General features: G+C 60.4%; 56 protein-coding genes and 1 pseudogene (2 of these 57 running past the window's edge). 25 read left to right on the forward strand and 32 right to left on the reverse strand.

The features are described 5' to 3' along the window. From mce to dnaE, 6 genes are all read left to right on the forward strand, one after another. Positions 1 to 334, forward strand: the 3' portion of a protein-coding gene (mce, locus tag J5J09_RS08750) for a methylmalonyl-CoA epimerase (RefSeq protein ID WP_208549263.1). The gene continues 71 nt to the left of window position 1, outside the view; the window shows 334 of its 405 coding nt (coding positions 72-405); its start codon lies off the left edge, out of view; it ends in the stop codon at positions 332 to 334. Between the two features lie 80 nt (positions 335 to 414). Next, positions 415 to 684: a DUF1467 family protein gene (locus tag J5J09_RS08755; protein ID WP_208549264.1), complete on the forward strand. Its 270-nt coding sequence runs from the start codon at positions 415 to 417 to the stop codon at positions 682 to 684. Positions 685 to 1,163: 479 nt separating this feature from the next. After that, a complete protein-coding gene (proS, locus tag J5J09_RS08760; protein WP_208549265.1) occupies positions 1,164 to 2,486 on the forward strand; it encodes a proline--tRNA ligase in 1,323 nt (440 codons plus the stop codon). Positions 2,487 to 2,522: 36 nt separating this feature from the next. Then, on the forward strand, positions 2,523 to 3,830 hold the full coding sequence (locus J5J09_RS08765) for a lipoprotein-releasing ABC transporter permease subunit (protein WP_208549266.1): 1,308 nt from the start codon (positions 2,523 to 2,525) through the stop codon (positions 3,828 to 3,830). Between the two features lie 12 nt (positions 3,831 to 3,842). Then, positions 3,843 to 4,553, forward strand: a complete 711-nt coding sequence (locus J5J09_RS08770; RefSeq protein WP_208549267.1) for an ABC transporter ATP-binding protein — start codon at positions 3,843 to 3,845, stop codon at positions 4,551 to 4,553. Between the two features lie 414 nt (positions 4,554 to 4,967). Continuing rightward, positions 4,968 to 8,459, forward strand: a complete 3,492-nt coding sequence (dnaE, locus tag J5J09_RS08775) for a DNA polymerase III subunit alpha (protein ID WP_208549268.1) — start codon at positions 4,968 to 4,970, stop codon at positions 8,457 to 8,459. A gap of 15 nt (positions 8,460 to 8,474) precedes the next feature. Here the strand turns inward: dnaE and J5J09_RS08780 are convergent, their stop codons facing one another. The 4 genes from J5J09_RS08780 to J5J09_RS08795 all read right to left on the reverse strand — a co-directional run bounded on the left by J5J09_RS08780 (position 8,475) and on the right by J5J09_RS08795 (position 12,134). Further along, on the reverse strand, positions 8,475 to 9,713 hold the full coding sequence (locus J5J09_RS08780; protein WP_208549269.1) for a L,D-transpeptidase family protein: 1,239 nt from the start codon (positions 9,711 to 9,713) through the stop codon (positions 8,475 to 8,477). A 94-nt stretch (positions 9,714 to 9,807) separates the two neighbouring features. Next, the gene (locus J5J09_RS08785) at positions 9,808 to 11,106 is read right to left on the reverse strand and encodes a DNA polymerase IV (protein WP_208553396.1); all 1,299 of its coding nucleotides are present in this window, start codon (positions 11,104 to 11,106) and stop codon (positions 9,808 to 9,810) included. Between the two features lie 84 nt (positions 11,107 to 11,190). After that, the gene (locus J5J09_RS08790) at positions 11,191 to 11,841 is read right to left on the reverse strand and encodes a hypothetical protein (RefSeq protein ID WP_208549270.1); all 651 of its coding nucleotides are present in this window, start codon (positions 11,839 to 11,841) and stop codon (positions 11,191 to 11,193) included. Continuing rightward, entirely contained in the window at positions 11,841 to 12,134 is a 294-nt protein-coding gene (locus tag J5J09_RS08795; RefSeq protein WP_208549271.1) for a DUF3572 domain-containing protein, read from the reverse strand. Before J5J09_RS08795 ends, J5J09_RS08790 begins: the two co-directional genes overlap by 1 nt. Positions 12,135 to 12,272: 138 nt before the next feature. On the opposite strand from J5J09_RS08795, the gene J5J09_RS08800 reads away from it, so the two are divergent. After that, positions 12,273 to 12,644, forward strand: coding sequence for a response regulator (locus tag J5J09_RS08800; RefSeq protein ID WP_208549272.1), 372 nt, complete (start codon positions 12,273 to 12,275; stop codon positions 12,642 to 12,644). 18 nt (positions 12,645 to 12,662) lie between these two features. Continuing rightward, positions 12,663 to 14,039 carry a PleD family two-component system response regulator gene (locus tag J5J09_RS08805; protein WP_208549273.1) on the forward strand — a complete coding sequence of 459 codons (1,377 nt, stop codon included), beginning with the start codon at positions 12,663 to 12,665 and terminating at the stop codon, positions 14,037 to 14,039. 766 nt (positions 14,040 to 14,805) lie between these two features. Here J5J09_RS08805 and rpmG read toward each other — a convergent pair. From rpmG to topA, 6 genes are all read right to left on the reverse strand, one after another. Then, positions 14,806 to 14,973 (reverse strand): 50S ribosomal protein L33, encoded by a 168-nt coding sequence (gene rpmG, locus J5J09_RS08810; protein ID WP_023512792.1) that lies wholly within the window; start codon positions 14,971 to 14,973, stop codon positions 14,806 to 14,808. Positions 14,974 to 15,066: 93 nt separating this feature from the next. Next, positions 15,067 to 16,248 (reverse strand): MFS transporter, encoded by a 1,182-nt coding sequence (locus J5J09_RS08815; RefSeq protein ID WP_208549274.1) that lies wholly within the window; start codon positions 16,246 to 16,248, stop codon positions 15,067 to 15,069. Positions 16,249 to 16,259: 11 nt separating this feature from the next. Further along, entirely contained in the window at positions 16,260 to 16,880 is a 621-nt protein-coding gene (locus J5J09_RS08820; RefSeq protein WP_246745941.1) for an NUDIX hydrolase, read from the reverse strand. A 34-nt stretch (positions 16,881 to 16,914) separates the two neighbouring features. After that, entirely contained in the window at positions 16,915 to 17,373 is a 459-nt protein-coding gene (locus tag J5J09_RS08825; RefSeq protein ID WP_208549276.1) for a DUF983 domain-containing protein, read from the reverse strand. Positions 17,374 to 17,384: 11 nt separating this feature from the next. Next, the gene (rnr, locus tag J5J09_RS08830) at positions 17,385 to 19,754 is read right to left on the reverse strand and encodes a ribonuclease R (protein ID WP_246745811.1); all 2,370 of its coding nucleotides are present in this window, start codon (positions 19,752 to 19,754) and stop codon (positions 17,385 to 17,387) included. 2 nt (positions 19,755 to 19,756) lie between these two features. Then, positions 19,757 to 22,399 (reverse strand): type I DNA topoisomerase, encoded by a 2,643-nt coding sequence (gene topA / locus J5J09_RS08835; RefSeq protein ID WP_208549277.1) that lies wholly within the window; start codon positions 22,397 to 22,399, stop codon positions 19,757 to 19,759. A gap of 240 nt (positions 22,400 to 22,639) precedes the next feature. On the opposite strand from topA, the gene J5J09_RS08840 reads away from it, so the two are divergent. Continuing rightward, on the forward strand, positions 22,640 to 22,864 hold the full coding sequence (locus J5J09_RS08840; RefSeq protein WP_208549278.1) for a hypothetical protein: 225 nt from the start codon (positions 22,640 to 22,642) through the stop codon (positions 22,862 to 22,864). Here J5J09_RS08840 and dprA read toward each other — a convergent pair. The 4 genes from dprA to J5J09_RS08860 are packed head-to-tail and all read right to left on the reverse strand — an operon-like array spanning position 22,817 to position 26,869. Beyond that, the gene (gene dprA, locus J5J09_RS08845) at positions 22,817 to 23,965 is read right to left on the reverse strand and encodes a DNA-processing protein DprA (RefSeq protein WP_208549279.1); all 1,149 of its coding nucleotides are present in this window, start codon (positions 23,963 to 23,965) and stop codon (positions 22,817 to 22,819) included. The genes J5J09_RS08840 and dprA overlap by 48 nt on opposite strands. Positions 23,966 to 23,972: 7 nt before the next feature. Further along, positions 23,973 to 24,602, reverse strand: coding sequence for a glycerol-3-phosphate 1-O-acyltransferase PlsY (gene plsY, locus J5J09_RS08850; protein ID WP_208549280.1), 630 nt, complete (start codon positions 24,600 to 24,602; stop codon positions 23,973 to 23,975). Positions 24,603 to 24,623: 21 nt separating this feature from the next. After that, entirely contained in the window at positions 24,624 to 25,916 is a 1,293-nt protein-coding gene (locus J5J09_RS08855; RefSeq protein ID WP_208549281.1) for a dihydroorotase, read from the reverse strand. Beyond that, entirely contained in the window at positions 25,913 to 26,869 is a 957-nt protein-coding gene (locus J5J09_RS08860) for an aspartate carbamoyltransferase catalytic subunit (protein ID WP_208549282.1), read from the reverse strand. Before J5J09_RS08860 ends, J5J09_RS08855 begins: the two co-directional genes overlap by 4 nt. Before the next feature lie 134 nt (positions 26,870 to 27,003). Here J5J09_RS08860 and J5J09_RS08865 point away from each other — a divergent pair, with 134 nt between their 5' ends. Further along, the gene (locus J5J09_RS08865) at positions 27,004 to 28,656 is read left to right on the forward strand and encodes an acyl-CoA dehydrogenase family protein (RefSeq protein WP_208549283.1); all 1,653 of its coding nucleotides are present in this window, start codon (positions 27,004 to 27,006) and stop codon (positions 28,654 to 28,656) included. On the opposite strand, the gene J5J09_RS08870 is transcribed toward J5J09_RS08865, so the two are convergent. The 4 genes from J5J09_RS08870 to J5J09_RS08885 form a co-directional block, all read right to left on the reverse strand. Next, positions 28,638 to 29,573, reverse strand: a complete 936-nt coding sequence (locus J5J09_RS08870) for an AEC family transporter (RefSeq protein ID WP_208549284.1) — start codon at positions 29,571 to 29,573, stop codon at positions 28,638 to 28,640. The two genes, J5J09_RS08865 and J5J09_RS08870, sit on opposite strands and share 19 nt — an antisense overlap. Positions 29,574 to 30,008: 435 nt before the next feature. After that, a complete protein-coding gene (locus J5J09_RS08875; protein WP_208549285.1) occupies positions 30,009 to 30,884 on the reverse strand; it encodes an NmrA family NAD(P)-binding protein in 876 nt (291 codons plus the stop codon). 123 nt (positions 30,885 to 31,007) lie between these two features. Beyond that, positions 31,008 to 31,733: a VOC family protein gene (locus tag J5J09_RS08880; RefSeq protein ID WP_208549286.1), complete on the reverse strand. Its 726-nt coding sequence runs from the start codon at positions 31,731 to 31,733 to the stop codon at positions 31,008 to 31,010. Positions 31,734 to 31,814: 81 nt separating this feature from the next. Beyond that, positions 31,815 to 32,279 (reverse strand): hypothetical protein, encoded by a 465-nt coding sequence (locus J5J09_RS08885; protein WP_208549287.1) that lies wholly within the window; start codon positions 32,277 to 32,279, stop codon positions 31,815 to 31,817. Positions 32,280 to 32,456: 177 nt separating this feature from the next. Here J5J09_RS08885 and J5J09_RS08890 point away from each other — a divergent pair, with 177 nt between their 5' ends. After that, positions 32,457 to 33,578 carry an AraC family transcriptional regulator gene (locus J5J09_RS08890; RefSeq protein WP_208549288.1) on the forward strand — a complete coding sequence of 374 codons (1,122 nt, stop codon included), beginning with the start codon at positions 32,457 to 32,459 and terminating at the stop codon, positions 33,576 to 33,578. Between the two features lie 25 nt (positions 33,579 to 33,603). Here the strand turns inward: J5J09_RS08890 and J5J09_RS08895 are convergent, their stop codons facing one another. Next, positions 33,604 to 34,374, reverse strand: coding sequence for a hypothetical protein (locus J5J09_RS08895; protein ID WP_208549289.1), 771 nt, complete (start codon positions 34,372 to 34,374; stop codon positions 33,604 to 33,606). A gap of 776 nt (positions 34,375 to 35,150) precedes the next feature. Here J5J09_RS08895 and J5J09_RS08900 point away from each other — a divergent pair. Next, on the forward strand, positions 35,151 to 35,309 hold the full coding sequence (locus J5J09_RS08900; protein WP_208553632.1) for a hypothetical protein: 159 nt from the start codon (positions 35,151 to 35,153) through the stop codon (positions 35,307 to 35,309). Further along, positions 35,306 to 35,635, forward strand: coding sequence for a DUF6105 family protein (locus J5J09_RS08905; protein ID WP_208549290.1), 330 nt, complete (start codon positions 35,306 to 35,308; stop codon positions 35,633 to 35,635). Before J5J09_RS08900 ends, J5J09_RS08905 begins: the two co-directional genes overlap by 4 nt. Here the strand turns inward: J5J09_RS08905 and ruvX are convergent. Beyond that, positions 35,581 to 36,066 (reverse strand): Holliday junction resolvase RuvX, encoded by a 486-nt coding sequence (gene ruvX, locus J5J09_RS08910; protein ID WP_208549291.1) that lies wholly within the window; start codon positions 36,064 to 36,066, stop codon positions 35,581 to 35,583. The two genes, J5J09_RS08905 and ruvX, sit on opposite strands and share 55 nt — an antisense overlap. A 15-nt stretch (positions 36,067 to 36,081) precedes the next feature. Continuing rightward, positions 36,082 to 36,378 (reverse strand): alkylphosphonate utilization protein, encoded by a 297-nt coding sequence (locus tag J5J09_RS08915; protein ID WP_208549292.1) that lies wholly within the window; start codon positions 36,376 to 36,378, stop codon positions 36,082 to 36,084. A 166-nt stretch (positions 36,379 to 36,544) separates the two neighbouring features. Between J5J09_RS08915 and J5J09_RS08920 the strand changes: the two genes are divergently transcribed. Next, positions 36,545 to 37,249, forward strand: coding sequence for a metal-dependent hydrolase (locus J5J09_RS08920; RefSeq protein WP_208549293.1), 705 nt, complete (start codon positions 36,545 to 36,547; stop codon positions 37,247 to 37,249). A 42-nt stretch (positions 37,250 to 37,291) separates the two neighbouring features. Here J5J09_RS08920 and J5J09_RS08925 read toward each other — a convergent pair whose 3' ends face one another. Beyond that, positions 37,292 to 38,113 carry an arylamine N-acetyltransferase gene (locus tag J5J09_RS08925; protein ID WP_208549294.1) on the reverse strand — a complete coding sequence of 274 codons (822 nt, stop codon included), beginning with the start codon at positions 38,111 to 38,113 and terminating at the stop codon, positions 37,292 to 37,294. A 193-nt stretch (positions 38,114 to 38,306) separates the two neighbouring features. On the opposite strand from J5J09_RS08925, the gene gatC reads away from it, so the two are divergent. Together gatC and gatA are read left to right on the forward strand one after the other, a co-directional pair. Continuing rightward, entirely contained in the window at positions 38,307 to 38,594 is a 288-nt protein-coding gene (gatC, locus tag J5J09_RS08930) for an Asp-tRNA(Asn)/Glu-tRNA(Gln) amidotransferase subunit GatC (RefSeq protein WP_208549295.1), read from the forward strand. A 72-nt stretch (positions 38,595 to 38,666) separates the two neighbouring features. Next, complete coding sequence (gene gatA / locus J5J09_RS08935; RefSeq protein ID WP_208549296.1) at positions 38,667 to 40,148, forward strand: Asp-tRNA(Asn)/Glu-tRNA(Gln) amidotransferase subunit GatA; 1,482 nt, start codon at positions 38,667 to 38,669, stop codon at positions 40,146 to 40,148. Positions 40,149 to 40,203: 55 nt separating this feature from the next. On the opposite strand, the gene J5J09_RS08940 is transcribed toward gatA, so the two are convergent. After that, entirely contained in the window at positions 40,204 to 40,461 is a 258-nt protein-coding gene (locus J5J09_RS08940) for a YjhX family toxin (RefSeq protein ID WP_208549297.1), read from the reverse strand. Positions 40,462 to 40,747: 286 nt separating this feature from the next. On the opposite strand from J5J09_RS08940, the gene J5J09_RS08945 reads away from it, so the two are divergent. Then, positions 40,748 to 41,257, forward strand: coding sequence for a GNAT family N-acetyltransferase (locus tag J5J09_RS08945; RefSeq protein ID WP_208549298.1), 510 nt, complete (start codon positions 40,748 to 40,750; stop codon positions 41,255 to 41,257). On the opposite strand, the gene J5J09_RS08950 is transcribed toward J5J09_RS08945, so the two are convergent. Then, positions 41,254 to 41,586 carry a DUF1294 domain-containing protein gene (locus J5J09_RS08950; RefSeq protein ID WP_208549299.1) on the reverse strand — a complete coding sequence of 111 codons (333 nt, stop codon included), beginning with the start codon at positions 41,584 to 41,586 and terminating at the stop codon, positions 41,254 to 41,256. The genes J5J09_RS08945 and J5J09_RS08950 overlap by 4 nt on opposite strands. A gap of 135 nt (positions 41,587 to 41,721) precedes the next feature. Here J5J09_RS08950 and gatB point away from each other — a divergent pair, with 135 nt between their 5' ends. Then, entirely contained in the window at positions 41,722 to 43,224 is a 1,503-nt protein-coding gene (gatB, locus tag J5J09_RS08955; RefSeq protein ID WP_208549300.1) for an Asp-tRNA(Asn)/Glu-tRNA(Gln) amidotransferase subunit GatB, read from the forward strand. A 4-nt stretch (positions 43,225 to 43,228) separates the two neighbouring features. Beyond that, positions 43,229 to 43,726, forward strand: coding sequence for a GNAT family N-acetyltransferase (locus J5J09_RS08960; protein ID WP_208549301.1), 498 nt, complete (start codon positions 43,229 to 43,231; stop codon positions 43,724 to 43,726). Between the two features lie 4 nt (positions 43,727 to 43,730). Here J5J09_RS08960 and J5J09_RS08965 read toward each other — a convergent pair whose 3' ends face one another. Beyond that, the gene (locus tag J5J09_RS08965) at positions 43,731 to 44,159 is read right to left on the reverse strand and encodes a hypothetical protein (protein ID WP_208549302.1); all 429 of its coding nucleotides are present in this window, start codon (positions 44,157 to 44,159) and stop codon (positions 43,731 to 43,733) included. Positions 44,160 to 44,215: 56 nt separating this feature from the next. Between J5J09_RS08965 and J5J09_RS08970 the strand changes: the two genes are divergently transcribed. The 3 genes and pseudogenes from J5J09_RS08970 to J5J09_RS22845 all read left to right on the forward strand — a co-directional run. Then, positions 44,216 to 44,683 carry a GNAT family N-acetyltransferase gene (locus J5J09_RS08970; RefSeq protein ID WP_208549303.1) on the forward strand — a complete coding sequence of 156 codons (468 nt, stop codon included), beginning with the start codon at positions 44,216 to 44,218 and terminating at the stop codon, positions 44,681 to 44,683. Positions 44,684 to 44,789: 106 nt separating this feature from the next. Further along, a complete protein-coding gene (locus tag J5J09_RS08975; protein WP_208549304.1) occupies positions 44,790 to 45,188 on the forward strand; it encodes an NADH:ubiquinone oxidoreductase subunit NDUFA12 in 399 nt (132 codons plus the stop codon). A 93-nt stretch (positions 45,189 to 45,281) separates the two neighbouring features. After that, positions 45,282 to 45,719: pseudogene (locus J5J09_RS22845) on the forward strand (DUF2155 domain-containing protein); the annotation flags it as partial. 317 nt (positions 45,720 to 46,036) lie between these two features. Here J5J09_RS22845 and aat read toward each other — a convergent pair. From aat to J5J09_RS09005, 5 genes are all read right to left on the reverse strand, one after another. Beyond that, entirely contained in the window at positions 46,037 to 46,654 is a 618-nt protein-coding gene (aat, locus tag J5J09_RS08985; protein WP_208549306.1) for a leucyl/phenylalanyl-tRNA--protein transferase, read from the reverse strand. 6 nt (positions 46,655 to 46,660) lie between these two features. After that, on the reverse strand, positions 46,661 to 48,010 hold the full coding sequence (accC, locus tag J5J09_RS08990; RefSeq protein WP_208549307.1) for an acetyl-CoA carboxylase biotin carboxylase subunit: 1,350 nt from the start codon (positions 48,008 to 48,010) through the stop codon (positions 46,661 to 46,663). A gap of 4 nt (positions 48,011 to 48,014) precedes the next feature. Continuing rightward, on the reverse strand, positions 48,015 to 48,497 hold the full coding sequence (accB, locus tag J5J09_RS08995; RefSeq protein ID WP_208549308.1) for an acetyl-CoA carboxylase biotin carboxyl carrier protein: 483 nt from the start codon (positions 48,495 to 48,497) through the stop codon (positions 48,015 to 48,017). Positions 48,498 to 48,521: 24 nt separating this feature from the next. Beyond that, a complete protein-coding gene (gene aroQ / locus J5J09_RS09000) occupies positions 48,522 to 48,959 on the reverse strand; it encodes a type II 3-dehydroquinate dehydratase (RefSeq protein ID WP_208549309.1) in 438 nt (145 codons plus the stop codon). 134 nt (positions 48,960 to 49,093) lie between these two features. Beyond that, positions 49,094 to 49,804 carry a DsbA family protein gene (locus tag J5J09_RS09005; RefSeq protein ID WP_208553428.1) on the reverse strand — a complete coding sequence of 237 codons (711 nt, stop codon included), beginning with the start codon at positions 49,802 to 49,804 and terminating at the stop codon, positions 49,094 to 49,096. Positions 49,805 to 50,073: 269 nt separating this feature from the next. On the opposite strand from J5J09_RS09005, the gene J5J09_RS09010 reads away from it, so the two are divergent. Next, on the forward strand, positions 50,074 to 51,231 hold the full coding sequence (locus J5J09_RS09010) for an aminotransferase class I/II-fold pyridoxal phosphate-dependent enzyme (protein ID WP_208549310.1): 1,158 nt from the start codon (positions 50,074 to 50,076) through the stop codon (positions 51,229 to 51,231). Positions 51,232 to 51,351: 120 nt separating this feature from the next. On the opposite strand, the gene J5J09_RS09015 is transcribed toward J5J09_RS09010, so the two are convergent. Both J5J09_RS09015 and J5J09_RS09020 read right to left on the reverse strand, forming a co-directional pair. Then, positions 51,352 to 54,162, reverse strand: a complete 2,811-nt coding sequence (locus J5J09_RS09015; protein WP_208549311.1) for a ribonuclease E/G — start codon at positions 54,160 to 54,162, stop codon at positions 51,352 to 51,354. Next, positions 54,105 to 54,524 (reverse strand): hypothetical protein, encoded by a 420-nt coding sequence (locus tag J5J09_RS09020; RefSeq protein WP_208549312.1) that lies wholly within the window; start codon positions 54,522 to 54,524, stop codon positions 54,105 to 54,107. The genes J5J09_RS09015 and J5J09_RS09020 overlap by 58 nt, the downstream gene beginning before the upstream one ends. Before the next feature lie 193 nt (positions 54,525 to 54,717). On the opposite strand from J5J09_RS09020, the gene J5J09_RS09025 reads away from it, so the two are divergent. Further along, positions 54,718 to 56,025, forward strand: coding sequence for an N-acetylmuramoyl-L-alanine amidase (locus J5J09_RS09025; RefSeq protein WP_246745812.1), 1,308 nt, complete (start codon positions 54,718 to 54,720; stop codon positions 56,023 to 56,025). 219 nt (positions 56,026 to 56,244) lie between these two features. Next, on the forward strand, positions 56,245 to 56,276 hold the start of the coding sequence (locus tag J5J09_RS09030) for a penicillin-binding protein 1A (RefSeq protein ID WP_208549313.1). The gene runs 2,425 nt beyond the window's last position; only the first 32 of its 2,457 coding nucleotides appear in the window; it begins with the start codon at positions 56,245 to 56,247; its stop codon lies off the right edge, out of view.

The following is a 56,276-nucleotide window of genomic DNA, read 5'->3' on the forward strand; positions in this document are numbered from 1 at the left end:
TACACTGGGGGCAAAGGTGTCTCAGGCTCAGGCCCTTCCGGAACACGGCGTGACCGTTGTGTTCGTGGAACTGCCGAACACCAAGATCGAACTCCTGGAACCGCTAGGAGAGAATTCTCCGATCGCCGCTTTCCTCGACAAGAATCCGTCAGGCGGTATGCATCACGTCTGCTACGAGGTGGACGACATTCTCCATGCGCGGGATCAGCTTTCCGCGTCCGGAGCGCGGGTGTTGGGATCCGGTGAACCCAAGATTGGTGCCCACGGAAAGCCGGTGCTCTTCCTGCATCCTAAGGATTTCTTCGGCACCCTCATCGAACTTGAGCAGGTGTGACGAAAAGCGCGTTCGTTGCATTTTGCCAGACATGACGTTTGCCTCTATAAGCGGCCTTCCATTCAACGGAAGTTCTCGAGATGCAGTTCCTCTCCGCCTTCGCCGTCTACTTCATCATCTGGTGGATCACCCTGTTCATGATCCTGCCGATCGGCCTGCGGACACAGGCGGATGAAAACGAGATCGTTCCTGGCAGTGCGGAAAGCGCACCCGCGCGGTTCCGGGGAGGGCGTGTCGTCCTTCTGACGACACTGGTATCCGGCATCATTTATGGCGGATGGCTTGTGGCCGAGACGTGGTTCGGGATCAGTTTCGACAGCCTTCCGACAATCCTGCCGAGCTTCGAATAACCGCTTTCCCCTGTCCGCAGTCGCTTCGTTGCGAAATTCTCAAAAAAAAACAAGGCCGTGAGGCCTTGTTCAAGTATCGCGTGATCTTTCACCATTTAAGGGGCTGCGAACGGGCGCGCCTAAGATCTGATCCTCCCAAGACTTGACCGCGAAATCGGCAAGAATTTAATCTCCCTGCCTCTTTTGTGGGCTAAAGCTAGCCTAACGGATTGGCTTTGTCACCTCTTTTTTGCAAATTTGCTACAGTTGTTGATAAAAAATTTTTCCAGCGTAAATGCCTCGAAAAAATTCATATTCCCGCCATGCTCGTTCATCCGACCTGTAACGTTTCGGTCTCCTTCGGAACGCTGTTTTGGCCGGCTAGGCGGTGGGTGACGCGGGTTTCCTTCCCGTGTCGAACCGGTTATGAACGCATCCGAATATTGTTGCCGTCCGGCTGATTCCGCATAAGCGGAGAGCCTCATTCATTGGAAACCGTCATGCGTCTGTCGCGCTATTTCATGCCGATCCTCAAGGAGAATCCGAAGGAAGCGGAAATTGTCTCCCACCGTCTCATGCTGCGCACCGGCATGATCCGTCAGCAGAGCCAGGGCATCTATTCCTGGCTGCCGCTCGGCAAGCGCGTGCTCGACAAGGTGAATGCGATCATCCGCGAGGAGCAGAACCGATCGGGAGCGATAGAACTGCTGATGCCGACGCTGCAGTCAGCCGAACTCTGGCAGGAAAGCGGACGTTACGATGACTACGGCAAGGAGATGCTGCGCATAAAGGATCGTCAGGAGCGCCCGATGCTCTACGGTCCGACCAACGAGGAGATGATCACCGACATCTTCCGGTCCTACGTCAAGTCATACAAGAGCCTTCCGCTCAATCTCTACCACATCCAGCTGAAGTTCCGCGACGAGATCCGTCCGCGGTTCGGCACCATGCGGTCGCGCGAGTTCCTGATGAAGGACGCCTATTCCTTCGATCTGACCCAGGCCGATGCGATCCATTCCTATAACAAGATGTTCGTAGCCTATCTCCGCACCTTCTCGCGGCTCGGCCTGCGCGCTATTCCGATGCGTGCCGACACCGGCCCGATTGGCGGCAACCACAGCCATGAATTCATCATTCTCGCCGACACCGGTGAATCCGAGGTCTTCTCGCACAAGGCTTTTGTTGATTTCGACATCCCGGCAGAAAACACCGATTTCGACGACGTCGCCGGTCTGCAGGCCGTGTTCGACAAGTGGACCTCCGTTTACGCAGCCACCTCGGAAATGCATGACGAAGCGGCATTCAGCGCTATTCCGGAGGCTGATCGCCTGTCGGCCCGCGGCATCGAGGTCGGGCATATCTTCTATTTTGGCACCAAGTATTCGGAGCCCATGGGCGCCAAGGTGCAGGGTCCGGACGGCAAGGAGCACCTTGTCCACATGGGATCGTACGGCATCGGACCCACCCGCCTTGTTCCCGCCATCATCGAGGCCTCGCATGACGAGAACGGCATTATCTGGCCGGCTTCGGTCGCGCCGTTCGATGTCGTCGTGATCAACATGAAGGCGGGTGACGAGGCATGTGATGCCGCATGCGAGAAGCTCTACGCCGACCTCGGAAAGGCGGGCAAGGACGTTCTCTACGACGACACCGACGACCGCGCCGGAACGAAGTTCGCGACCGCTGACCTGATCGGGGTACCGGTGCAAATCATCGCCGGCCCGCGCTCCGTCGCGAACGGCGAAGTCGAGGTCAAGGATCGCAGGACCGGCGCCCGCGAAACGATGACGATCGAAGCTGCGATCAACAAACTGACTGCCTGACGCCGCAGAGGCGTAAGCGGCGAGCGAGGAGACGAGATGGGCGCTGAAGGCTCGGGCAATGGAGAGGGAGCGGCCGTCTCCGGCCGTGGCAGCAGGCCGTTTTCGGCTTTCGAGCGTATGGTGGCATGGCGCTATCTGCGTGCTCGTCGCAAGGAGGCGTTCATTTCCGTCATCGCCGGCTTCTCCTTTGTCGGCATCATGCTGGGTGTTGGAACGCTCATCATCGTGATGGCTGTGATGAACGGTTTCAGGACCGAGTTGATTTCGCGCATCCTTGGCATCAACGGCCATATGATCGTGCAGCCGATCGACCAGCCGTTTACCGACTATGCCGATCTCGCACAGAAATTCTCGGCCGTTCCCGGCGTGACCATGGCCTTGCCTCTGGTCGAGGGGCAGACGCTGGCCTCCGGCAAGATGGGCGCCGGGACTGGCGCACTGGTTCGTGGCATCAGGGCGGAAGACCTGATCAAGCTCAAGACGGTATCCGGGAACATCCGGGCCGGCGATATGGTTGGGTTCACGGCGGGGCAGGGCATTCTCGTAGGGTCCCGCATGGCCGCCGAGCTTGGCGTGACCGCCGGTGACATGATGACTCTGGTCTCGCCGGAAGGCGACGTCACGCCCCTTGGTGTCAATCCGCGCGTCAAATCCTATGCGATCTCGGGTGTCTTCGAGATCGGCATGTCGGAATACGACTCGACGATCATCTACATGCCGCTTGAAGAGTCGCAACTCTACTTCAACGCTGATGGCTTGGTTCAGTCGATCGAGTTGTTCGTATCGAACCCCGACGCCGTCGATGAGTTGCGGCCGAAGATCGAGGAAGCGGCGGGGCGGCAGATCTTCATCACCGACTGGCGGCAGCGCAACCAGACTTTCTTCTCCGCCCTGCAGGTCGAGCGCAACGTCATGTTCATGATCCTGACCCTGATCGTCCTTGTCGCCGCGCTTAACATCATCTCAGGCCTAATCATGCTGGTGAAGGACAAGTCGAGCGATATCGCGATCCTGCGGACCATGGGCGCGCCGTCAGGCTCCGTCATGCGCATCTTCTTTATGACGGGTGCCGCCATCGGGATCACTGGCACGCTGGCCGGTGTCGTCCTTGGCGTCGTCGTCTGTCTGAACATCGAGTCGATCCGGCAGTTCTTCTCGTGGATATCGGGAACGGTCCTGTTCGATCCCGAGCTTTATTTCCTCAGCCAGCTGCCAGCAGATATGAATGTCGGGGAGACCGTGTCAGTCGTCATCATGGCACTGACGCTCTCCTTCCTTGCGACCATTTTCCCCGCCTGGCGTGCCTCACGGCTCGATCCCGTGCAGGCTCTGCGCTACGAGTGAGGTGAACGGATCATGGCGAACAAGAACAAGGTCCTTGCGCTCACGGGCATCGAAAGGCACTACGGTCAGGGCGAAACGACCCTGTCGATCCTGAAAGAAGCGAACTTCAGCCTGGAGGCTGGGGAAACGGTGGCGCTTGTCGCTCCGTCGGGAACCGGAAAGTCGACACTCCTGCATCTGGCCGGGTTGCTGGAGCATCCCGATGCTGGCGAAGTCTGGATCGGCGGCACCGCCTGCGGCGGCTTGCCGGACGAGAAGAGGACGGCGATCCGGCGCAACAGCGTGGGCTTCGTCTACCAGTTCCACCACCTGCTTCCGGAATTTTCGGCGCTCGAAAATATCATGATGCCGCAGCTGATCGCTGGCCTCTCCATGAAGGAGGCGAGCGAACGGGCCCGCCAATTGTTGGACTACATGCGCATCGGCCACCGCGCCGATCATCGTCCGGCGGAACTGTCCGGTGGCGAACAGCAGCGCGTGGCGATCGCCCGTGCCGTGGCCAACGCACCACTGGTGCTTCTGGCCGACGAACCGACCGGCAATCTTGATCCGGAAACGGCGAGCTACGTTTTCTCCGCCCTTGAGGCGCTGGTGCGACAGTCGGGACTGTCCGCTCTCATCGCCACGCACAACCACGACCTTGCTTCACGCATGGATCGCTGCGTTACTCTGCGCGAAGGCAAGATCATCGATTACGATCCGCGTAAGCCGGTCCAGCCCTGACGAAAAGAAAGCCGGGCAAGCGGATATCCGAGCCGCACTGATGCCCACGGCGGCGCGAAGCGAAAACATCGATCTCCAGGCGAGATCGATGTGAGAAGATCAATGTTTTCAGAACGTTACCAACCGACCTAGTGGGGCGTCTCTCCAGGCTTGACATTGGCACAAAAAGAGAACAAAATAAAAACATAAAGAGTAAGGAGAGAGACATGACGGAAGTACTTCGTGATATCGCCGCATTCGCCTCAATCTGCATGTTTGTTGGCAGCTTCTCAGTCCTGATGCTCGCGCTTTGATCCGGCATCGATAACAGCATTTCCGGTTGACCACCGGCCCATTCCGCTAATCTGCTCTGGACACCGGGCGCCGCTCGGTCGAAAATCCGCACCCTGAAGAAGAGTCGGAACGGGATGGATTATGGCTGACGCGGTGACGGAAATTGCGGGTGGACGCGAACTCGCGAGATCACCGGGCTTTGTCCACCTGCGTGTCCACTCGGCCTATTCGCTGTTGGAAGGCGCGTTGCCGCTGAAGAAGATCCTGTCCAAGGCGGTGGGCGACGAACAGCCGGCGATTGCCGTTACGGATACCAATAACCTTTTCGTTGCCCTGGAGTTCTCCCAGAAGGCAAAGGACGAGGGGCTGCAGCCGATCATTGGCTGCCAGCTGTCGATCGACATGGAAGACGTCGAGGACGACAAGCGCAATGGCATGAGCCGCTTGCCGGGCCTTGTGCTGTTGTCGGCGACGGCGGAAGGCTACGAGCGGCTGGTCGACATCGTCAGCCGCGCGTATCTGGCGGGTGAGGGCGGTCACGCCGTTCATATGAAGTTGTCCTGGCTTGACGAGTTCGGGACTGACGGCCTGATCGCACTGACAGGTGCGGCATCGGGACCAATCGATACTGTCATGAAGGACGGTTCGCGCGCGCTTGGCGAGCAGCGGCTCGTCAAGCTGAAGGAGCGCTTTGGCGACCGGCTTTACGTCGAACTCCAGCGTCATGGCGCCTATGATCGTCAGCACGAGCGTCGAATGGTCGAACTCGCCTACAAACATGACATACCGCTTGTTGCCACCAACGAGGCCTTCTTCCCCACTCGCGACGATTTCGATGCCCACGACGCGCTGATGGCGGTCGCCCACAATGCGATCGTGTCGGACGACAGCCGCTTTCGCTTGACCCCTGATCACTACCTGAAGAGCCGCGCCGAGATGTGCGCGCTGTTCGCGGACCTGCCGGAGGCCTTGCAGAACACGATCGAAATCGCCCGCCGTTGCTCGTTCATCCTGGATACTCGCAAGCCGATTCTGCCGCGGTTCACCGGCGGCGCCACCGATGGCGAGGAGGCTGAGCGGGCGGAGGCGCTGGAGCTTCGCCGGCAGGCGGAAGAGGGACTCGATAATCGGCTCGCCGCCCTTGGCATGTCTCCCGGATATGAGGAGAAGGATTACCGGGAGCGTCTGGAATTCGAACTGAGCGTCATCGAACGCATGAAGTTCCCGGGCTACTTCCTGATCGTTGCCGACTTCATTAAATGGGCCAAGCAGCATGACATCCCCGTCGGCCCCGGCCGCGGATCCGGTGCGGGGTCGCTCGTTGCGTATGCCCTGACGATCACGGACGTTGACCCCTTGCGGTTCTCGCTGCTGTTCGAGCGCTTTCTCAATCCGGAACGCGTGTCGATGCCGGACTTCGACATCGACTTCTGCCAGGACCGGCGCGAGGAGGTCATCCGCTACGTTCAGCAGAAGTATGGTCGCGATCAGGTTGCGCAGATCATCACCTTCGGTTCGCTTCAGGCTCGTGCTGCGCTCCGCGACGTCGGCCGCGTGCTGGAAATGCCGTACGGTCAGGTCGACAAGATCTGCAAGCTTGTGCCCAACAATCCGGCCAATCCAACACCACTCTCGAAAGCGATCGAGGAAGAGCCAAAGCTGCAGGAGGCGGCGGAGGAAGAACCCGTCGTCGCGCGCCTGCTCGACATTGCGCAGAAGATCGAGGGTCTCTACCGACACGCGTCGACGCATGCTGCCGGCATCGTGATCGGGGACCGGCCGCTGTCGAAGCTGGTGCCAATGTATCGCGATCCGCGGTCCGACATGCCCGTCACCCAGTTCAACATGAAATGGGTCGAGCAGGCCGGGCTGGTCAAATTCGACTTCCTCGGCCTCAAGACGTTGACGGTTCTGAAGACGGCCGTGGATTTCGTGAGGCGGAACAAGGGGATCGAGGTCGATCTTGCAGCGATTCCGCTCGATGACCAGAAGACCTACGAGATGCTGTCGCGCGGCGAGACCGTCGGCGTGTTCCAGGTGGAAAGTGCCGGCATGCGCAAGGCACTCATCGGCATGCGCCCCGACTGCATCGAGGATATCATCGCTCTCGTGGCGCTTTACCGCCCCGGCCCGATGGAGAACATCCCGGTCTACAACGCCCGCAAGCACGGCGAGGAAGAGATCGAATCCATCCATCCGAAGATCGATTATCTTCTGAAGGAAACCCAGGGCGTTATCGTCTACCAGGAACAGGTGATGCAGATCGCCCAGGTCTTGTCGGGCTACTCGCTCGGCGAGGCCGATCTGCTTCGTCGCGCCATGGGTAAGAAGATCAAGGAGGAGATGGACAAGCAGCGGGCCCGCTTCGTCGATGGTGCGGTCAAGAACGGCGTGTCCAAGCCGCAGGCTGACCTGATCTTCGACCTGCTCGCCAAGTTTGCCAACTACGGCTTCAACAAGTCGCACGCTGCGGCCTACGCGATCGTCTCCTATCAGACGGCCTATATGAAGGCGCACCACCCGGTCGAGTTCCTCGCCGCGTCCATGACCTACGATATGGCCAACACTGAAAAGCTGAACGATTTCCGACAGGACGCGAACCGCCTTGGCATCAAGGTCGTGCCGCCCTCCGTGCAGACATCGTTCCGGCGCTTCGAGCCCGGGGATAACTGCATCTTCTACGCGCTAGCGGCGATCAAGGGTGTCGGTGAATCGGCAGTGGAGCATATCGTCGAGGTGCGCGGCGACAAACCCTTCGACAGCATTGAGGACTTCTGCCTGCGTATTGACCCCAAGCAGGTCAACCGTCGGGTTTTCGAAAGCCTGATCGCGGCAGGCGCGTTTGACTGTTTCGGCCGTGACCGTACCGAATTGGTGACGGGTCTCGATCGCATCATCGGCTATGCGCAGAAAGCCCAGGAGGACAAGGTCAGCGGCCAATCGGATATGTTCGGCGCCGGTGCCGCGTCCGGACCGGAAAAGATCGCCTTCCCGCAGTTCATGCCGGCGCTTGCCTCGGAAAAGCTGCTGCGGGAATTCCAGGTCCTCGGCTTCTATCTCTCCGCTCATCCGCTTGATGCCTATCGCGCGGTTCTGGAAAAGATGCGCGTTCAGACCTTCGCCGACTTCTCCGCCGCCGTGAAGCAGGGCGCTACCGCCGGACGCCTTGCCGGCACGGTGACGGGAAGGCAGGAGCGCAAGACACGGACTGGCAACAAGATGGGGATCGTTACCTTCTCCGATGCCTCTGGCCAGTTCGAGGCAGTGCTGTTTTCAGAGGCGCTCAACCAGTACCGCGACATGTTAGAGGCCGGAAAGTCGCTGGTGATCACCGTGCAGGCGGACGAGCGCCCTGAAGGGATCGGCCTCCGCATCCAGACCGTCCAGTCTCTTGAGGAGAAGTCGGTCCAGATGCAGAAGGCGCTGCGGATCTACGTTCGCGATTCCGGGCCTTTGAAGTCGGTGGCTACGCATCTCAACGCCAAGGGCGATGGTCTCGTATCGTTCATCGTCATCAAGGATGAGGGTCGGCGGGAGATCGAGGTGGAACTCACCGAAAAGTATCGCATCACGCCGGACATCGCCGCGGCACTGCGCTCGGCGCCCGGAGTCATCGACGTCGAACTGGTCTAATGGCGCTCCTCGCCATCAAGCACGGGGCGTAGCACGCGTGATCGTTATGAAATCGGTCCCAAGGCCGGTCTCGCGCGTATCGCTGACGTCCGAAATGGTGATGGAAGTTCCCTCATCCAGAAGATGCGCGATCTTCTGGCGAATATCGTCCGGTATAGTCACTCGATCGAGCGCGCCCTGCAGGCTGTCAGGAGCGGCATCCGCATCGATTTCAAGACGTTCGCGGGTTGCGGGCGCCAGATGGTTGTCGAGCGTGACACCATGCCAGTCGGCCTTGCCGCTGAAGCGATTGACGTGCGTAGCTTCCAGGAAGTGCGTACCAAGCGGCTTCCCGGGATCGTCAATGGATATCGGGGCTTCAAACAGTGGTTTGAACTTTTGCCGCACGAGGATTTGACCGGTCGGCGGCTTGCCTTTGCCGGCTGCTGCGTAAATCGAGTCTATGAATTCGTCCGACAATATGTCGCCGGCGGCCGGTAGTTGTTTGCTCTCCTTATAAGCCTTGACTGCAGCGATAGTTCGGCTGCCGAGCTGGCCGTCCTGGTCGCCTGCATCGAAACCGAGAGCATTGAGCATTGCCTGTACGTCCATCACCGTTTCACGATGATCGCGACGGGTGATGAGGATGCGCAGCGGTGGAAGCGCCTCGATGGCGACGGTCGCTGTTGCCCCAAGTTTCGGTTGAACGTCCGCCACAGCCACCTCGACAGGCTCGGTGCCGGCCTCGAAAGTCGCCGGTCGCATCTCGGCATCCGACAGCAGCACGCCGTCGGCAGCGGGAATCTCCGGTTTGAAAAGCGTTGGATGAGCGATGGCCTGTGGCGTTACGGGCTCGTCGGTAATGATCACATGCGCGCCGCGCTCTGTCATCTGGAAAAGAGCTTTTGCAAATGCGCCTGGCAGGCGGACGCAGCCGTGCGACGCTGGATAGTTCGGAACGCTGCTGGATTCGTGAAGCGCTACACCCGACCAGGTGATCCGCTGCATCCAAGGCATCGGAGCGTTCGAGTAGAGGTTTGACTCGTGGTATTTGCGCTTCTCCAGGATCGAGAAGATACCCGACGGCGTCGTGTGACCAGCCTTGCCGGTCGATACGTTCGATGTCGCAACGATCTCATCCCCGTCGTAGACCGCCAGCGACTGGGTCTTTTTCGAAACGTAGATTTGCAGCGTTTCTCCGTCTCCGGCCCACGCGGCAGACGACAGCATCAGCGCGGTAAATACGCCGAGGGATACGGAGAAAGACTTGCTCATGGGCGCGTGATCCTTACGCAATACTGGATTTCCCTAAAATAAATGCACAAGTTTAAGGAAAGCTTGAAGTGCCACAGGGATCACATAGTCGTGTTCAAGCCGATCCGGGACGCGGCTTTGCGGGGAAGGTATAACCCGTCTGAACGGTACCCTTGCCGAATTTTTCCCTAAGCTTGTCCATGGCGGCCTCCGCTGCCGCGCGTCGACCTGCTTGCGGGTCGACCAGGTCGGGCGGGTCAGCTTTCCGCGCGTCCGTCAGATCCGTGACACCGATGCCGATCAGGCGAAACTTGGTTCCGTCGAGCTCCCGCTCAAGCAGCGAAAGGCCGGTGCGGAATATCCGGTCCGCAAGTTGGGTCGGGTCCTCCAGCCGGCGATTGCGGGTTCGTGACTTGAAATCGCTTGTCTTGAGTTTCAGGACCACCGTATGTCCCGCCACCTCGCTCCGTTTCATCCGCCAGGCGACTTTCTCGGAGAGGCTCCGCAGATGCGCTACCAATTCGTCGCGGCTTGAGATGTCGTCAAAAAACGTCGTCTCGGAGGAAACGCTCTTCGCCGGTTCGTTTGGATGGACCTCCCGCTCGTCGATCCCCCGAGCAAGGCGAAACAGCCGTTGCCCGATCGAGCCGTAGCGTCGCATAAGGTCGCTCTCTTCCATCGTTTGCAACTGTCCTATGGTCCGGATCCCATCTCTCTCCAGCGTCGAGGCAAAGGCCTTGCCCACGCCCCAGATCGTCGTGACCGGCCGGTCGGCGAGGAAGGAAACGGCTTCGGCGCGGCCGATGACGGAAAAGCCGCGAGGCTTGCGCAGGTCCGAGGCGACCTTCGCAAGAAACTTGCAGTAAGATAGTCCGACGGAAATCGTGATTCCGATTTCCGTTTCGACGCGGCGAGCGAAACGGGCGAGCACGCGCGCGGGCGTTTCGTGATGCAGCAGCTCGGTACCTTTTAGCTCCAGAAAGGCTTCGTCGATCGACAATGGCTGCACGAGCGGAGTAAGTTCCAGCATCAGCTGCCGCACCTCGCGCCCGACCCTCACATACTTCTCCATATCGGGGCGGATTACGATGGCCTCCGGACACGCTTCGAGAGCCTTGAACATCGGCATCGCCGAGCGAACGCCGTGAATGCGGGCAATGTAACAGGCCGTCGACACCACGCCTCGCTTGCCGCCGCCGATGATGACGGGTTTATCCGCGAGCTCAGGATTGTCGCGCTTTTCCACGGACGCATAGAACGCGTCGCAATCGATATGGGCGAGTGTGAGTTCATGAAGCTCCGGATGATGCACAAGCCGGGGACTACCACAGGCCACACATCGCCGCCGCTCGGCCGGCTGCGGCGTCAGACAGTCGCGGCAAAAGCCCGAAGGCGGGTGGTCGTTGGCGGTCATGGCGGAACAAAAGTTGAACGCCGCCACCTTAAGCGCTAGCCTCGGCTGAGACAAGCGGGAGATTCTCCCCGTCGCCAAACGTTGTCAGCAGGAGGTGGCTGCCAGGTGCATGCGAATGATCTTCTCGGCATCCCGCCAGTCGGCCGCACGTGTGGCGATCGCAGGCGTTGCGGGAGCAAAGACGTGGATGTCGGACACCGGCTGAAGGTGAACCAGCATACAGTCCTCGACATGCGAGCCGACGGAGGACAGATTGTGGACCATGTCGTCGACGAACGCGATCGGCAAGTCGGGGTTTCGGCGCAGCAGCCGGACCAGCGGTCCTTTCGCTTCCTCCGTGGCGATGAGCGGCTGATTGAACCCATGACGGTCGAGCAGCCGGCGTCGCTGGTCGAAATGCCTGTAGGGCATGGCCGTCAGAAAAACGACCTCGGCATGGGCCGAAAGCCCCGAAAGCGTCTCAAGCGCAAGGTCGGCCGGCGTTTGCCAGTTTGCCTGCTGGGCGAAGAACGCCTCGATCAGTTGCCGAACCGCACTCTCTTCGAGCGCCTCTCCATCGGCTTCCCGGACGATGTTTCCCGTCAGCCGAAAGGACCGGGCCACCAGCCGATAGTCACGGGACTGAAGGAAGCTCCGGAACGGATGAAGGAACTGCAACACGACGTCGTCCACATCGCAAACCACCAGTGGTCTGTCGCTCAGCTGGAGTGCGCGGATCGCCTCTTCTCCGGTCATCAGAATTCCCCGGAATCCAGCCCCGGACCGGACAGCGCGCGCCATGCGGCGCCGACGTCCTCAGGCTTCGTGCCTGTGGCGTCGGAAAAGGCAATCAAGGTTGGTTCATGGCCCATGACGAAATCGAGCAGTCCCGCCAGAAAACCCGGATCGGCGATGGCTTCCCGAAGTTGGTCGGCGCGCAGTCCGGAAAGTGCCAGGAAACGCGACAGCATGTCCGGCTCGTTGGCAAGCCACCCGAGAACATCGGCCGCCACGGCGAGAGGATCGACTTGGGATTGCTTTTCACGCATTTTGATTTTCCATGACCGCGGGCAGGTTACCTTTTTCTCAACCAAATCGTTGTAGCATCAGGCTTCGGGAAATGCCTTGAACTTTTGGCCGTTCGCCGAGGTTTGACGAGTTTCCATGTGCATGACAAGGCCGGATGAATGTCCAAAAAAGTGATGATTGTCGAAGATAACGAGCTGAACATGAAGCTCTTCCGCGATCTGATCGAGGCCTCCGGCTATGAGACGATCCAGACACGGAACGGCATGGAGGCACTGGATCTCGCACGCCGCTTTCGCCCCGATCTCATCCTAATGGATATCCAGCTGCCTGAGGTTTCCGGACTCGAAGTCACGAAATGGCTGAAGGAGGATCCGGAACTGCACGTCATTCCCGTCATTGCGGTCACGGCGTTCGCCATGAAGGGCGACGAGGAGCGAATCCGCCAGGGTGGCTGCGAGGCCTACGTATCAAAGCCGATTTCGGTTCCGAAGTTTCTCGAGACGATCAAGACCTATCTTGGCGATGCGTAGGGGAAGGGAAGGGCAGTAGTGACAGCGAGGATTCTGGTCGTCGATGACGTCCCCGCCAACGTCAAGCTTCTCGAGGCGCGCTTGCTGGCGGAGTACTTCGATGTCCTGACTGCGGATAATGGTCCGGAGGCGCTGGCCTTGTGCGAGAAGGTCCAGGTCGACGTCGTCCTTCTCGACATCATGATGCCGGCGATGGATGGGTTCGAGGTCTGCGAGCGGCTGAAGGCCAATCCTCGCACAGCACATATTCCCGTCGTCATGGTCACGGCGCTCGACCAGCCTTCCGACCGTGTGCGTGGGCTGAAAGCCGGCGCCGATGATTTTTTGACCAAGCCCGTCAACGACCTTCAGCTGGTGTCGCGGGTCAAGAGCCTCGTCCGGTTGAAAACGCTCCATGATGAACTGCGCATACGTGCCGAAACGGCGCGCGACATAATGATGGAAGACATGCTGCGGGGCAGCGACGGCCGTCTCGATGAGCCGGCCCAGGTCCTTCTCGTCGATGGACGCGGCAGTTCGCAGGAGCGTATTGTCAAGGCGTTGAAACCCATCGCCGACGTGTCTTGCATGTCGGATCCGCAAGCTGCCATGTTCGAAGCGTCGGAAAACGAGTTTGACCTGGTCATCGTCAACACGAACTTCGATGACTACGATCCGCTGCGGCTATGCTCGCAGCTCCGTTCGCTCGAGCGGACCCGCTTCATTCCGGTTCTTCTGGTGGTGGAGCAGGATTCGGACACGATGATCGTGAGGGCTCTTGATCTCGGTGTCAACGATTACATCCATAAGCCATTGGATCCGAACGAACTGGTCGCCCGCTCGCTGACGCAGATCAGGCGGAAGCGCTACAATGACAGGCTGCGCAACAGCGTTCAGCAGACAATAGAGCTTGCTGTCACCGACGCGTTGACCGGGCTTCACAACAGACGTTATCTCGACAGCCATCTGAAGACGCTTTTCAACCGGGCACTGGTGCGGGGGCGCCCGCTGACCATTTGCATCACCGATATCGACCGTTTCAAGCAGGTCAATGACACCTATGGGCACGATGCCGGCGACGAGGTGCTCAGAGAATTTGCCGGAAGAATACGGTCCACGGTACGAGGCGCCGATCTTGCTTGCCGCTATGGCGGCGAGGAGTTCGTACTCGTCATGCCGGACACGCCGCCGGAAACGGCCGCTCTGGTCGCCGAGAGACTGCGGTCGATCGTTGAGAACAAGGCATTCGCGCTCGCAGGTCTGCCGTCCGGACTGCAGGTGACCGCATCGCTCGGCGTTGCCACGACGGGACCGGGTATCGAGACGCCAGAGCAACTCCTGAAACAGGCCGATCTTGCTCTCTATCAGGCAAAGAACGGCGGCCGAAACCGTGTCGTCGCCGCTGTCGCCGCGTAGCGTGATGGACACATCGCCCGAAGAAGGCGACGTAAAAATTGGCCACAACAAATTGAGGGATTGCCAGGGCGGCTTGGCTGGATGACAATGCGCCCATTGAAATGCGTCGAGGCTGGGCGTCACGTTCACAACCTCGTTTTCAAGATAAGTATAATTTGGCTGTACTTAAATCAATTGGGCATTCAGGCGTTTCCCCGGGATTGTTTCGTGGGTTGCGTTCGGATCGGCTTTAATTGAGTGGGCCGTTTTACGCCCTAAAATCCTCTTCCTAGATCGTCTAGACTTGATCGCTTTTTATGAGAGAGCGAGAGATACTGCTCTTTCAGCGTTTCATCTCAGACTGTACATTAAATTTATAGAAAGAAGACAGAAGAAGAGTTGGACTTCGATCTGTATAAACCTTGTATTCGGTGCCGTTTCGGGACGCAATTTTAACCATATTTGAGGACGAGCGCGGTATTGGGTTAAGAATTAGTTGATTTTTCTTCCGATTTGCGCAAGTTTGAGATGCGACTTGAAAAAGTCGGGCAAAAATTTGCAGATACCCCATGATGCTCAGGTCCGCCGCATCTCCTGGGTCGTGGGGTCGGTCGGTTGGCGTGCAATATACGCGGTTCCTCGTGCCGCTTTGCATGCCGACCGACCCCCAAACAAAAAAGCACCACGGTTGGCTTTGCCCCGTGGTGCTTTTTTTGTCTCAGCCTGTCCCGATAAAAAAAAGCGCCGCAAATGCGACGCTCTTTTTCAATAGAGGAGAAAGAATACCTTACTTGATCTTCGTTTCCTTGAACTCGACGTGCTTCTTGACGACCGGATCGTACTTGGTCTTGGTCATCTTGTCGGTCATCGTGCGGCTGTTCTTCGTGGTCACGTAGAAGAAACCGGTGTCGGCCGTCGACAGCAGCTTGATCTTGATGGTGGTAGCCTTGGCCATGGTCGTCCTGCCTTCAATAAAAAACGAAGCCGTGGCGGGCGGAAGCGCTCCACGGCAAATTCTGGCGCGAAACTACAAATCGCGCCCGAAAAGTCAAGCCTGTTTGGGTCTAAAAAGCAGTCTGCCCAGCGAAAGCGCGACATAGAGGGCAAAGAAGCCCGCGATTGCATAGGCGAAACCGTGATTGCCGGAGATGTCAATCGCCACGCCGATCGCTTGTGGACCGGCTACGGTTCCCACCGCATAGCAGAAAACGAAGGCGGCATTGGCTGCCGCGAGATCGGACCCTGTGAGTCGCGATCCGAGGTGGCTCAAGCCGACCGTATAAAGACCCGAGACACTTCCGCCCCAGAACAGGAGCACGATCGCCATCAAAACCCAGTTGTGCGACAGCCACGGCAGGGCAAGCGAACCGCACAGTCCGATCACCGCCATGATCGATAGCAAGAGCCGCCGATCCTTCAATCCATCTGACAGCATCCCCACTGGGATCTGGAAGACCATGTTTCCGACCCCCATGACGGTGAGCAGCAGCGCAGCCTGGGATTCGCTGAAGCCGGTTCTTGTCGCATAGATCGGGAAGAGCGAGAGGCCTCCAGCCTCCACGGCGCCAAAAACGAAGACTGCTGCCGTCGCTGTCGGCACCAGGAAGATATACCGGAAGAAATGGCTCTGCGGCTTCTCGTTCAACTGCGGGCTCTCGCCGCGCGCGATGTAGATCGGCACGGCTGCAAGGAGGATCGCTATCGCTCCAACGGCAAACGGCAGGATGCCGTCGCTGCCGAGGAGAGAGAAGAGCAGGGGGCCGCATGCAAAACCAAGTGAGAGCACGGTGGCATAGATGCCGAGCACAAAGCCGCGTCGCGAGGGAGGAGCCGCGACGTTGATCCAGAATTCCGACAGGATGAAAAGTGTCGTCGTTGCGCCATGGAACACGAGGCGCAGCGGAAACCACATCCAGAAAGCATCGGCGAAATAGAAACCCAGGCCGCTGATCGCCGACAGAAATACCGCCCACAGCATGGTGCGCGCCACGCCAAGCTCGTGTGCGAGCCTGGTTGTGATCGGCGCCGCAACCATGGCTGCGACACCGGCCATCGCGGTGTTGAGGCCGATCAGCGTCGAGGGGATGCCACGTTTTTCCAGTATGATGCTGAGCAAGGGAAGGCCGAGGCCTATCGCAATGCCAACCGCCGTGATGGCCGAGATAGCAGCAACCAGCGAAGGCCAGTGAATGTCCTCGCGATGGCCGTTCTCGGATATGCCTTTAGACATGCGCGCAGACCTCAGATGGTGCCACGGACGAAGCGGCCATGCCGCTCGTAGTAAAACGGACCGCCGAGACCAAAAGGTAAAGAGGGTTCAGCATGCATGAGTGTTGCCACGTCTTCCAGAATGGTTCGTGTAATCGAGGCCATGTTCAGTCCTGAAATCGCGTCCATGTCAACCCAGCGGAGATCGCTGAGTTCCTCGCTGTCCCGCAGACTTGTCAGGTCGAGCGCGGTTTCATCGGCGAAGGTGCAGAAAAAGCGGGTATCGAAGCGTCGGACATTCCCTGGCGGCGTGATGGCTCGAGCGACATAACGAAGCGTCGAAAGATCGGCCTTGCCGTTGTTCGCATCGCCGATCCAGAGCCCGGTTTCCTCGTGCAATTCCCTGACAGCGGCAAGTGCCAGCGCCCTGGCACGCGATATGGAAAGTCCCTCGTTGCAGAGCCGTTCGATCACCAGGGGATGGGCGTCACTGGCAAACGGATGTCGGAAGTCGCACCGATCGCGTCGTCCGCCGGGAAATACATAGAAATCGGGCATGAAGACGTTCGCTGCCGACCGCTTCCCCACCAACACTCGCAGGCGTCCGCCAGCGCGGTCGAACACCATCACAGTGGCCGCGTCGCGAGGTCGCAATCCAACCGTCACGTCCGTGCCCCCGAACAGCGCATTATGCGTCGCGGGGGGGCGGATCAATCGCTTCCGGAGTGTCGTCATGACCGCCGAAGCCATGCATCCGCAGCGCCCATTGCAAGCCTACGACGCCGCCCTTGATCGGCTGGATGCACAGCAGGGAGGTGATGACCGCGATGGGAGCCCATATGGCCAGGTGCACCCAGTCTGAGGCTGGGAAGACGAGATCGGTCATCATGTAGCCGCCGAGCAGCACATGGCCAAGTACCACGATGACGAGATAAGGCGGCAGGTCGTCGGCGCGCTGGTGGTGCATTTCCTCCCCGCAAACCGAGCAGGTATCAACCGGTTTCAGGAAGGCGCGAAAGAGACGGCCGCTGCCACAGGCTGGACACGTGTTCAGCATCCCGCGCCGGATCGAACGGCCGAGCGGCCGTTCTGCCTGTTCGTCCCCGCCGAACCGCAGTGCTGTGGTATCTTGGCCCGTCGTGCTCATCGTTTGTTTCCTCAACGGCGTCCGCGGGGCGGCCGTGTTCCGGGCTGCTTGCCGCGTCGTTTTGTTTTGTGGAAGGACCGTACAGCCGTCGGCATCGGACGTCCTTCGCTCAGCATTTCGAAGCGCAACGCGCCGGCGAGCGGGATCGCTTCCGCCAACCGAACCTCAATGCTGTCGCCAAGACGATATCCGAGACCGGTCTTCTCGCCTGAGAGAGCCTGATGCGCTTCGTCGTAGATATAGTAGTCGCGTCCCAGTGTGGAAACCGGAATGAAGCCGTCCGCGCCGAACTGCGGCAATGTGACAAAGAGGCCGGACTTGGTGACGCCGGAAATCTGCCCCTGAAACTCGTCGCCGATGCGGCCAGCGAGATGATGCGCGATCAGCCGGTTGATCGTGTCACGCTCGGCGGCCATCGCACGGCGTTCGAAGGTCGAGATCTCGGCCGCGATGTCATCAAGCGTGGCTTCCTCGTCCGGCGTGATCCCGCCTTCGCCAAGCCCCAGCGAGCCGACCAGGGCCCGGTGTACGATAAGGTCCGCATACCGGCGGATCGGGGAGGTGAAGTGGGCGTACTTCATCAGGTTCAAGCCGAAGTGCCCAATGTTTTCGGGGCTGTAGACGGCTTGGCTCTGGCTGCGCAGTACCATCTCGTTGACCATGGTCTGGTGCGGCGTGTCGAGCGCTCTGGCGAGGATGCCGTTGAAGGAATTGGACCTCAGATTGCCCTTTGCAAGCGAGAGTCCGATTGTACCGAGGAACTCTCTCAGCGCTTCTTGCTTTGAAAGGCTTGGCGCGTCATGAACACGGTAGACGAGCGGCTGGCGCTTTTTCTCCAGCGTCTCGGCGGCCGAGACGTTGGCCTGGATCATCATCTCTTCGATCAGCTTGTGGGCGTCGAGACGTTCCGGAATGTGGACCCGATCGACCGTCCCGTCTTCCTTTAGTATCAACTTGCGCTCCGGCATGTCGAGCTCGAGCGGTTGGCGGCGGTCCCGTCCGGCCTTCAGGATACGATAGGCTCCCCAGAGCGGCTTCAAGATCGGTTCCAGCAGTGGCCCGGTCTTGTCGTCAGGTTTGCCGTCGATCGCAGCCTGTGCCTGCTGGTAGGAGAGCTTTGCCGCGCTTTTCATCATCACGCGATGGAACGTGTGGCTGGCCTTGCGACCTTCCTTGGAGAAGACCATGCGCACCGCGAGCGCCGGTCGATCCTCGCCTTCCCGCAATGAGCAGAGATTGTTGGAGATCCGCTCAGGCAACATCGGTACGACCCTGTCTGGGAAGTATACGGAATTGCCTCGCTTCACCGCCTCGCGGTCAAGTGGCGACTTGGGCCGCACGTACCAGGAAACGTCGGCGATCGCGACGGTAACGATTACGCCGCCCGGATTGTCGGGGGAGGGATCCGGCTCGGCATAGACCGCGTCATCATGATCCTTGGCGTCGGCCGGATCGATGGTGATCAGCGGAACCTGACGCCAGTCCTCGCGATGCGACATCGTCGCGGGCTTGGCGGCCTCGGCCTCGGCGAGCACCGTGTCCGGAAAGACATGCGGTATGCCATGCGCATGGATGGCGATCATTGAGATCGCCTTTTCCGAAGCTACGGACCCTACGACATTCAGCACGCGGGCCCGCTTCAGTCCGAGACGCGTTGCCGACCGCATGGTTTCCACCTCGACCAGATCGCCATCTTTTGCGCCGTTGAGGTCGACGGCGTCGATCGTCATTTCGTCGTCACGGCGGTCGATCGGCAGGATGCGTCCCGTGTCGCCGCTAACCCGCGCCTTGTAGACGCCGAGAACAGAGAGCCTTGTCTTGTCGATGACCTTGATGATCCGGGCGGTGTAGGCGGGGCCGGCGCGCTCCTTGGACGGAAAGATCTTCGCGAGAACACGGTCTCCCAGCCCGCCGACAGGCGCCTTACCCTTGGCGCGGTCGGCGCTTGATTGGCGGATCGAAACGGCGGGTGCGACGCCGAGTTCCTCGTTCCACTCCGCCGGCCGGCCGATGAGGTCGCCATCCTTGTCGCGGGTCGTGATGTCGAGAACGGTGACCGGCGGCAACGCACCCGGCCGTGTCAGTGATTTCCTGTTCTTCTCGACGAGCCCGTCTTCTTCCAGCGCCCGCAGCATGTCCTTCAATTCGACACGCGCCTCGCCCTTCAGGCCGAAAGCCTTGGCAATTTCCCGCTTTGAGGCGCGGTCCGGATTGTCCGAGATATAAGCAAGCAGCACCTCCTTCGGAGGAAGCTGTCCGTGCTTGATCGTGCTCTCGTTCTTGTTCGAAGCACCACCTTCCGCGGCAACCTTGGCTGCGCGCCGCTCCCGTCTGTTCCGTGGAGCGGTCGTCATGTCGGTGTCGCGCGGTGTCTTGCTCAATGTCAGCTCTTCTTCGTCTTCGCCGCCGGCTTCTTCTTCGCTGGCGCTTTCTTGGTTTTCGCCTCTCCGTCGGCTTTCGCGGCCTTGGCTGGCTTCTTGGCCCTTGTCTTCTTGTCGCCGTCTTTACCTGCACGTTCTGCGATCAGGGCAAGCGCCTCTTCAACGGTTACAGACTGCGGATCCTTGCCCTTCGGCAGTGTGGCGTTGACCTTGCCCCAGTTGACGTAGGGACCATAGCGGCCATCGCGAACCGTGATCGCTCCGCCCTGCGGGTGATCGCCGAGCTCCTTCAGGGCTGCCGCCGCCGTCCGCCCCCGACCCGCGCCACCCTTGCTCTGCTTTTCGGCGAGCACGGTAACGGCACGGTTCAGGCCGATCGAAAACACATCCTCGATGCTCTCCAGGTTGGCATAGGTTCCATCATGCAGCACGAATGGCCCGTAGCGCCCGAGGCCGGCCGAGATCATCTTGCCGCTTTCCGGATGCTGGCCCACGTCGCGGGGAAGATTGAGCAGCGCCAGCGCCTTCTCGAGATCAATGTCTTCGGGTTTCCAACCTTTGGGCAGGGAAGAACGCTTTGCATCCTTGCCGTCGCCGCGCTGGACATAGGGGCCGAAACGGCCGCTTCTCAGCGTGACGTCCTCAGCCGTCATCGGGTCCTTGCCCAGAGCTCTGGGTTCGTTGCCAAGTGCGGCTTCCGCTTCCGCGCCACCTTCGTTGGAAAGTTGACGCGTGTAATTGCATTCCGGGTAATTCGAACAGCCGACGAAGGCACCGTATTTACCGAGCTTCAGCGAGAGCTGACCGGTGCCACAGACCTGGCAGATCCGCGGATCGGAACCATCTTCGCGCTTGGGGAAGACCAGCGGGGCAAGAACCTCGTTCAGCGAGTCCAGTACGTTGGTGACACGGAGCTCCTTGGTGTCTTCTATCTGAGAGAAGAAGTCAGCCCAGAACTCGCGCAGCACCTGCTTCCAGTCCAGTTCCCCTGCCGATATTTTGTCGAGCTTTTCTTCCAGATCCGCGGTGAAGTCGTACTCCACGTACTTGGTAAAGAAGCTCTCGAGGAATGCGGTAACCAGCCGCCCCTTGGAATGGGGAATCAGCTTGCGTTTTTCGGTAATGACGTATTCGCGGTCGCTGAGCGTCTTCAACGTTGCGGCATAGGTCGATGGACGGCCGATGCCAAGCTCTTCCATCTTCTTGATCAGTGAGGCTTCCGAATATCGCGGCGGCGGCTCGGTGAAGTGCTGCGACGCGTTGATCTTCTGCTTCGCGAGCGTCTCGCGCGCATTGATCTCGGGCAGGCGACCATCCTCGTCGCCGTCGTCGCTTTGCTCGCCGTCTTCCTTCTGATCGGTATAGGCCGCGATGAAGCCGTCGAAACGGATCACCGATCCAACCGCGCGAAGGCCGGCTTTCTCGCCTTTGCTCTCGGCGAGGATTTCGACCGTCGTGCGCTCGATCTCGGCAGACGCCATCTGGCTGGCGATACCGCGCTTCCAGATCAGGTCATAGAGGCGAAGCTGGTCGGCATCGAGAAAGCGCTTTACCTTGTCTGGTGTGCGGTTGAAGTCGGTCGGGCGGATCGCTTCGTGCGCTTCCTGTGCGTTCTTTGCCTTCGTCGAGTAGAAGCGCGGCTTCTCCGGCAGGTAGCGAGCACCAAACTGATCGCCGATGGCTGCACGCGCCGCATCGATTGCCTCAGGCGCCATTTGGACGCCGTCGGTACGCATATAAGTAATGAGACCGACCGTCTCGCCGCCGATGTCTATGCCCTCGTAAAGTTTCTGGGCCACCTGCATTGTGCGGGACGCGGAAAAGCCGAGTCTCGATGAGGCAGCTTGCTGGAGGGTCGACGTTGTGAAGGGCGGCCCCGGATTGCGTTTGACGGGCTTGGCCTCGACGGAGTCGACTGCATAGGCAGCCCCGTCTAGCAAGCTCTTCAATCTGTTGGCAGCTTCTCCGTCCGAAATCGAGTTCCGCTGCAGCCGCTTGCCGTCAGCTGATACCAGGCGCGCCTCGAATTCGTCGCCGCGTGGGGTCTTCAGGAGAGCGGAAATGTTCCAGTATTCCTCGCTGACGAAGCGCTCGATCTCCGCCTCGCGGTCGCACACGAGACGCAGCGCCACGGATTGCACGCGGCCGGCCGAACGGGCGCCGGGCAGCTTGCGCCAGAGGACTGGCGACAGGTTGAAGCCAACCAGATAGTCAAGCGCACGGCGCGCCAGATAGGCATCGACCAGCGGAACGTCGATGTCACGCGGATGCGCCATGGCGTCCAGCACGGCCTTTTTCGTGATGGCGTTGAACACCACGCGCTTCACCGGCTTATCGCCGAGAACGCGCTTCTTTTTCAGCAGATCGAGCACATGCCATGAGATAGCCTCGCCCTCGCGATCCGGGTCGGTCGCGAGAAACAGGCCATCGGAGGACTTCACCGCGTCGGCGATGTCCTTCATGCGCTTGGCGGATGCGCTGTCTACTTCCCAGGTCATCTCGAAGTCCTGGTCGGGCAAAACCGATCCGTCCTTCGCCGGCAAGTCACGCACATGGCCGAACGAGGCGAGCACCTTGTATCCCGATCCGAGATACTTGTTGATCGTCTTTGCTTTGGCGGGGGATTCGACGACGACTACGTTCATTTTTCTTCTCTGGACTGGCATTGCGCACAAGTTTCGGGCGGCATGTGCAGGAAGCGGCTCTCCGACATGGACAGGGATTCGACTGCGGTCAAGAGGCTCGCATCGAAATTCTGCGAATGCACCTCAATGCAACCTATAAGAGATTTGCAATTTTATGCAATTAATCGTATATGGTTTGGGTCTGCTCGGCTGCATGGTCCGATGCTGCGGTTTCGCGAATTCGCTGTCAGGAAACAAATCATGGATTCACCGTCTCCGGAGAATGGCAAACAGTCTGGCGAAGCCATCATCTACCTGCACCATATGCTGGGTGAACTGCGACAGGTTGCGCGCGCGGAGGGCGCAGACCTGCTTAGTTACCTGATCGAGATGGCTTACATCGAGGCGGGCGACATCCTGTCTGGCAGGCAAGACGCCTCAGTCACCCATGGCAAGCGAAACAAGTCCTCCCGGATGCCGATGTAGCCGACCGGCAATGTCCAGCTCCAGAAGCACCAGATAGACGCTAGCTGCGCCAATCCCGGTATGTCGGATGATGTCGTCCACCTCGACCGGCGTCGGCCCTAGCGCATCGACGATTCGCGTCCTGTCTGATTCCTCTGGTGGCGATGGAACACGGTCCTCACCATCTAGAACCGGCTCCTCCACCTCGCTTTGACGACGCACCTCCAGGGCCGAAACGGGTGCCAGCGCGTCAATGACGTCGGCGGCGGATGTCGTGACGGTCGCGCCGTCTTTCAAGAGGCCATTGGTGCCTTGGCACCGGGGATCAAGCGGCGAGCCAGGCACGGCGAAAACCAGACGCCCGAAATCCGCCGCCAGCCTTGCCGTGATCAGCGAACCGGATCGCGCTGCTGCTTCCACTACGACGGTGCCCAACGCGATGCCGGCGATAAGGCGATTGCGTCTGGGAAAGTCGCGGGCGCGTGCCTCCCATCCGAAAGGCATTTCGCTGACCGCTAGCCCGCGGTCACAGATTTCGTCGAAAAGCCGGAGATTTTCCGGCGGATACGGCTGGTCTATTCCGCCCGCCAGCGCGGCGATCGTTCCTGTGTCAAGGCTGGCCGTATGGGCCGCGGCATCGATGCCACGTGCCAGTCCAGATACGATGCTATACCCCGCTCTCCCCACGTCCCGCGCGATCATCGCCGCGAACTTGGCGCCGCTGATCGAGGCATTGCGCGAGCCGACGATACCCACGGCGGACTGGGACGCGACCTCTAGATTGCCCTTGACCGCGAGAAGGGGAGGCGCGGCTTCGATTTGCCGCAGGGCACTCGGATAACCGGGTTCACCGATGCCGAGGAAGCGTGCGCCGAAGCGGTGCGCTAAGTCCAGTTCCCGCTCGGCTTCCGAGACACTGGCAATGCGGATCGGCCGTGCGGAACCGCCCCTTTTGGACAGTTCGGGCAACATGTCGAGCGCCCGCTCCGCCGAACCGAAATGATTGATGAGGTCGCGAAAGGTCGCGGGGCCGACATTGTCGCTGCGGATCAGCCGGAGCCAGGCGATCCTCTGGCGGTCGGTCAGCGCAATTCCAGTCCGTCCTGCGCCGACCTCTGCCATCCGGCGGCTATCCTTTTTGTCCGATCTTGCTCTCGGTTCCCGAAATCAGTCGCTCAATGTTTGCCTTGTGCTTCCACCAGGTGATCACCGTCATCGCCGATGTCACGAGAGCTGCATCCTTCGCGCCGAGTATCCACAATGCAACCGGAATGACAAGTGTTGCAACCAGAGCGGATAGCGACGAATAGCGGCTGAGGAAGGCGACGGTGAGCCAGGAGACGGCAAACACGAGCACCATGATCGGAAAGATGCCGAGCAAGGTACCGATATAGGTCGCGACTCCCTTTCCGCCCTTGAACTTCAGCCACACCGGGAACAGGTGCCCGATGAAAGCCGCGAAGCCGCCGAGCAGGCCCGGCAATTGGTTGACATCGCCGCCAAAGAGCTTTTGCGCGAAGATAGCGCCGGCTGTTGCCTTGAGGGCATCGAGCAGAAGCGTCGCTGCCGCCAGCGGCTTGTTGCCGGTTCGCAGGACATTCGTCGCGCCGATGTTGCCGGAGCCGATGTTGCGGACATCGCCCAGCCCCGCCATACGGGTCAGCAGCAGACCGAACGGGATCGAGCCCAAGAGATAGCCGAGGACCAGCGAGCCGAAGATCGCGGTAGCGGAAAGCGAACCATAATCGAGGCTTGGCACGGAAATCCTCCTGTTCTTGTGTCAGAGCGCGTGAACGAGCCGGCCGGAAACGTATGTCGCCACGGCGCGTCCCGAGAACCGGGCGTCCTCGAACGGCGTGTTCTTGGACCGCGAAAGCAGCGTATCTTTCGCCACCAACCAAGGCTCGTCGAGATCGATCAGTGTTATGTCCGCCCTGGCGCCTGGCTTCAGCGTGCCGGCGTCCAGCTTGAAGATTCGGGCAGGGCGGGTCGACATGGCATCGATGAGCCGTATCAGGGGCACCTGGCCGTTGTGATGCAGGCGAAGTGCTGCGGCCAGCATCGTCTCCAGCCCGACAGCCCCGTCCTCTGCGTCTGCGAAGGGAAGACGCTTGGTGTCGACGTCCTGCGGATCGTGCGAGGACACGATGATGTCGATATCGCCCTTCGCGAGCGCTTCGACCATCGCCATCCGGTCATCCTCCGAGCGCAGCGGCGGTGCAAGCTTGAAGAACGTCCGGTACTCGCCAATATCGTTTTCGTTGAGCGCAAGATTGTTGATCGACACCGCGCAGGTGACATTCGCGCCCCGTCCGCGCGCGACGCGGATGGCTTCGGCCGATTCCGGCACGGAAATCTGCGCGGCGTGATAGCGGGCCTTCGTCAGGCCGGCGACGCGAAGGTCACGTTCAAGAGGAATGATCTCCGCTTCCCGCGGAATGCCGGAGAGGCCGAGCCAGCTCGCGAGCAGGCCCTCGTTCATCACGCCATTGGCACCGAGATATTTTTCCCGCGCCTCCAGCGAAATGACGGCATCGAATTCGCGCGAATAGGTCATCGCCCGCCGCAGCACCTGCGTATCGGAAAGACCTTTGCGGCCATTGGTGAAGGCGACAGCACCGGCTTCCTGCAGCAGACCCATTTCGGTCATTTCCGTGCCGGCAAGCCCCTTCGTCAGCGCCGCGGCCGGATGAACGTTGACGACCGCCTGGTCTCGCGCCGTCTTCTTGACGAACTCGACCAGCGCGATGTCGTCGATGACGGGATCCGTGTCCGGCATCATGATGAAGGAGGTGACCCCACCGGCAGCTGCGGAACGGCTTGCCGAGGCGATCGTTTCGCGATGTTCGGCGCCGGGCTCTCCAGTGAAAACACGTGCATCCACGAGCCCGGGAGTAGCGACCAGCCCGGAGGCGTCGCGAACCTCGGCTCCGTTTGGTGTGCCCTGATTGCGCGCAGAAGCACCGGCGGCGGCGATACGGCCGTCTTCGCCGACGATGATGCTGCCGACCTCGTCGAGGTTGCGCGACGGATCGATAATCCGGACATTGTTGATAACGAGCGGCTTGATCATGCGCCGGCTCCCTCGCTGCGTGGTCCCTGGTTCTGAGAAACCAACAGAGCCTCCATGACGGCCATGCGCACCGCGACCCCCATTTCCACCTGTTGCTCGATCACGCTCTGCGGTCCGTCCGCCACTTCCGAGGCAATCTCGACGCCACGGTTCATAGGACCCGGATGCATAACAAGCGCGTCTTCCTTGGCTGCCTTCAGCTTCTCGGCGTCCAGACCGTAGAAGCGGAAATATTCGCGCACCGAAGGCACGAAGGCGCCGGACATGCGCTCGCGCTGAAGACGCAGCATCATCACCACGTCCGCGTCCTTCAGTCCTTCCGCCATGTCGTGGAAAACCTCTACGCCCATCTGAGCGATGCCGGAGGGCAGGAGCGTGGCGGGCGCGACCACCCGGACACGGGCGCCCATCTGGTTGAGCAGCAGAATGTTGGAGCGGGCAACGCGCGAATGCAGGATGTCGCCGCAAATCGCGACGATGATGCGCGACAGCTTTCCCTTGGCGCGGCGGATCGTCAGCGCATCGAGCAGCGCCTGGGTCGGGTGTTCGTGTTGGCCGTCGCCGGCATTGACGACAGAGCAGGCGACCTTCTGGGCGAGCAGAGCGGCAGCGCCGGCGGACGAGTGCCGCACCACCAGAACATCGGGGCGCATCGCGTTCAGTGTCATCGCGGTGTCGATCAGGGTTTCGCCCTTCTTCACCGACGAGTTGCCAACCGACATGTTCATGACGTCGGCGCCAAGGCGTTTGCCCGCAAGTTCGAACGAGGATTGCGTGCGGGTCGAAGCCTCGAAGAACAGGTTGATCTGCGTCAGCCCGCGAAGCGTCGTCGTTTTCTTCTCCCGCTGCCGGCTGATCTGCACGGCGGCATCAGCCTTGTCGAGAAGAAGGGTGATATCCTGTTCGGAAAGCCCCTTGATGCCGAGGAGATGGCGGTGGGGAAAGAAGACCATGAGACCGTCCTCCGGAGAAAGTCACGCGGTCTATAAAGAGTGGGAGCCGCACGGGCAAGCATATGCTATGGGGAATGCCCTTTGTTCCCCATATAAAGCGAATCATCGAAGCGTTTGCGTGCGTTGGAAGGTAATTGAGTGACATGACCCGGATGGAAGACAAGTTCGCCGAGCTGAACCAGCCCGCGCCCTGGGCCGGCGTGAATGCGTTCCGCACCGACCCGCTGCTCGTTGATATGGCCTCCAGTCTGCCGCGCGCGATGAAGGACGAATTCGATGCCATAGGTCGTTATGTGACCTCGCACGAAGCGCAGGAACTCGCCCGGATGGCGAACCAGAATGCGCCGCAGTTACGCACTCATGGGGTCCGTGGCGAACGTCTCGACGTGGTCGAATTTCACCCCGCCTGGCATGCGCTCATGCGCCGCTCGATGTCGGTCGGCCTTCACTGCTCGATCTGGGAAGGTCAGCAGGGCACGCGTGGCCAGGAGCACAAGGCCCGCGCCATCCGCTTCTTTCTCACGGCCCAGCTCGAAAGCGGCCATCTCTGCCCACTCACGATGACCAGCGCCTCGGTCGCTGCCCTTGCCGCGTCGCCCCACGTGCAGCGCGAATGGGCGCCGAAGATCCTCTCACGGAAATACGACTCCACGACCAAACCGCCGATGCAGAAATCCGCGATCACGCTCGGCATGGGTATGACGGAGAAGCAGGGCGGCACCGACGTCAAGGCCAATACCAGCCGCGCCGAGCGCGTCGGCGAGGGCATTTACCGCCTCTCCGGCCACAAGTGGTTTATGTCGGCACCGATGAGCGACGCCTTCGTGATGCTGGCGCAGACGACGGAAGGCATGGGCTGCTTCCTCGTTCCGCGCCTTCTTGAGGACGGATCTCACAATGGTCTTTACCTCCAGCGCCTGAAGGACAAGATCGGCAACCGCTCCAACGCCTCGTCGGAAGTAGAGTTCGACGGCACCATGGCCTATCTGCTGGGCGAGGCCGGACAGGGCATCCGCACCATCCTGGACATGGTGACGCTGACCAGGCTCGATTGCGCCCTGGCGTCCGCCGGCATCATGCGCGCCTCGATGGCGGAAGCCGTTCACCACACACGTAGCCGCAAGGTGTTCGGCAAGAACCTCGTCGATCAGCCTTTGATGACGCGGGTGCTTGCCGACATGGCCCTCGACGTTGCGGCGGCGACCGCCCTCGTGTTTCGGTTGGCTGAATCCTTTGACAAGGCACGGGACAATCCGGCCGATGCGGCCTATGCCCGGGTGATGACGCCGGTCGTCAAATACTGGGTGTGCAAGATGGCGCCGGCGCTGATCTACGAAGCCATGGAGTGCATCGGCGGCTCTGGCTACGTTGAGGAACGTCCGATCGCCCGGCACTACCGCGAGGCACCTGTCAATGCGATCTGGGAAGGCTCCGGCAATGTCATGGCGCTGGACGTGCTACGTGTCATCAGCCGGGGCAGGGACCTGTTCGAAAGCGTTTTCGCGGGGCTGGAACGGGATCTCGGTCCCTCGGGCAAGAAGACCGTCGAGGTGCTTCGGGCCGCCGTGGCACTGTGCGAACGTGACGAGGGCGCCTCGCGCCTGCTCGTCGAGCAATTGGCGCTTGCCGCCGCAGCAGCCGAACTCTACCGGATCGGTGCCGGCAAGATCGCCGATGCCTTTACCGAAACCCGCCTGGCCGGCGGCTGGCGGCACACCTACGGTGTGCTCGACGGCCGCTTCGACGCGCGGTACGTCATCGATCTTCTCTACCCGCCAGCCACGTAGCGGGCGACGACAATCACCAGGGGGATCGTGAGAAAAGCTGCCGCTGTCTGGAGTGTCGCGATCGTAGCGTAGAGCGGCGCATCGCCACCCATCTGCTTTGCGAGAACATACCCGTTCATCGCCGTCGGCACTCCGGCGCCGAGCGCCAGCATGACCAGCACCTCGCCGGAGAGCCCGAAGGCCATGGCGGTGGCGACCATCACCACGGGGAAAAACAACAGTTTCAGGAACCCGGCCAGTAGCACGACCTTGCGGGGCCGCAGGGCGTCGGCGATCCTCAGACCGGCGCCGACCATGATCAGGCCAAGACCTAGCGACGCCCGCGCGACGAGATCGACGGCCATGGCAAGCGGCTCGTACAGGGTCATTCCGGAGAGGTTGAACGCGATGCCTGCCGCGGCGCCGAGGATGATGGGGTTGGTCACGATACGGGTGACGAAGCTGCGAATGTCGCGCCGACCGTTGCCGAACCACACAAGTACGCCGACATTGTAGAAATTGATCGGCACGATGATCGCTGCCATGGTGACCGCCACGATGGTGAGACCGATCGTCCCGGCGAGCTTCTCCGCGATCGCCAGACCTATGAAGGCGTTCCATCGGGTACTGGTCTGGAAGAGCGTCGTGAATGCAGGGCCGCCCAGTCCAAAGCGTTTTGCCAATGGCCAAAGCGATAGGACAAGCAGGCTCATCACCAGCACGGCGACATTCGTCGTCAGGGCGACGGTGGCGGTCGAGAGACCGGCGAAGTCGGCGTTCGAAAGCGTCTGGAACAGCAGCGCCGGAAAAAGCACGAAGTACCCGAACTGGTCGAGACCGTGCCAAAAACCGGCATCAATTGCCTTCACGCGTTTCAGTCCGGTGCCCAGCAGAACGAGCAGGAAGACGGGAAGGATACTCTCGAAGATTGGCAACATGGCTGGGTCCTGTGTCGCCTCGCCTTAAACCTTCCAGGCGGGGCTCACAACTGTCTTGCCGTCGAACGCGGTTGCCACGCGTCACGTCATACAGGCGCTCACTGATAAGAACCCATACGCCGCTGTACGGGTGTTCAGGCCGCTTTGGTCGTGTTGGTCGAGGCGCTGAGGCCGATCGTGGATAATATGCAAACCGTCCGCGCCAACAGAGACTGCATGGCATCCGCCGTGCAGCTCCGATAGGGGCCCCGTTCCCAAGGGGAAATCGACTTCCGCATTGCACACTGGTGATTTGCCCGATACGGCACCTCGCAAGTCAATTTGGTCGGACCTCGATTTTATGTTCAGGCCTGGAGCCGCCAGATTTCCGGACTGATAAAAATTGCATTTTTACCTCCTCCCTGTCGCCGGTACGACATGTCGATTGAGGAAATGTCAGGCGGCGACCGCCGGCTGGACCAGCGATCTGGCAAATTGCTCGAGCGTGGTCGGTGTCGCCATCCTGGGTTCGACGCGGCGGACCATACCCGAGCGAATGCCGGAGTAGAGCCCGCAAACCAGACGGGCCATGGGTTCGGGCATGCCTGAAGCGGCCATCGCGGCGATCATCGACTCGTCGTCGATCTGAATGTAGCGGACGGGCTTGCCAATGGCGCCGCCGATGATGGTGGCGGCCTCGTTGTAGCTGAGATCGGCCGGGCCGTGCAGTCCGAGGGTATGATGACCCTTCCACACAAGATCCATCGTCACCACAGCGGAAAAATCAGCGATGTCACGGGTTGCAATCATCGGGATGCGCTGATCGGCGGCGTGTGAGCTGTAAATTGCGCCTTCGGCTCGAATGGATGCAAGGCTGAACAGGAAGTTCTCCATGAAATGACCGGGTCGGAGAGACGTCATGTCGGGAAATGCGTCGCGGAAGCTCCGCTCGATCGCCGGGAGACAGGCGATCGGGCCGACGCCGTGATCGTGTTGCGCACCGACGCTCGAAAGCAGAACGGCACGGCGAATTCCCGCCTCGCCGGCGATGTCCGCAATTCTGCTTCCGCATTCACGCGACCATGAGAGAAAATCCGGCTGGTCGAAGACGAGAGGCGGTAGCCAGTAAAGAACATCGACATCCTTCACCGCCTCGCGCAGGACGGAGACCTCGTCGATCGAGCCCTCCACAAGACGCGCGCCGCGTGCGACAAAATCCTGAACCTTCGCAGGATTGCGGCTGATCATCGTGACGTCGTGGCCGCTCGAAAGTATGCGGTCGACGAGCACGCGACCGATATTGCCTGCCGGTGTATTGACGAGGATGCGCATGAAACTCTCCTTCAAGGTTGCGGGTTGCGGCATAAGGACGATTGGCTGATGCCTCGATCGACGCCTGCCTTTCGGTCCAGCGAAAATTTTCTTGGAAACCGACCTGGCGGCTTCCGCACGGCCCTAAAGCTTCGGCCGTGTCCGTTCTCCGTCAAACGAGGTCGCGCTCATCACCTCGTAAGTGAGCCTGCCCGCGGCGACGCCGGGATCGAGTTCGAGCAAGGCTTCCGCCTCCTGGCGGTTGCGGGCCTCAATCAGACCGAAGCCAATGATCGATTGACCGTCCGGTAGCGCGCTGAGGTGGGTGACGTGCTCGTCGCGCATCAGGGTGAACATGTTGCGGGCATGCTCCCACTGCAAATTCGCGAGTCCGGGATCATCGAAGCGGGGGCCCCGCTTGAAGGCGAAAGCGAAGCCCGGTTTCCGAGCCCCAAGCAGGGTCCGCATGATCTCATCCGTCACCGGGCCTGAATTGCGCCGACGAATGGGCGCATGCAGGCCGATGCGGTTACCTTCCGTGTCGACGAAATGAATTATCTCGCCGACGTCCTCCGACAGGACGGTTCTGCCGAGGACGACTTGCCCACCGACTGCCGGAAGTCGCCGTTCGAGGATATCCATTTTGCCATTGGCGTCGAGATAGACCAAAGGGCCGGCGGAGGAAGGCGCTCGGCCTTCCTCCTTCACAAGTGCGCCATGCACGCCGAATTCCATCGAAGGAAACACTGCATACACGGTTCGCCCCATAAAGACCGGCTCCAACGAAAGGTCAAGCAAGCGTTCGTAAAAGGCGATGGCACGGGCCATGTCAGTGACGGGTATCTCGACCCAGTTGAAGAGGTTCGTCATGCAGAAAGTCCTTGGTTGTCTTCGCGATCTCTAGAGAATTTCGTCGCCAAAGGATTGAACGAAATTGCAGGGCGCGCCGCCTCACATATCGATGGCGACCACTCGACCGTCGCTGACGGTGCATGTCCCAAGAACGCCGCCCTCGAAACCAAGACCCGTTTTCTTTTCCCGCAGACGGCAAGTCATAGTCCGTCCAGCCGAACCGGCTAGAACCGCTTCTATCGTTCCTTCCCACTCTCTCGTACCGGCATCTATAAGCAAACTGGATCTGACCTTTCCGCTCCCCACAAGGAAGCCTGCGTGTGGTTCGGAGTTGCGTGACACGGACAGCGCAGAGCCCGTGTAGATCTCTCCGTCTGGCAGAGCGACGGTCATCCGCGCTGTCGCTCCGCCCGAAGTCTCGTAGGTCACCCGCGCGCTTCCCATGGGGCGGCCGATCCTGTCGGTCACGCGGCTATCGCCACTGCCCGTCGCCGTGCATCCGGTCATCGTCAGCGCTGTCGATATTGCTACCAGTATGGGGAGTGAATAAAATCGAAGATGCATTGTATTTCCTGTTGTGAGGGGGGGCTGGGATTGGTTCACGTCAGGATGTGAAGCTCGATCTCAATACTTTGGCGACCGATCCTATAGGCCCGGTCGCCGGAGGGAGGTCCGACGGGCCATCTCGGCCCAACGGCCAGGAACGCCAATCGGCGTTGCCGTTTCAAGCGCGGAGGTCCCATGACAGTGCTCGCCATTTTTTTCTCAGCTCTCCTGGTGGGGCAGACCGTCATGATCGCGGCCCTGCTGCTGCGCGTGCCGTCGCTGCGCAACCCGGCCAACACGGCTCTCGCGCTGGGGATGCTGGCCATCGCCGTTTCGTGCATGCTGGACTCGATGTCAGCTTTCGCAGAGGCGGGCGCGGGGATCAGACTCATAGCAGGCGCGATGCTCACCGAATGCGTCGCCGCAGCCGCTCTCTATATTCACCTTCAATGGATAAGGCGGCTGGCCCGACTGCCGGAACTCGCCCGGCATGCCGTCTTCATCTTACCGGCAATTCTGGCGAGCCTGCCGGGGATCGTGCTCTCCGAGCGGATGCTAGGCGGGATTACAGGTCACCCGATCGCTCCCGCCGCGGCCACGATGGCCCTTGCTCTGTCTGTCGGCCTCGTGAGCGCGGTGCTTCTGCAAGCGGCCTATCTCAGCGCCGCGATAGCCGTCTTCCTGAAAGACAGGCGCAGCTTTGGAGCGACCATGCGCCGTTGGCAATCCATGGTGATCACCTCGCTTGCCCTTCTCTGGCTGATCGCCTTTGCCGCAAGGATTGGAGGATTGACAGGCACGATCGGAGATGAGGTATCGCCGCTGGTGGAGTGCCTTTTTTCCATCGTTCTTTCGCTGCTGATCTGGTCGGGTCTCGGATCGGCTCAGGTATTGCAGCACGCGCGAACCAGTGCCACGAAGGTTGTCGCGGCCGCCATACCCAAATACCGACGCTCCGCCCTGACGCCCCAACGGGGCGAGGATATCATGCGGCGTGCCAAGGCTGCTCTGTTGAGGGACCGGCTCTTCGCCGATCCTAGCCTCACTCTACCCAAGCTCGCCAAACAGCTTTCCGTGTCGCCGAACGATCTTTCACAGGCCTTGAACCAGACGCTCGGTCAGAACTTCACGGCTTTCGTCAACGAGGCGCGGGTCTGCGAAGCGGAGCGTCTGCTGAAGGAGCCAGGACACGCGACCGATACGGTACTTGGAATCGCCTATGCCGTCGGTTTCAACGCCAAGTCTACGTTCAATACCGCTTTCGTCCGCAAGAACGGGATGACGCCGAGCGAATTCCGCAAGGCTGGAGCCGTATAGGTCCATCGTTCACCGGACATGGTCCTTAGTTGTAAGCTACGCCAAGAAGTCGGTGTAGCGCTTTCTCGGGATCAGGAGGGGCGGCGGCGAGTTCCATAAAACTGCTCCGCTCGAGCAAGAGTTCGACCGCCAGTTGATAGCGGTTATAGACGCCGTTTCGAGGGTCCATTTGGGGGGCCTCCCGACGCAACGCATCCGCCGCGATGACGCGATCGACGTTGCTTCCTTTCCCGATATGATCGGCATAGCCCTCAAGCAACCAAGCAGGCGTACGCCAATAGGCAAGCCGCCCCAGTGCGGCGACCTCATCGAGATGCGTGATTTCATGGGCGATGAAGTAAGACAGTGGCCGGTCGGCAAGCGAAAATCGCCAGGAGGCCGGCGGAAAAATCGCGTTGCGTCCGATGTCTGACGGCCTGATGAAGATGTTACCGGCCAAATAGACGTCGGAAATCCCGCCGAACCTGTTTGACGCATTGCGGCCAAACATGTTCAGCTTCCACGTATCGTTGCAGATGTAGACATCATGGGGTCCGGACGGCGGGAGTTCCGACCTTTCGAGCCTCCGCCGAACATCCATCAGCACCTCCATGGCCTCGGGCGGGATCGGTCGATCCGAGTGCAGGTTGATGTCGGGCGTTCTGAAGCTGTAAGCGAAAAGAGGATCGGGCCATACCGTCAATGCGGCGGCCGTCACGATGGCGGCCAGGATGGTGGCCGAACAAAATAGGGCGAGCAGTCTGAAACCGCGTTTCGCCCGCGTCGGAAATCTTCGTCCTTGCTCACGAACTGACATTGATTGCCACTCGACCGATTTACGTTTTCAATTTCATTCGAACGTGTCGGAAACATGTCGGAAGAGGTCGTTCTAGCCGACAGCCAAGAGTGCGTGGAACTGGCGGTTCCGCCCGGCTTTGTCCTGATAGATTTATATTTCCAGCGCTCACTGATAAGAACATGTGCCCGTTTTGGGTGGCCATTGGACGTGATACGTGGGGGCTGGATTTCAAGGTTTCTTCAATTGCCGCCGCTGTGATCTGCGATACCATTACACGATTTAAAGGCGCGTTTTGATAGCCAATTCTGATGTACGAACGGCCGAAGTTTTTCGACGGGGCTCAACCGGGAGGATTTCGGTGCTAGCAAACGGGACGATTTTTAAGTTCCTCAAGGGCTGGCCATAAAGGGGACAACCACTTTGGCCTTTTCCGATCGTCAGGCCGTCTGGACGCGGTGGTCTCCAACAACTGCCTCCGTAAATCCTGGACGAGGCGGGCAATCACCGGCAGGTTCCGTCGGCTTTACGGTTCTTTCTGGCAAGCTGATATCGATCGTTGTTGTGCTGCCCTGACGGATGTTGAAGGCAGTTCTCAATGCAAAATAACTTTCCGCTCTGTCGAATTATGATCTGGCAGGAAACGGAACGCTGCCGGCCAATGTGGATGGACCCCTACATCACTCCTGTGGACAACCTTCCGGCGTTAACCACGTTCAGCGCTTTCGATTGAGACTCGGACGGCTTCCCGTATGGTGTGGTTAATGAAGTGTTAAAGCGTCGAAGCAGGAACTCCCGTGTCGCGTATTGCGTTCTTGATCGTCATGATGACGTTCTTCGCCGTCCTCGCGTTGGACATCGTCGTCCCCGCAACCGTTCTGAGCGTCATGGCACTTTCGAACTGGTTCGTACTGTCGGGCATGCCGGTGAGCCTCACCAGGGAGAAGGCCGCATGAAGTGGTTTTTGTTTTTTTGGGCAATGCCCATCCTGCTGCTCGGCAGCTGGTACGGACTGTCCTACTACGACATGAACTTCGGCATCTTCATGCTGACAAGACAGGCGCACGACCTGGTCTTCCATATCTACGGCAACATTCTCGGCATCCCGCCGGAAACGATACCGCCGCTCGTCGCGCGCGCCATCGTTGTGGACAGCCTCATCGTCTTCGCGATCATCGCTTTCCGCAGGCGTAGGCAGATTGCCGCGTGGTGGCAGGCGAGAAAGATTCAGTCCGAAGCCGAAGCGGCCCCGAGCGTTGAAAGCCTGTCCAGCGCCCCCTGAAGAATGAAACTCGCAGCGGCCGAGTCAATGCGGTCGGCCCGCTTTGCCCGCGATACGTCCATCTCCAGCAGCGCTCGCTCGGCCGCCACCGTGGACAGCCGCTCATCCCAATAAACGAACGGAATTTGTGTCTTTTCCGACATCGAACGGACGAAGGCCCGGGTTGCCTGGACGCGGGGGCCGGTCGAGCCGTCCATGTTGACAGGCAGTCCGATCACGAATGCGGCGACCTTTTCCTTCTCCGCGAAAGCGAGGAGCGTCTCGGCATCCTTCGTAAACTTCACACGCTTGATGACGGGCCGAGGGGAGGCGAACCGTCGTCCGAGATCCGACATGGCAAGCCCGATCGTCTTGGTACCAAGGTCCAGTCCCGCTATGGCCTGGCCCGGCTTGAGGCTGTCGGCCAGCTCCGCGATCGTCAGCGTTGCCACGGGTTCGGTCTCCGCTCAGCGCTTGCGCACGAATTCGGTGCGAAGGACGAGCCCCTTGATCGCATCGTGGCGGCAGTCGATCTCTTCTGGGTTGTCCGTCAGACGGATCGACTTGATCACCGTACCCTGCTTGATCGTGGTGTTGGCGCCCTTGACCTTCAGGTCCTTGATGAGCGTGACGGAATCACCATCGGCAAGGATGTTGCCGGCGGCATCGCGCACCGCATTGAGGCTGGCCGCTTCGGCAGCAAGTTCAGAAGCCGGACGCCATTCGCCCGTCACTTCATCGTAGACATAATCGTCGTCGGCCATTGGTTTGTCCTATCCATTGTAACGTCGCAAGCAGGGGCGACAGGTGGCTGCGGCTTACCCTACGCCTCCGGGCTGCGCAACCGACCGGCCATATACTTCAATCTTCAAAGATTGCCCGCCCGGCTCTTCGCCATATATTGCGTCCATCAAATCACAGGAGAAGTCCATGAAAATCACCTGGCTCGGCCACGCCGCGTTCCGTCTCGAAACCGCCAAGGCGACCATCCTTATCGATCCCTTTTTCAGCGGCAATCCCGGCTTTTCCGGTCTCGACGCCAAGACCGCCGCCGCGGGTGTGACGCATATCCTGCTGACCCACGGCCATGGCGACCATGTCGGCGACACGATCGCGATCGCGAACGAGGTGGGCGCGACCGTTCTTGCCAATGCCGACCTTGCCGCGTGGCTCGGCTCCAAGGGCGTCAAGAAGCTCGAGATGGGCAATACCGGCGGCACCGTCGCGTTTGATGGCTTCACCGCGACCTTTACCAACGCGCTGCATTCGTCCGCGCAGATCACCGAGGATGGCGTTTCCCACGCTCTCGGCAATGCCAATGGCCTGATGCTGCATTTCGATGACGAGCCCTCGCTGCTGCACATGGGCGACACCGACATTTTCTCGGACATGGCCCTCATCAATGAACTGCACGAGCCCGACATTGGCATCGTGCCCATTGGAGACCGCTTTACCATGGGTGGGGCAGTTGCCGCACTCGCCTGCCAGCGGTTCTTCGACTTCAAGACCGTTCTGCCATGCCACTACGGATCCTTCCCGATCATCGACCAGACGCCGGAAAAATTCGTCGTCGGCATGGAAGGCACGCAGACCAAGGTTGAAACTCCGAAGCCGGGTGGTGTGGTCGAAATCTGATCTTGATTTCAATGGTCGCAGCGCCCCTGCTGCGACCATTTTCTAGTCCGAACTCGGCGAGACGGCGATCTTGTCCCAGACCCGCAGGTAGAGCTCGGCGTTCGGCGGCAGCAGGAAAAGCTCGCTCATCGTGTGCTCGAACTCCGCCAGAGTAGTGATCTTCACCGATTCCACAGCTCCGTTGCGGATGCGTTTCAGGTCGCGGTTGAAAAGATTGTTTCGACCTTCCGGCGTCGCGATCGTCATCATCAGGTGGAACGGGAAGGGCGCCTTGTCCCAGCGGGCGCAAACGACGTTCGCAGCTTCGAAATCCAGCGGCGCGACCGGAGCGCGATCAAAGCTGTAGAGCGCGAACCATGTCTCGCCGTTCAGTCGCTCCAGCACGTGTTCGCCGGTTGCGTCGTCCCAACGTACGCGGAACGTCTCGTGTCCGACAGTCTGCGGCTCGGACGTGCCGATTTTCACCGGCTCGACGGGCGCCTGCCCGCCAAAGCCGCTGTCGGCGAGATACTCCTCGCCATCAATGGAGACGATCAGCATATGATGCGTCCGAGCGCCACCAACCGACGCTCCTTTCCTGACCCGCCCGAGAAACGGGGCGACAGTGAATCCAAGCGCGGTCAGTGCCTCTGCGAACAGGCGGTTCAACTCCAGACAATACCCGCCACGACGATCGACGATCAGCTTCGTCCAAAGCGCCGCCGGATCGATATCCGGAACGGTTCCCGTCAGCGGATCCATGTTCTCGAAGGCGATCGAGGAGATCTGCGCCCGTTGAAGCCGGGCAAGTCCCTGCGGTGTCGTGTCGATCCGTTCACAGTCGAGTCCGATGCGGTTCAGGTAGTGCTGGATGTCGAACGTCATGTGGCCTCCTCGTCCGCATGTTGTGGCGGATTTGGCGTCGGCGGACAATCCCGTGCCATATGTCCGGCAGTATGCTGATACCCGAAAAACCATTGCATCGCGCCGATGCGGCAATTATAGCCGGACACATGATACCCTCACGTCCCGCGCGACTGCGAAAGCCCATAACGCGCGACGCCCTGGAGAAGTCGAAATGTCCGTTGATCTCGCAACCGTGAAACGTGTCGCGCATCTGTCCCGCATCGCCCTCAGCGACGAGGACGCCCATCGCATGATGGACGAACTGAACGGTATTCTCGGCTTCGTCGAGCAGCTTTCCGAAGTGAATGTCGACGGCGTCGAAGCGATGACCTCCGTCACCCCGATGGTGATGCGCAAGCGCGAGGACGCCGTTACCGATGGCGACAAGGCGGGCGACATCGTCGCCAACGCGCCGGAGACCGACCGCAATTTCTTCCTCGTGCCGAAGGTCGTCGAATAGATCGACGTACTGCCCTCGTATCGACACGATCATGGCGCGCCCGCGCCTAGCCTTTCAAAGTGAAGCGACATCATGAGCGAACTCACCAGCCTGACCATTGCCGAAGCCCGCGCGAAACTCGCCGCGAAGGATATCAAGGCCGTCGAACTGACCGAGGCCTATATCCAGGCGATCGAGGCCGCCAATGACGTCATCAATGCCTATGTGACCGTGACCCCGGAGAAGGCGCGTGAGATGGCAAAAGCGTCCGACGAGCGCATCGCAGCCGGCAAGGCGGGCGCGCTGGAGGGCATTCCGCTCGGCATCAAGGACCTGTTCTCGACCTATGACGTCCATACCCAAGCGTGCTCGAACATCCTGAACCGTTTCAAGCCGAAATACGAATCGACCGTCACCCAGAACCTCTGGAACGACGGCGCCGTCATGCTGGGCAAGCTGAACATGGACGAGTTTGCGATGGGCTCCTCCAACGAAAGCAGCTACTACGGCCCGGTCATCAACCCGTGGAAGGCTGAGGGCTCGAACCAGCAACTCGTTCCCGGTGGCTCCTCCGGTGGCTCGGCCGCTGCCGTTGCCGCCCATCTCTGCGCCGGCGCCACCGCGACCGATACCGGTGGCTCGATCCGCCAGCCCGCCGCCTTCACCGGCACCGTCGGCATCAAGCCGACTTATGGCCGCTGCTCGCGCTGGGGCATCGTCGCCTTCGCCTCGTCGCTCGACCAGGCTGGCCCCATCGCCCGCGACGTGCGTGATGCCGCAATCCTGCTGCAGTCGATGGCAAGCGTCGACGCCAAGGACACGACGTCTGTCGATCTTCCTGTTCCGGACTATGCGGCGTCAGTAGGTCAGTCGGTCAAGGGACTGAAAATCGGGATTCCCAAGGAATACCGCGTCGACGGCATGCCGGAGGAGATCGAGAACCTCTGGCAGCAGGGCATCGCGTGGCTGAAGGATGCCGGCGCCGAGATCGTCGATATTACCCTGCCGCACACCAAGTATGCTCTGCCGGCATACTATATCGTCGCTCCGGCCGAAGCCTCGTCGAACCTCGCCCGCTATGACGGCGTCCGTTACGGCCTGCGCGTCGACGGCAAGGACATTGCCGACATGTACGAACAGACCCGCGCCGCTGGTTTCGGCAAGGAAGTGAAGCGCCGCATCATGATCGGCACCTACGTGCTTTCGGCCGGTTACTATGATGCCTATTACCTGCGCGCCCAGAAGGTCCGGACGTTGATCAAGCGCGACTTCGAACTGGCCTTCGAAGCAGGTGTGGACGCGATCCTGACGCCGGCCACACCGTCATCCGCCTTCGCCATCGGTGACGAGGCGCTCGCCGCCGATCCTGTCGCCATGTACCTGAACGACATCTTCACCGTGACGGTCAACATGGCCGGACTTCCGGGCATCGCCGTTCCTGGCGGCGTCGACAAGAAGGGTCTTCCCCTCGGTCTCCAACTCATCGGCCGCCCCTTCGAGGAGGAAACCCTCTTCAAGACCGCCCACGTCATAGAACAGGCCGCCGGCAAGTTCACGCCGGCGAAGTGGTGGTGAGTTCGCTTGCTGACAATCAAAAAACGGCGCCCGTGAGGCGCCGTTTTTGTTTGTGTCATCTGTTGTCCAACTGCGATCTCACCAGAACCAGTCCTCGTTCGGTGATACGATAAGGCTTGCCGCCCTTAGACTTGATTGCCTTTTTCTGCTTCAGCTTGCGGAAGGTGATGAGGTCGAGACCGCCGAAGACCCAGCCTTCTCTCGTGAAAAGTCGGATGGTTTCGATCTTGCGGTTGTCGTCGCGGGTCAGTTCGATGCGCCCGCCCTGGGCGAGCAGGTGGAGAATGCGCTGTTCGGCGCGGGAGATGTCCATGGTGGAATGTCCGGAATGGCGTCGTGAAGACGCGTGAAAACGGTGCCGCCGCCGCAAGGCGTCGGGGTTTCGTTTTCTGGCCCGAGCGCGCGAACAGGGTGATCGCGGGCAGGGGCCTTTACCGGGACTCGGACGAACCGAACATCAACACTCCATAGATGACGACAGCTTTTTCGCGTTTCGGTCGCGAAAGGTCAAGCCGTGGCTTGCGAATCGATGACGCCTGCCTCTCCTCTGGCGGGACGGAACACCATGTGTTTTATTGCCGCCGAACCTTGGAGGCCTCATGGCAAGCATTCGCACGGCGCGGGAAGACGAAGCTGATGTGCTGGCGGAAATCGGCCTCCGCGCCTGGGAAATGGCAATGCTGTCCGTCGGCGAAACGCGCCCGATGCTGGAGAATGCCAGTCGTGCCTTCCTGAATTTCACCCATAGCCGCTGGATCACCATATCCGTGGTCGAAATGGGCGGCGTGCCCGCCGGCTGGGCAGCGCGGGAGCGGCTGGACGAAAACATCACCGATTTCTGGATCGATCCGCAATATCAGCGGCGAGGCCTGGGCTCCGCCCTGCTGATCGAAGTCGAGGAGGAGTTGCGAAGCCACGGCTTCGAAAAGGTCGCGTTGGAAACGCATGCCCGTAATCGTGCAGCTGTCGATTTCTTTGAGAAGCACGGCTACGGCGTCAATTGGCTGACGGTATCCTACAATCCCAAGCTCGATCGCGACATCCAGACGATCGGGCTATCAAAGCAACTCGTCGAGCCGGCCGGCACGGGATACGGACAGGAGTTCTAGACGAGCGAGGAGAGGGCAACCGCCAGCAGCCTCGCGGCGTCAGGACAAATAAGCAGCAGGAGAGCCACCACCAGGCACACGCCGTGCGTGATGCAGATGGCGCGCAGAATGGAGCGGAAGGGCTCCTTTCGCGTCTTATGCCGAAGCACCCGCTGCCCGATAACTGCGCCCGGAGTGCCGCCCAAAAAGGCGAGCCCCAGCAGTGTGCTTTCGCTGATGCGCCATTCTCCATTTCTGGCGGCGTCCTTGTCCCACCAGAAGGTGCAGAAGACGATGACGTTGTAGAGCGCGAAGATCAGTATCGCGATGGCGAAATCCGTCGGGGTCATTTCAGAAATCTGCCGCAAACTTGTTAAAGTCGCCTTGCTGCGGAAGCCCTGCCTTGAACCCATTGCAAGCCTTGCGTCCGGCGGCCATTTGCTCTACCTCAGCCCTTGAAAACAGAAGCATCAGACGAGCATCCGATGACCATTGTCGATACCCGCACGCCCGATCCGAAACGTTTCATTCCAGGCGCCACCGGCGACTGGGAAGTGATCATCGGCATGGAGGTCCACGCCCAGGTGACGAGCAATTCCAAGCTCTTCTCGGGCGCCTCGACGACGTTCGGCAATGCGCCCAACTCCAACGTTTCGCTCGTCGACGCGGCCATGCCCGGCATGCTGCCCGTCATCAACGAGGAATGCGTCAAGCAGGCCGTGCGGACTGGTCTCGGCCTGAAGGCTGAGATCAACAAGCGCTCGATCTTCGACCGCAAGAACTACTTCTATCCGGACCTGCCGCAGGGCTATCAGATCTCGCAGTTCAAGGATCCGATCGTCGGGGAGGGCAAGATCATCATCTCGCTCGGCCCCGACCGTCAGGGCAATTTCGAGGATATCGAGATCGGCATTGAGCGCCTGCACCTGGAACAGGATGCCGGCAAGTCGATGCACGACCAGCATCCGACCATGTCCTATGTCGACCTGAACCGTTCGGGCGTGGCGCTGATGGAAATCGTCTCGAAGCCCGACATGCGCTCCTCCGACGAAGCCAAGGCCTATATGACCAAGCTGCGCTCGATCGTGCGCTATCTCGGCACCTGCGACGGCAACATGGACGAAGGCTCGATGCGCGCCGACGTCAACGTCTCCGTACGCAAGCCGGGTGGCGAGTTCGGCACGCGCTGTGAAATCAAGAACGTCAACTCCATCCGCTTTATCGGCCAGGCCATCGAATACGAAGCCCGCCGCCAGATCGCCATCCTTGAGGATGGCGGCTCGATCGACCAGGAAACACGCCTCTTCGATCCGAGCAAGGGCGAGACCCGTTCGATGCGCTCCAAGGAAGACGCGCATGACTACCGCTACTTCCCGGATCCGGACCTGCTGCCGCTCGAATTCGACGACGCCTTTGTCGAGGCGCTGAAGAAGGACCTGCCGGAGTTGCCCGACGACAAGAAGGCGCGCTTCGTCGCCGAACTCGGCCTCTCTGTCTACGACGCCTCTGTTCTCGTTTCGGAAAAGGCGATCGCCGACTATTTCGAGGCCGTGGCCGAGGGTCGCGACGGCAAGACAGCCGCCAACTGGGTCATCAACGACTTGCTGGGCGCCTTGAACAAAGCCGGCAAAGGCATTGAAGAGACTCCGGTTTCTCCTGCTCAGCTCGGCGGCATCATCGACCTCATCAAGGCCGAAACAATCTCCGGCAAGATCGCCAAGGACCTCTTCGAGATCGTCTGGAACGAGGGCGGCGACCCGGCCGAGATCGTCGAGAGCCGCGGCATGAAGCAGGTGACCGACACCGGCGCTATCGAGAAGGCAGTGGACGAGATCATCGCCGCAAACCCGGATCAGGTCGAAAAGGTGAAGGCGAAGCCCACGCTTGCCGGCTGGTTCGTCGGTCAGGTGATGAAGGCGACCGGCGGAAAGGCCAATCCTCAGGCCGTCCAGGCGCTCGTCAAGGCCAAGCTCGGCATCGAGGAATAACGCCGTGTTCTTCGTCCGGACCGCAAGTCAACAGGATGTGGAGGCTCTCCGCACCCTCTTGTCCGAGACGTTTCATGCGACCTACGACGGCTTCTACGGCCTCCTCAAGGTGCAGCAGCTGATCGACTCCTGGCATTCCGTTGCCGCGCTGAAGGCGCGTGTCGACAAGCGGGACGCGGAGTTTCTCGTTGCCGACGATGGCAAGCGGTTGGGCGGTATGGCTTATGCGGCGATGTCTCCGAAGCTCACCAAGACCGCGGTTCTTCACCAGCTCTACATCCATCCGGAGTGCCAGCGTCAGGGCATCGGGCGCGATCTCTTCGCGGAAATCGAGAGCTGCTTCCCCGATGCTGAAATCATGCGGCTTGAGGTCGAGCCCCGGAATGCCGGGGCCATCGCCTTCTATCAGGCGCACGGCTTCATCGAGGTCGACCGAATCGACAGCTGCGGCAGTCCCGACAGCGGTTTGCCCGCTATCGTGATGGAAAAGCCGTTGGGCTGACTGCCTACTGGTTGATCAGGTCTTTCATGTTGCCCTCCTCGTCGTAGATCGCGGCCGCCGAGCAATCAGCGATAAAGGGTCGCTTTTCGGTGTCGCAGGCGACCTTGGCCGCATCTAACGCAGCTTCCTTGCTGTCCCAGCCGCAGAAGAACTCCTGCCAGTGGATGCCTTCGGTGTGGAGGATCGACACTTGAACGCTGTAGAGCGCAGGAAAGCAGTAGGCCATTTCCACGCAATCCTCGTCGGTGCCGCCGCCGTCGATGCATTGCTGCTTGGCGCAGGCAAACGCGGACTGAGCATCCTTGCCGGTGCATACGCCGCTCGACATCTCCGGCGCTTGCACGAAGGCTATGCCTGAGCGACCGCTTTCCTGTGCAGCCGAAGCACTGGCGAAAAGCATCGCGAGCAAAGTGAAAAACGCTGCCTTTGTCATAAACCTGTCTCCCAATCCCTTTAGCTGGGCGGCAATCTCTCAGGTCGGATCGAAGCATGCAAGCGTCACCGGTGATAATCAGGGAAGCGGTGGAAACCGATGTTCCGGCGATCGTGGCGCTGTTCGCCGACGATCCGCTCGGCGGCCATGGGGACACGGTCGATCCGGCCGCCTTGCCGGGCTACCTGGCTGCCTTCCGCCGCATTTCCGCCTCGGCAAACGAAACGCTCTACGTCGCCGAAAGGGAGGCGTCGATCGTCGGGACATTCCAGACCATGGTTACAACGACCATGACCGCGAGGGGCTCGTCCTCGATGATCATTGAGGCCGTCCAGACCCGCGCCGATTGCCGCGGTCAGGGGATCGGAGCGGCGATGATCGGCTTCTGCATCGAGAAGGCCCGGGCCGATGACATGCGCCTTGTTCAGCTGACCTCCAACGCTGTTCGCAAGGACGCCCATCGCTTCTATGAGCGTCTCGGCTTCAGCCCCAGTCATATCGGCTTCAAACTGAAGCTCAAATGACCGGGACGACGTGCGAATCACTGGACATCGAAGCCGCGAGGCGGCATAAGCGGTTGACCTCATGTGACAGCGCCACGCCCTTTTTTGGCGGGCCGAAGGATACGAGATGAAGCAGTTTCTGTTGGAGCTTTTCACTTGGTGGAACGGGCAGACCATGGGTACCCGCTTCTTCACCTGGCGCAAGGGCACGCGCGTCGGCGAGGATGAAGCCGGAAACGTCTATTACGAAGGTCCTATGACCACCTGGGGCAAGCCCAAGCGCTGGGTCATCTACAAGGGCTATGCCGACGCGTCGGCGATTTCGCCCGGCTGGCACGGCTGGATGCATTACCGGACCGACGTTCCGCCGAGCAAGGAAGACTATAAGGCGCGGGAATGGCAAAAGCCCCATCGTGCCAATCCGACCGGTACACCGGCTGCGTACCGCCCGCAGGGGTCGATAGCCGTCACCGGCGAGCGCCCTCGCGTAACCGGCGACTACGACGCCTGGACGCCGGGCAACTGAAACCCCTTTTGGCCATATTTGGCGGCTAGGCGCTTGAGCGGATGGGTCGGCGGGACGCCGGCCCTTCGCTTGAAAGGCTCGAGAGGCGTGAACATGATTTTTGCAGGAACGGTTGCTGCTAGGCAGGTTGGCACGCTTGCTACCGCTGTTGCCCTGACCGGACTGCTCGCCCTTCCAGGCGCCGCCCATGCCGAGCGCATCTCCAATCCGGTTGCCGTCTTTGCCGGCATTGACAAGATTACTGGCCGGATCACCACCTTCGACGTCTATGTCAACGAGACCGTCCAGTTCGGCGCGCTGCAGGTCACGCCGAAGGTATGCTATTCCCGCGACGAGGAAGAGGCTCAAAAGACCGACGCCTTCATCGAAGTCGATGAAATCACCCTAGACCGCAAGATCCGCCGCATTTTTTCCGGCTGGATGTTTGCGGACAGCCCGGCGCTGAACGCCGTCGAACATCCGATCTATGACGTCTGGCTGACGGACTGCAAGGCGACGTCCGAGGTGCCTGCCCCCGAGGGCGTCCAGGCCGCAACGCCGGCTCCCGTTCCGAAGACGGCTGAGCAGTTGGCGGCAGAAAGCCTGCAGCAGCAACAACAGCAACAGCCGGCGACATCTTCATCATCTGACATCGGCAATGATTTCTCGACCCAGGCGCCGCTCGCCCAGGAGGGTGGCCTGCCGCCGGCCGATGACAATTTCCAGGCGACGGACGTGCCTCCGCTCGACGAACCTCAGATCATTGATGATTTTTCCCAGGGACCCGCTGGCGGTGAGCTCATTCCGCCGCCTCCGCCCGTCGAACAGCAGCCGCTTCCCGGTGTGCCCGGCGGTGGCGTTGGTCTTTACTAGGCAAACAACTTGCTTGGCTGGCTCATCGCCTCGTCCAAAAGCTTCTGGTAGGCATTTTTCGGAATATCGACCGCGCCGAACGTCTTCAGGTGATCCGTGGTGAATTGCGTATCCAGCAGCGTAAAACCGCGCTCGACAAGGCGTTCCACGAGGTGCACCAGACAGATTTTCGAGGCATTGGTTCGCCTGGAGAACATGCTTTCCCCGAAGAAGGCCGACCCCAGCGACACCCCGTAAAGCCCTCCGACGAGTTCTTCTCCCTCCCACGCCTCCACCGAGTGGGCATGGCCGAGGTGGTGAAGCGCACTGTAGAGGTCTCGGATCGTGGCGTTGATCCAGGTCGATGGCCGGTCCGGAGCGGACTCGGCACACTTCGCCACGACCAGATTGAAGGCCGTGTCGAAACGAATGTCGAACGGTCGCTGGCGTACCGCTTTTGCCAGGCTTTTCGAAACGTGGAAATCGTCGAGCGGTATGATGCCCCGCATCTCGGGCTCGACCCAGAACAGTTCCGGATCCTCGGCGGAATCCGCCATCGGGAACAGCCCGATCGAATAGGCGCGCAGCAGGAGCTCCGGAGTGATCCTCTGGTTCCTGCCGCGCCGCCCAGCCATTCGTGATCAGGCCGAGGTTTCGGCCAGATAATTCTCTAGCCAGTGGATGTCATAGTCGCCATTCGCGATGTCCTGGTTGGCGACCAGGTCCTGGAACAGCGGCAGAGTTGTTTTGATGCCATCCACGACAAACTCGTCCAGCACACGGCGGAGCCGCATCATGCATTCGACGCGGGTGCGTCCATGCACGATCAGCTTGCCAATGAGGCTGTCGTAATAGGGCGGAATCTTGTAGCCGGCATAGGCGCCTGAATCGACACGAACGCCGAGACCGCCCGGTGCGTGGAAATGCGTGATCGTGCCGGGCGAGGGCACGAAGGTGCGCGGATCCTCGGCATTGATGCGGCATTCGATGGCATGGCCCGAGAAGACGATCTCGTCCTGCGTGACGGACAGGCCGGCGCCGGAAGCGACACGAATCTGTTCGTGCACGAGGTCGATGCCGGTGATCGCTTCGGTGATCGGATGCTCGACCTGCAGGCGGGTGTTCATTTCGATGAAATAGAACTCGCCGTTTTCGTAGAGAAACTCGATCGTGCCGGCGCCCCGGTACTTCATCTTCTTCATGGCGTCGGCGCAAATCTGGCCGATCTTCATACGCTGCTCGACATTAAGGGCAGGGGAGTTTGCCTCCTCCCAGACCTTCTGGTGGCGGCGCTGAAGCGAGCAGTCACGTTCGCCGAGATGGATCGCGTTGCCAGCGCCGTCACCGACGACCTGGATCTCGATATGCCGCGGCTTGCCGAGATACTTTTCCATATAGACGGCGTCGTTGCCGAAGGCGGCGAGCGCTTCCGAGCGCGCGGTCGAAACGGCTTCGTCCAGATCGGCCTCGGTCTTTGCGACCTTCATGCCGCGACCACCACCGCCGGCCGTCGCCTTGATGAGAACGGGGAAGCCGATCTTCCGCGCGATTTCCATCGCGTTTTCCGGCTTTACTTCGCCATCCGAGCCGGGAACGACAGGAATGCCAAGTTCGACCGCGGTCTTCTTCGCCGTGATCTTGTCGCCCATCAGGCGGATGTGCTCCGCCGTCGGCCCGATGAATGTGATGCCGTGAGCGTCGAGGATGTCGGCGAACTTGGCGTTCTCGGACAGGAAGCCGTAGCCCGGGTGCACGGCGTCGGCGCCGGTGATCTCGCAGGCCGCGACGATCTGGTGGATATTAAGATAGCTGTCACGCGACGGCGGCGGGCCGATGCAGACGCTTTCGTCGGCCAGACGCACATGCATGGCGTCGGCGTCGGCGGTCGAATGAACCGCGACGGTCGCGATACCGAGCTCCTTGCAGGCGCGCAGGACGCGAAGGGCAATTTCGCCGCGATTGGCTATGAGGATCTTTGAAATACTGGTCATCGGCTTACTCGATGACGACCAGCGGCTCACCGTATTCGACCGGGCGGCCATCCTCGACGAGGATTTCGACCACCTTGCCCGAACGCGGCGACGGGATCTGGTTCATCGTCTTCATAGCTTCGATGATGAGAAGTGTCTGGCCTTCCTTGACGCTGGCACCGACCTCGATGAACGGGCGGGCGCCTGGTGCGGAGGCGAGGTAGGCGGTGCCGACCATCGGCGCCGTCACGGCCTTCGACAGGTCGCGCGCAGCCGGCGCGGCGGCGGTAACAGGCGCTGCTGCGGCGGCAGGAGCGGCAGCAGCAGCGGGCGCCGCATAGCTCTGCATCGGCATCTGCGGCATTGCGACCATCTGCGGGCCACTCCGCGAAACGCGGATCCTGAGGTCGTCCTGCTCGACTTCGATTTCCGTCAGGTCGGTATCGTTGAGGATGTTCGCGAGATCGCGGATCAGCGCCTGATCGATTCCGGTTTTCTTGTCAGCCATGGAAATTAATCCCTATCGTTCTTGTTATTGCGTGAGGTTCTTCAGCGCCTGCAACGCCAGTATGTAACTGTGCGGCCCGAAACCGCAGATCACGCCCTTGCAAGCCGGCGCTATCATCGACTTGTGGCGGAATTCTTCCCGCGCATGCACATTTGAGATGTGCAATTCGACAACCGGCACGCCGATCGCGCGGATCGCGTCGTGCAGGGCAACGGAGGTATGAGTGTAGGCACCGGCATTGATCGCAACGCCTGCCGAGGCTTCGCTTGCCTCGTGAAGCCAGTCCACGAGCGTGCCTTCGTGATTGCTTTGGCGGAAGTCGATCGAAAAGCCATTGTCCTTGGCGTACGCAGCACAGTCGGCTTCGATGTCGGCGAGTGTCTTGCCGCCATAAATACCCGGCTCGCGCTTGCCCAGCATGTTCAGATTGGGCCCATTGAGGACGAAGAAGATCTTGCTCATGTCGAGTTTCTGTATCCTTGAACCCGCCTCCTATAGACTGGCGAGGCCGCAAGGGAAAGCCCCAAGCGGCCCGCACAGCCTTGGATCACAGGAAATGCGGGGTCAAAACGGAATGGCTGTCTTGGTAAACCGGCTCAGCACACGGTGGCACCGCACGCCCGGACATTCGCAACCTTCTCCTGCAGAAGTTCGGCTCCAAGGGCGCCGAAGAGCGCTTCCTTGCCGACGACATAGGACGGGGTGCCGTTGATGCCGAGGCTGGCGGCGAGCTGGTAGGATTCCCGCACCGCCTCGTCGCTCGGGTTTTCGGCCATCATCTTGCGGATGTCGTCTTCGCTCACGCCCAGCGACTGAGCGACGGCGATCGCCTTGGCGTCATCGGCCCTTCCTTCCGAACCGAGCAGCGCCCGATGGAAGTCGAGATACTTTTCCGGCGCGATCTTGCGGAAAGCATCGGAAACGCGATGCGCCTGCAACGAGGCATCGCCAAGGATCGGCAATTCCTTCAGGACGAAGCGGACATTGCTGTCAGTGGCGAGAATCTGGTCCATATCCGCCATGGCGCGCTTGCAGTAGCCGCAGTTGTAGTCGAAGAACTCGACGATCGTTACATCGCCGTCCGGATTGCCGACGGTGATGTCGTGGCTCGACGCGAAGAGAGCGTCGCCATTGCTTTCGATGGCTGCCGAGGCCTGTTGCTGGCGCGCCATGTCCTGCTTGCGCTCAAGCGCGTCCTGGACCTCGAGCATGATCTCCGGGTTGGCGAGGAGATAGTTTTTAACCTGATCGCCGAACGCGGAAGGGGAACTGGCAGCGACGTCGGTCGTCGTCTCGCCTCGAGTCATCACGACGATAGCGGCGGCCGCCGCTGTCCAGGCGATGATCGCAGCTCCCGCCAGAATGCCGAGTTTCGTTGCGCTCATTGCCATGTCAGTCCTCGCGATTGATGTTTGTCGTTGCGGCCGGCAGCGGGCTGCCTCGGCTGAAGTCGTTGTATTGGATGCGTCTTGACGGCGAAACAGGAATTTTTGCCGCGACCCACCAATCTCACCATTGTGATAGCGGATTCATTGCGGCAAATGTCGGACCGAATTCAAGAGAAGGAAAAACCCTGATGGTGTCCATATCCCGCCGCAGTGCCGTCGAACCGTTCCATGCGATGGATGTGCTGGCAGAGGCGACAAAGCGGCGGCAGGCGGGGCATCCGGTTATCTCCATGGCGGTCGGCCAACCCGGTGCGCCGGCCCCGAAGGCCGCTCTGGATGCAGCGCGTGAAGCCCTGTCGCACGGCCGTATCGGCTATACGGACGCTCTGGGGATGGGTAACCTGCGTATCGCCTTGACCGAGCACTACAGACGACGTCACCGCATCGAGCTTGATCCGGCGCGGATAGCCGTGACCACCGGTTCCTCGGCAGGCTTCAACCTGGCCTTTCTCTCGCTTTTCGACGAAGGCGATTGCGTCGCGATAGCGAGGCCAGGCTATCCCGCCTATCGCAACATATTGAAGGCCCTGGGTCTTCGCGTGGTTGAAGTACCAGTCAACGCAGCAACGGAGTTCACGCTGACAGCCGAAAGCCTGGAGGCCGCGCAGTCTCGTGAAGGCGTTCGCCTAAAGGGTGTCCTTCTGGCGAGCCCCGCCAATCCGACCGGCACCGTCACAGGTCGCGAGGCCCTCGAAAGACTGGCCCGGTATTGCGCATCGCAGAAGATAACGTTGATCTCCGACGAGATCTATCACGGTCTGACCTTCTCTGGCGACGAAACCTCGGCTCTGGAACTGACCGACGATGTCGTCGTCATCAACTCGTTTTCGAAATACTATTGCATGACGGGTTGGCGCATCGGCTGGATGGTTCTTCCCGAGCATCTGGTCCGGCCGACCGAATGCCTGGCGCAAAGCCTCTACATCTCGCCGCCGGAGCTATCCCAGATCGCCGCCACAGCGGCACTCGGTGCGACCGGTGAACTTGATGCCTACAAGGAGAGCTGCAGGGCCAATCGCGACTTTCTCCAGAGACGTTTGCCTGCCTTGGGTTTTCATCTGCTCTCGCCGATGGACGGCGCGTTCTACGCCTATGTCGATGTCAGCGCGCACAGCAATGACAGTATGGAATTCGCGAAGCGAATGTTGTCCGAAACGAATGTCGCCGCCACGCCCGGTCTCGACTTCGATCCGCTGGAGGGATCAAGAGCCATGCGCTTCTCCTACGCCGGCACCATGGCCGACATGGTCGAGGCAACGGATCGGATCGAGCGCTGGATTTCGTGAAAAATATTTAATTTCAATAATTTAAATAGGTTTCCGGATTCAATTACTGAGCAGCATTTGTTGCCATAAAAAAGGCCGCGATCACGCGGCCTTTGTGATTTTGGCGATGACGTCAGCGCCTCAGAAGAAGCCGCGACGCTGCCACCAGCCGCCCTTCTTCGGTTTATCGGGCTCATCTCCGCCGGCCGACGTGGATGTCACCACCGGTTCGGAATTGACGATGTTCTCGCCGCGGTTGGCGCGTGCCGGCTTGGCGTCGTCCGTTTCGGACTGTGGCTCCTCGATCGATGCCGGTTCGGGCGCTTCGAGGTCCGCCGTCTTTTCGACAACCTCCGCTTCGACCGGAGCGACAGCCTCTTCAATCACCGGTTCCTCCACGGGGGAGGCCGCGACCTTGGCCTTGCGGGTGCGTCGGGCTTTGGGCGCTGGCTTTTCGTCCACCGGCGATGTCGCCGATTCGATTTCGGCCATGGCCATACCTTCGGCGACGCTGTCCTCGGCAATCTCCTCGATCTGTTCGGCCTCGGTATCCGGCTGTTCGTCGTCGCCTTCGGAGTCGTCGGCGCTCATCTCGGCACCGTCTTCACCCGGCCGGTTGCGGCGTCCGCCACGCTTGCCGCGACGGCGGCGCTTGCGACGCGGTTCGTCCTGGTTGCCGTCGTCGTTGCCGGAAGCCTCCACGGAGCTTTCACCGCCCTCGTCGTCGCCTTCGTCCTCGTCACCATCAGCGTCGTTTTCCGAAGCGCCGGCCTGGTGAGCATCACCGTTCTGCGCCTGACCATTCTTGCCGCGCCGACGGCGGCGGCGCTTGCGCTTGCGTCCGTTGCGATCTTCACCGTCTGCCGTCTCGGAGTTCGCGGCGGCCGGCTTCTCGATGACGACGTCGTCTTCATCGTCCTCCGGCTCGGCGACGTAGTCGTCCTCCTCGATCTCCGTGATGACAGGCATCAGGCTTTCGATCTTCACCGGATTGGCAACAGCTTCCCCGCGATCGATCGCGAAGTGTTGATGACCAACCGAATCGTCGGAGTCGATCGTGATCGTCACGCCAAAGCGATGCTCGTAGTCGACGATCGTGGACCGCTTCTGGTTGAGCAGGTAAAGAGCCGTTTCCGGGGTCGCACGCACGGTGATGTCGTGCGTCGTGCTCTTCAGCAGGAATTCCTCAACGCCGCGCAGGACATGCAGCGCCACGGACGATTGCGAGCGAATAAGGCCAGTTCCACCGCAATGCGGGCAGAGCTGGGTCGTCGATTCCAGCACCGAGGCGCGGATGCGCTGGCGCGACATCTCAAGAAGGCCGAAATGCGAGATGCGCCCAACCTGGATGCGGGCGCGATCGTTCTTCAGGCAGTCCTTGAGCTTCTTCTCGACGGCGCGGTTGTTCCGCTTCTCTTCCATGTCGATGAAGTCGATTACGATCAGGCCGGCGAGGTCGCGCAGACGCAGCTGCCGCGCTACTTCTTCGGCGGCCTCAAGGTTCGTCTGCAGCGCCGTGTCCTCGATCGAGTACTCGCGCGTCGACCGTCCAGAGTTCACGTCGATCGCAACCAGCGCTTCGGTCTGGTTGATGATGATGTATCCGCCCGATTTCAGCGTCACCTGCGGCTGCAGCATCTTGTCGAGCTGACCTTCGATGCCGGACCGCGAGAAGATCGGATGAAGATCGCGATAAGGCTGAACCACCTTGGCGTGGCTCGGCATAAGCATCTTCATGAAGTCCTTGGCTTCGCGGTAGCCTTCCTCGCCTGCCACCACGACCTCGGAAATGTCCTTGTTATAGAGGTCGCGGATGGAACGCTTGATCAGCGAGCCTTCCTCGTAGACGAGGCAGGGAGCGGTCGAGTTCAGCGTCAGCGTGCGGACGTTTTCCCAAAGCCGCATCAGGTATTCGAAGTCGCGCTTGATCTCGGCCTTCGTGCGGTTGGCACCGGCCGTGCGCAGGATGACGCCCATGCCCAAAGGCACCTCGAGCTCGCGGGCGATTTCCTTGAGCCGCTTGCGGTCTTGCGGGTTGGTGATCTTGCGGGAAATGCCGCCGCCGCGCGCCGTGTTCGGCATCAGGACCGAATAGCGGCCGGCAAGCGACAGATAGGTTGTCAGCGCGGCGCCCTTGTTGCCACGTTCTTCCTTGGCGACCTGGACCAGCAGGATCTGACGGCGCTTGATCACTTCCTGAATGCGATATTGTTTGCGCGGCTTGCGGACGACGCGATCCGGAACCTCTTCCATCGCGTCTTCAGCGCCGACGGATTCGATCTCTTCCTTCTCCTCGACAACGTCGTCGTCATCATCGTCATCATCGCGCCGGCGACCGCCGACCTCTTCGGAGATTTCGTCGCTGTCGACCATGGCGGCAATCGTGCCGCTGCCGCCTTCTTCGCCTTCGCCACCCTCGGAAGCGGTCTCACCGGTTTCCTCGGTGGATGGCTTCTTACGGGGCTTGCGGACACGCTTCGGTTTGGCCTTTGGCGTCGCGTCCTCTGCGCCAACCTCTTCTGGGGCCGCACCCGGCTCCGCCGCGTTGTCGGTCTCGGCCGGGACGGCGCTTGCTACGCTCAGGTCGACGTCAGGCTGAGGTGCCGTCGCAAGATCGACGGAAGACTCGTCGTTATCCGAGTCGTTGTCGTCGTTGCGCCGGTGTTCTTCGGCTTCGGCCTTCAGAAGAGCCTGCCGGTCGGCGAGCGGGATTTGGTAATAGTCCGGATGGATTTCGGCGAAGGCGAGAAAGCCGTGCCTGTTGCCGCCATAGTCCACGAAGGCGGCCTGAAGCGAAGGTTCGACGCGTGTCACCTTCGCGAGATAGATATTGCCCCTGATCTGCTTCTTATGTTGGGACTCGAAATCGAATTCTTCAATACGGTTGCCGCGGACTACGACAACCCGCGTCTCTTCTTCGTGAGACGCATCGATAAGCATTCTGTCTGCCATTTTAAGCTTAACTCCTCGGTACGTCCGCCAAGGTGCAAGCCAGCACCGTCCTCATGAGAGAACGGCGGCTGCAGCAGGTTCTGTACCGGATAAATTTGTTCCCGTCCGTCGCCGAGACGTGCAGCAGCCATGAAGCGACTGGAGACCTTCGTCTCCATCTGCCTGTGACTTTTTAAAAGGATCTGCTGCAACGACGTATAGCCAAACAAGAACGACAATGCCAAAGGCCCTCGGGGCCCGATGAGTGCTCTAGCGAGCGGTTGGTGGTCGCCCACCTGGTAGTTCGGCCGGCCTCGACCGGCGTTCCGATCTATTTCCAGGACAAAAGCGCTGAGACGGCGGATGAGCATCCCGAGGATCATGGCGCCAATTCCAGACAGGTTGGCAGCCGTGGAGATGATTCTATCCCGTGGCACTTTTTACCCTCATCTGCCTTGTATGTTTTCTATGTGACAATGGCAAGCTAAAACCCGTTTGCGCCATAATATCGTTGGAATTGTAGGGCTTAACGAATCGCGGCATTTGAGGCGCGGAAAGCATGGACATCAAGTCCCGATGGATGGTTCGGGCACCGGGCTTGGCGGCACGGTTATCTTCGAGGGGATCAGGCGGCGGATGGTCATATGGTATCTCGTGCACCGGATGCGCACGCTCGTCTCTTGCGGCCTGGCCATGGCCGTCATCGCTGTTGTTCTCGGCGCTTCGACAGGCGGGTCTTTTGCTTCGGGCGCGAGCCTCGTCGCCACGGAGGCCCGTATCGCCGGGGACGAGGCGCGCACGCGGATTGTGATCGACTTCGACCGCAGCCCGGACTTCCAGGTTCACTACATCGCAGATCCGCCCCGCATCGTTGTCGACCTACCCGAAACGGACTTTGGTTTCGCTCCGGAGCAGATGGCGGCGAGGGGGCTTTTTCGCGATATCCGATACGGATCGATGGGCGGCGGTACCGCCCGGATCGTTCTGACCGCCGAGCGCCCGGTGCGTCTGGCAACAAGTGAAGTCCAGGCTCAGGAGAGCGGTGAGGGATATCGGCTCGTTCTTGATGCGGAAGTTGTGTCGGACGACGCTTTTGCCGAGCAGGTGAAGGGCGGCTGGAAACCCGAACCCGTTTCCGCCACGGCGGAACGCGGCGACCGGATCGCGCCCGCGGTTGACGAGAAGCCCGGCGAGTTCGTGATCGCGATCGATGCGGGGCATGGGGGTATTGACGCCGGCGCGAGCGGTGCAACGACCAAGACGCCTGAAAAGGAGATCACCTTGGCATTCGCCAAGGTTCTGGCGGATCACGTCAACAAAAAGCCGGGCATGCGGGCGGTGCTGACAAGGACCGGCGACGAATTCCTGTCACTGTCCTCGCGCGTCGCCATCGCACGGCAAAAGGGCGCGGATCTGCTGATTTCGCTGCACGCGGACACGTTGCGGCAGGCGGCCATTCGTGGCGCAACGGTCTACACGATCTCTGACAAGGCATCCGACCGGATGGCCGCGGATCTCGCAGAGCGCGAAAACCTATCGGACGCCATTGCCGGAATCGACCTGACGGCCGAGCCGACGGAGGTCACCGACATCTTGCTCGATCTTACGCGGCGCGAGACCCAGGCATTTTCGATCACGCTTGCGAACACGGTCGTCGAATCGTTCAAGGGGCAGGTCGGCCTGATCAACAACCCGCACCGCTACGCCGGCTTCAGGGTTCTGCAGGCCCATGACATGCCGTCGATTCTCCTGGAACTCGGCTTTCTGTCCAACAAGGAAGACGAGAAGCTCCTGCTCGATGAAGCGTGGCGCGAGAAAGTCGCAGCACTTCTGGCGGAAGCGGTGGTACGCTATCGCGATCCGGTGATCGCCAACGGCGGCTAATCGAGACAGCGGCCGTGATGACGATTGTGGGTACGGGGCGACGGCCCTATTTTCCTCACAATCGAACCGTTACACCGGAACCGGCGTTTGATAGTGTCTGCCGGCGTTCTTTGCGGTTGCCGCCGGCCTTGTCATTGCCTGTCCGGCGTGCAAAACGCTTGCCACTATGCAATGCTGTCATTGCCCGAAAGACCTGAAAGCAGATCCGGTGCCTAGACTATGATCAGACTGATTGGTTATCTCTTCGGACT

The sequence above is a fragment of the Ciceribacter sp. L1K22 genome (assembly GCF_017599385.1).
GTDB lineage: Bacteria > Pseudomonadota > Alphaproteobacteria > Rhizobiales > Rhizobiaceae > Allorhizobium.

Coding starts and splice junctions, on each gene's coding strand:
- J5J09_RS08755 (WP_208549264.1), top strand. CDS start 415: ATGCAGTTCCTCTCCGCCTTCGCCGTCTACTTCATCATCTGGTGGATC.
- proS (WP_208549265.1), top strand. CDS start 1,164: ATGCGTCTGTCGCGCTATTTCATGCCGATCCTCAAGGAGAATCCGAAG.
- J5J09_RS08765 (WP_208549266.1), top strand. CDS start 2,523: ATGGGCGCTGAAGGCTCGGGCAATGGAGAGGGAGCGGCCGTCTCCGGC.
- J5J09_RS08770 (WP_208549267.1), top strand. CDS start 3,843: ATGGCGAACAAGAACAAGGTCCTTGCGCTCACGGGCATCGAAAGGCAC.
- dnaE (WP_208549268.1), top strand. CDS start 4,968: ATGGCTGACGCGGTGACGGAAATTGCGGGTGGACGCGAACTCGCGAGA.
- J5J09_RS08780 (WP_208549269.1), bottom strand. CDS start 9,713: ATGAGCAAGTCTTTCTCCGTATCCCTCGGCGTATTTACCGCGCTGATG.
- J5J09_RS08785 (WP_208553396.1), bottom strand. CDS start 11,106: ATGACCGCCAACGACCACCCGCCTTCGGGCTTTTGCCGCGACTGTCTG.
- J5J09_RS08790 (WP_208549270.1), bottom strand. CDS start 11,841: ATGACCGGAGAAGAGGCGATCCGCGCACTCCAGCTGAGCGACAGACCA.
- J5J09_RS08795 (WP_208549271.1), bottom strand. CDS start 12,134: ATGCGTGAAAAGCAATCCCAAGTCGATCCTCTCGCCGTGGCGGCCGAT.
- J5J09_RS08800 (WP_208549272.1), top strand. CDS start 12,273: ATGTCCAAAAAAGTGATGATTGTCGAAGATAACGAGCTGAACATGAAG.
- rpmG (WP_023512792.1), bottom strand. CDS start 14,973: ATGGCCAAGGCTACCACCATCAAGATCAAGCTGCTGTCGACGGCCGAC.
- J5J09_RS08815 (WP_208549274.1), bottom strand. CDS start 16,248: ATGTCTAAAGGCATATCCGAGAACGGCCATCGCGAGGACATTCACTGG.
- J5J09_RS08825 (WP_208549276.1), bottom strand. CDS start 17,373: ATGAGCACGACGGGCCAAGATACCACAGCACTGCGGTTCGGCGGGGAC.
- topA (WP_208549277.1), bottom strand. CDS start 22,399: ATGAACGTAGTCGTCGTCGAATCCCCCGCCAAAGCAAAGACGATCAAC.
- J5J09_RS08840 (WP_208549278.1), top strand. CDS start 22,640: ATGGATTCACCGTCTCCGGAGAATGGCAAACAGTCTGGCGAAGCCATC.
- dprA (WP_208549279.1), bottom strand. CDS start 23,965: ATGGCAGAGGTCGGCGCAGGACGGACTGGAATTGCGCTGACCGACCGC.
- J5J09_RS08855 (WP_208549281.1), bottom strand. CDS start 25,916: ATGATCAAGCCGCTCGTTATCAACAATGTCCGGATTATCGATCCGTCG.
- J5J09_RS08860 (WP_208549282.1), bottom strand. CDS start 26,869: ATGGTCTTCTTTCCCCACCGCCATCTCCTCGGCATCAAGGGGCTTTCC.
- J5J09_RS08870 (WP_208549284.1), bottom strand. CDS start 29,573: ATGTTGCCAATCTTCGAGAGTATCCTTCCCGTCTTCCTGCTCGTTCTG.
- J5J09_RS08875 (WP_208549285.1), bottom strand. CDS start 30,884: ATGCGCATCCTCGTCAATACACCGGCAGGCAATATCGGTCGCGTGCTC.
- J5J09_RS08880 (WP_208549286.1), bottom strand. CDS start 31,733: ATGACGAACCTCTTCAACTGGGTCGAGATACCCGTCACTGACATGGCC.
- J5J09_RS08885 (WP_208549287.1), bottom strand. CDS start 32,279: ATGCATCTTCGATTTTATTCACTCCCCATACTGGTAGCAATATCGACA.
- J5J09_RS08890 (WP_208549288.1), top strand. CDS start 32,457: ATGACAGTGCTCGCCATTTTTTTCTCAGCTCTCCTGGTGGGGCAGACC.
- J5J09_RS08895 (WP_208549289.1), bottom strand. CDS start 34,374: ATGTCAGTTCGTGAGCAAGGACGAAGATTTCCGACGCGGGCGAAACGC.
- J5J09_RS08905 (WP_208549290.1), top strand. CDS start 35,306: ATGAAGTGGTTTTTGTTTTTTTGGGCAATGCCCATCCTGCTGCTCGGC.
- J5J09_RS08915 (WP_208549292.1), bottom strand. CDS start 36,378: ATGGCCGACGACGATTATGTCTACGATGAAGTGACGGGCGAATGGCGT.
- J5J09_RS08920 (WP_208549293.1), top strand. CDS start 36,545: ATGAAAATCACCTGGCTCGGCCACGCCGCGTTCCGTCTCGAAACCGCC.
- J5J09_RS08925 (WP_208549294.1), bottom strand. CDS start 38,113: ATGACGTTCGACATCCAGCACTACCTGAACCGCATCGGACTCGACTGT.
- gatC (WP_208549295.1), top strand. CDS start 38,307: ATGTCCGTTGATCTCGCAACCGTGAAACGTGTCGCGCATCTGTCCCGC.
- gatA (WP_208549296.1), top strand. CDS start 38,667: ATGAGCGAACTCACCAGCCTGACCATTGCCGAAGCCCGCGCGAAACTC.
- J5J09_RS08940 (WP_208549297.1), bottom strand. CDS start 40,461: ATGGACATCTCCCGCGCCGAACAGCGCATTCTCCACCTGCTCGCCCAG.
- J5J09_RS08945 (WP_208549298.1), top strand. CDS start 40,748: ATGGCAAGCATTCGCACGGCGCGGGAAGACGAAGCTGATGTGCTGGCG.
- J5J09_RS08950 (WP_208549299.1), bottom strand. CDS start 41,586: ATGACCCCGACGGATTTCGCCATCGCGATACTGATCTTCGCGCTCTAC.
- gatB (WP_208549300.1), top strand. CDS start 41,722: ATGACCATTGTCGATACCCGCACGCCCGATCCGAAACGTTTCATTCCA.
- J5J09_RS08965 (WP_208549302.1), bottom strand. CDS start 44,159: ATGACAAAGGCAGCGTTTTTCACTTTGCTCGCGATGCTTTTCGCCAGT.
- J5J09_RS08970 (WP_208549303.1), top strand. CDS start 44,216: ATGCAAGCGTCACCGGTGATAATCAGGGAAGCGGTGGAAACCGATGTT.
- J5J09_RS08975 (WP_208549304.1), top strand. CDS start 44,790: ATGAAGCAGTTTCTGTTGGAGCTTTTCACTTGGTGGAACGGGCAGACC.
- aat (WP_208549306.1), bottom strand. CDS start 46,654: ATGGCTGGGCGGCGCGGCAGGAACCAGAGGATCACTCCGGAGCTCCTG.
- accC (WP_208549307.1), bottom strand. CDS start 48,010: ATGACCAGTATTTCAAAGATCCTCATAGCCAATCGCGGCGAAATTGCC.
- accB (WP_208549308.1), bottom strand. CDS start 48,497: ATGGCTGACAAGAAAACCGGAATCGATCAGGCGCTGATCCGCGATCTC.
- aroQ (WP_208549309.1), bottom strand. CDS start 48,959: ATGAGCAAGATCTTCTTCGTCCTCAATGGGCCCAATCTGAACATGCTG.
- J5J09_RS09005 (WP_208553428.1), bottom strand. CDS start 49,804: ATGACTCGAGGCGAGACGACGACCGACGTCGCTGCCAGTTCCCCTTCC.
- J5J09_RS09010 (WP_208549310.1), top strand. CDS start 50,074: ATGGTGTCCATATCCCGCCGCAGTGCCGTCGAACCGTTCCATGCGATG.
- J5J09_RS09015 (WP_208549311.1), bottom strand. CDS start 54,162: ATGGCAGACAGAATGCTTATCGATGCGTCTCACGAAGAAGAGACGCGG.
- J5J09_RS09020 (WP_208549312.1), bottom strand. CDS start 54,524: ATGATCCTCGGGATGCTCATCCGCCGTCTCAGCGCTTTTGTCCTGGAA.
- J5J09_RS09025 (WP_246745812.1), top strand. CDS start 54,718: ATGGATGGTTCGGGCACCGGGCTTGGCGGCACGGTTATCTTCGAGGGG.